General features: G+C 72.1%; 54 protein-coding genes and 3 pseudogenes. 28 read left to right on the plus strand and 29 right to left on the minus strand.

Annotated features, from left to right (window positions below; genetic code table 11):
* On the plus strand, window positions 1-114 hold a 114-nt coding region (locus AC07A6_RS30875), incomplete at its 5' end, for an adenosylhomocysteinase (protein ID WP_362467774.1).
* A gap of 11 nt (window positions 115-125) precedes the next feature.
* Window positions 126-806 (plus strand): maleylpyruvate isomerase family mycothiol-dependent enzyme, encoded by a 681-nt coding sequence (locus AC07A6_RS30880; RefSeq protein ID WP_478779362.1) that lies wholly within the window; start codon window positions 126-128, stop codon window positions 804-806.
* 78 nt (window positions 807-884) lie between these two features.
* Here the strand turns inward: AC07A6_RS30880 and AC07A6_RS30885 are convergent, their stop codons facing one another.
* The gene (locus tag AC07A6_RS30885; protein ID WP_362467693.1) at window positions 885-1,628 is read right to left on the minus strand and encodes a PIG-L deacetylase family protein; all 744 of its coding nucleotides are present in this window, start codon (window positions 1,626-1,628) and stop codon (window positions 885-887) included.
* 61 nt (window positions 1,629-1,689) lie between these two features.
* On the opposite strand from AC07A6_RS30885, the gene AC07A6_RS30890 reads away from it, so the two are divergent.
* The 4 genes from AC07A6_RS30890 (at window position 1,690) to AC07A6_RS30905 (ending at window position 7,304) form a co-directional block, all read left to right on the plus strand.
* Complete coding sequence (locus tag AC07A6_RS30890) at window positions 1,690-3,573, plus strand: asparagine synthetase B family protein (RefSeq protein ID WP_478779338.1); 1,884 nt, start codon at window positions 1,690-1,692, stop codon at window positions 3,571-3,573.
* Window positions 3,574-3,758: 185 nt separating this feature from the next.
* Window positions 3,759-5,333: a class I tRNA ligase family protein gene (locus tag AC07A6_RS30895; RefSeq protein WP_386271841.1), complete on the plus strand. Its 1,575-nt coding sequence runs from the start codon at window positions 3,759-3,761 to the stop codon at window positions 5,331-5,333.
* 358 nt (window positions 5,334-5,691) lie between these two features.
* Window positions 5,692-7,008, plus strand: a complete 1,317-nt coding sequence (mshA, locus tag AC07A6_RS30900) for a D-inositol-3-phosphate glycosyltransferase (protein ID WP_478779363.1) — start codon at window positions 5,692-5,694, stop codon at window positions 7,006-7,008.
* Window positions 7,009-7,178: 170 nt separating this feature from the next.
* Entirely contained in the window at window positions 7,179-7,304 is a 126-nt protein-coding gene (locus tag AC07A6_RS30905) for a hypothetical protein (RefSeq protein WP_478779339.1), read from the plus strand.
* Window positions 7,305-7,396: 92 nt separating this feature from the next.
* On the opposite strand, the gene AC07A6_RS30910 is transcribed toward AC07A6_RS30905, so the two are convergent.
* The 9 genes from AC07A6_RS30910 to AC07A6_RS30950 all read right to left on the minus strand — a co-directional run bounded on the left by AC07A6_RS30910 (window position 7,397) and on the right by AC07A6_RS30950 (window position 15,330).
* Window positions 7,397-8,449: a helix-turn-helix transcriptional regulator gene (locus tag AC07A6_RS30910; RefSeq protein ID WP_362467701.1), complete on the minus strand. Its 1,053-nt coding sequence runs from the start codon at window positions 8,447-8,449 to the stop codon at window positions 7,397-7,399.
* A gap of 224 nt (window positions 8,450-8,673) precedes the next feature.
* Window positions 8,674-9,114: a Fur family transcriptional regulator gene (locus tag AC07A6_RS30915; protein ID WP_386271840.1), complete on the minus strand. Its 441-nt coding sequence runs from the start codon at window positions 9,112-9,114 to the stop codon at window positions 8,674-8,676.
* An 88-nt stretch (window positions 9,115-9,202) separates the two neighbouring features.
* Entirely contained in the window at window positions 9,203-10,072 is an 870-nt protein-coding gene (locus AC07A6_RS30920; RefSeq protein WP_478779340.1) for an SAM-dependent methyltransferase, read from the minus strand.
* Between the two features lie 238 nt (window positions 10,073-10,310).
* A complete protein-coding gene (locus AC07A6_RS30925; protein ID WP_362467707.1) occupies window positions 10,311-10,790 on the minus strand; it encodes a GNAT family N-acetyltransferase in 480 nt (159 codons plus the stop codon).
* A 149-nt stretch (window positions 10,791-10,939) separates the two neighbouring features.
* Window positions 10,940-11,848, minus strand: coding sequence for a M56 family metallopeptidase (locus AC07A6_RS30930; RefSeq protein WP_362467709.1), 909 nt, complete (start codon window positions 11,846-11,848; stop codon window positions 10,940-10,942).
* Entirely contained in the window at window positions 11,845-12,234 is a 390-nt protein-coding gene (locus tag AC07A6_RS30935) for a BlaI/MecI/CopY family transcriptional regulator (protein WP_362467711.1), read from the minus strand. The genes AC07A6_RS30930 and AC07A6_RS30935 overlap by 4 nt, the downstream gene beginning before the upstream one ends.
* 160 nt (window positions 12,235-12,394) lie before the next feature.
* The gene (locus AC07A6_RS30940; protein ID WP_385767061.1) at window positions 12,395-12,676 is read right to left on the minus strand and encodes a metal-sensitive transcriptional regulator; all 282 of its coding nucleotides are present in this window, start codon (window positions 12,674-12,676) and stop codon (window positions 12,395-12,397) included.
* A gap of 9 nt (window positions 12,677-12,685) precedes the next feature.
* Window positions 12,686-14,944 (minus strand): heavy metal translocating P-type ATPase, encoded by a 2,259-nt coding sequence (locus AC07A6_RS30945; RefSeq protein ID WP_478779341.1) that lies wholly within the window; start codon window positions 14,942-14,944, stop codon window positions 12,686-12,688.
* A 95-nt stretch (window positions 14,945-15,039) separates the two neighbouring features.
* Window positions 15,040-15,330, minus strand: coding sequence for a cation transporter (locus AC07A6_RS30950; protein WP_362467717.1), 291 nt, complete (start codon window positions 15,328-15,330; stop codon window positions 15,040-15,042).
* 192 nt (window positions 15,331-15,522) lie between these two features.
* Here AC07A6_RS30950 and AC07A6_RS30955 point away from each other — a divergent pair, with 192 nt between their 5' ends.
* The 3 genes from AC07A6_RS30955 to AC07A6_RS30965 all read left to right on the plus strand — a co-directional run bounded on the left by AC07A6_RS30955 (window position 15,523) and on the right by AC07A6_RS30965 (window position 18,365).
* Complete coding sequence (locus AC07A6_RS30955) at window positions 15,523-16,497, plus strand: hypothetical protein (protein WP_478779342.1); 975 nt, start codon at window positions 15,523-15,525, stop codon at window positions 16,495-16,497.
* 112 nt (window positions 16,498-16,609) lie between these two features.
* A complete protein-coding gene (locus AC07A6_RS30960) occupies window positions 16,610-16,918 on the plus strand; it encodes a metal-sensitive transcriptional regulator (protein ID WP_478779343.1) in 309 nt (102 codons plus the stop codon).
* 136 nt (window positions 16,919-17,054) lie between these two features.
* Complete coding sequence (locus AC07A6_RS30965; protein ID WP_478779344.1) at window positions 17,055-18,365, plus strand: MFS transporter; 1,311 nt, start codon at window positions 17,055-17,057, stop codon at window positions 18,363-18,365.
* On the opposite strand, the gene AC07A6_RS30970 is transcribed toward AC07A6_RS30965, so the two are convergent.
* Window positions 18,362-19,372 (minus strand): alpha/beta hydrolase, encoded by a 1,011-nt coding sequence (locus AC07A6_RS30970; protein WP_478779364.1) that lies wholly within the window; start codon window positions 19,370-19,372, stop codon window positions 18,362-18,364. The genes AC07A6_RS30965 and AC07A6_RS30970 overlap by 4 nt on opposite strands.
* Window positions 19,373-19,599: 227 nt before the next feature.
* Here AC07A6_RS30970 and AC07A6_RS30975 point away from each other — a divergent pair, with 227 nt between their 5' ends.
* Entirely contained in the window at window positions 19,600-20,889 is a 1,290-nt protein-coding gene (locus AC07A6_RS30975; RefSeq protein WP_478779345.1) for an NAD(P)/FAD-dependent oxidoreductase, read from the plus strand.
* A gap of 41 nt (window positions 20,890-20,930) precedes the next feature.
* Here the strand turns inward: AC07A6_RS30975 and AC07A6_RS30980 are convergent, their stop codons facing one another.
* Together AC07A6_RS30980 and AC07A6_RS30985 are read right to left on the minus strand one after the other, a co-directional pair.
* Window positions 20,931-22,355 (minus strand): amino acid permease, encoded by a 1,425-nt coding sequence (locus AC07A6_RS30980; RefSeq protein WP_386271845.1) that lies wholly within the window; start codon window positions 22,353-22,355, stop codon window positions 20,931-20,933.
* A gap of 202 nt (window positions 22,356-22,557) precedes the next feature.
* Window positions 22,558-23,544: a hypothetical protein gene (locus AC07A6_RS30985; RefSeq protein WP_478779346.1), complete on the minus strand. Its 987-nt coding sequence runs from the start codon at window positions 23,542-23,544 to the stop codon at window positions 22,558-22,560.
* A 450-nt stretch (window positions 23,545-23,994) separates the two neighbouring features.
* Between AC07A6_RS30985 and AC07A6_RS30990 the strand changes: the two genes are divergently transcribed.
* From AC07A6_RS30990 to AC07A6_RS31005, 4 genes are read left to right on the plus strand one after another with little or no spacing between them, the layout of a single operon-like run.
* Window positions 23,995-25,431 (plus strand): FGGY family carbohydrate kinase, encoded by a 1,437-nt coding sequence (locus tag AC07A6_RS30990; RefSeq protein ID WP_478779347.1) that lies wholly within the window; start codon window positions 23,995-23,997, stop codon window positions 25,429-25,431.
* Window positions 25,428-26,831: an FAD-dependent oxidoreductase gene (locus AC07A6_RS30995; protein WP_478779348.1), complete on the plus strand. Its 1,404-nt coding sequence runs from the start codon at window positions 25,428-25,430 to the stop codon at window positions 26,829-26,831. Before AC07A6_RS30990 ends, AC07A6_RS30995 begins: the two co-directional genes overlap by 4 nt.
* On the plus strand, window positions 26,824-28,050 hold the full coding sequence (locus tag AC07A6_RS31000) for an NAD(P)/FAD-dependent oxidoreductase (RefSeq protein ID WP_478779349.1): 1,227 nt from the start codon (window positions 26,824-26,826) through the stop codon (window positions 28,048-28,050). Before AC07A6_RS30995 ends, AC07A6_RS31000 begins: the two co-directional genes overlap by 8 nt.
* A gap of 42 nt (window positions 28,051-28,092) precedes the next feature.
* On the plus strand, window positions 28,093-28,539 hold the full coding sequence (locus AC07A6_RS31005) for a hypothetical protein (RefSeq protein WP_478779350.1): 447 nt from the start codon (window positions 28,093-28,095) through the stop codon (window positions 28,537-28,539).
* On the opposite strand, the gene AC07A6_RS31010 is transcribed toward AC07A6_RS31005, so the two are convergent.
* The gene (locus AC07A6_RS31010; protein WP_478779365.1) at window positions 28,533-29,234 is read right to left on the minus strand and encodes a response regulator transcription factor; all 702 of its coding nucleotides are present in this window, start codon (window positions 29,232-29,234) and stop codon (window positions 28,533-28,535) included. The two genes, AC07A6_RS31005 and AC07A6_RS31010, sit on opposite strands and share 7 nt — an antisense overlap.
* Before the next feature lie 14 nt (window positions 29,235-29,248).
* Entirely contained in the window at window positions 29,249-30,535 is a 1,287-nt protein-coding gene (locus AC07A6_RS31015; RefSeq protein ID WP_478779351.1) for a sensor histidine kinase, read from the minus strand.
* 135 nt (window positions 30,536-30,670) lie between these two features.
* Between AC07A6_RS31015 and AC07A6_RS31020 the strand changes: the two genes are divergently transcribed.
* Window positions 30,671-31,039 (plus strand): DUF4190 domain-containing protein, encoded by a 369-nt coding sequence (locus AC07A6_RS31020; RefSeq protein WP_478779352.1) that lies wholly within the window; start codon window positions 30,671-30,673, stop codon window positions 31,037-31,039.
* A gap of 447 nt (window positions 31,040-31,486) precedes the next feature.
* Here the strand turns inward: AC07A6_RS31020 and AC07A6_RS31025 are convergent, their stop codons facing one another.
* Window positions 31,487-32,422, minus strand: coding sequence for a hypothetical protein (locus AC07A6_RS31025; RefSeq protein WP_478779353.1), 936 nt, complete (start codon window positions 32,420-32,422; stop codon window positions 31,487-31,489).
* 484 nt (window positions 32,423-32,906) lie between these two features.
* Here AC07A6_RS31025 and AC07A6_RS31030 point away from each other — a divergent pair.
* The 3 genes and pseudogenes from AC07A6_RS31030 to AC07A6_RS31040 all read left to right on the plus strand — a co-directional run.
* A pseudogene (locus AC07A6_RS31030) lies at window positions 32,907-33,264 on the plus strand (helix-turn-helix domain-containing protein); the annotation flags it as partial.
* Window positions 33,261-33,815: a flavoprotein gene (locus AC07A6_RS31035; protein WP_478779354.1), complete on the plus strand. Its 555-nt coding sequence runs from the start codon at window positions 33,261-33,263 to the stop codon at window positions 33,813-33,815. The pseudogene AC07A6_RS31030 and the gene AC07A6_RS31035, both read left to right, overlap by 4 nt.
* Before the next feature lie 54 nt (window positions 33,816-33,869).
* A pseudogene (locus AC07A6_RS31040) lies at window positions 33,870-34,016 on the plus strand (NUDIX hydrolase); the annotation flags it as partial.
* Between the two features lie 127 nt (window positions 34,017-34,143).
* On the opposite strand, the gene mobC reads toward AC07A6_RS31040, so the two are convergent.
* The 4 genes from mobC to AC07A6_RS31060 form a co-directional block, all read right to left on the minus strand.
* Window positions 34,144-34,323, minus strand: coding sequence for a plasmid mobilization relaxosome protein MobC (gene mobC, locus AC07A6_RS31045; RefSeq protein WP_362467745.1), 180 nt, complete (start codon window positions 34,321-34,323; stop codon window positions 34,144-34,146).
* 22 nt (window positions 34,324-34,345) lie between these two features.
* A complete protein-coding gene (locus AC07A6_RS31050) occupies window positions 34,346-34,930 on the minus strand; it encodes a hypothetical protein (RefSeq protein WP_362467747.1) in 585 nt (194 codons plus the stop codon).
* Window positions 34,931-35,098: 168 nt separating this feature from the next.
* Entirely contained in the window at window positions 35,099-35,581 is a 483-nt protein-coding gene (locus tag AC07A6_RS31055) for an SMI1/KNR4 family protein (RefSeq protein WP_478779366.1), read from the minus strand.
* A gap of 365 nt (window positions 35,582-35,946) precedes the next feature.
* Window positions 35,947-37,107: a magnesium and cobalt transport protein CorA gene (locus AC07A6_RS31060; RefSeq protein WP_362467751.1), complete on the minus strand. Its 1,161-nt coding sequence runs from the start codon at window positions 37,105-37,107 to the stop codon at window positions 35,947-35,949.
* Between the two features lie 68 nt (window positions 37,108-37,175).
* On the opposite strand from AC07A6_RS31060, the gene AC07A6_RS31065 reads away from it, so the two are divergent.
* Window positions 37,176-38,291 (plus strand): winged helix DNA-binding domain-containing protein, encoded by a 1,116-nt coding sequence (locus AC07A6_RS31065; protein WP_478779355.1) that lies wholly within the window; start codon window positions 37,176-37,178, stop codon window positions 38,289-38,291.
* A gap of 45 nt (window positions 38,292-38,336) precedes the next feature.
* A complete protein-coding gene (locus AC07A6_RS31070; RefSeq protein ID WP_478779356.1) occupies window positions 38,337-40,016 on the plus strand; it encodes an AMP-binding protein in 1,680 nt (559 codons plus the stop codon).
* Window positions 40,017-40,075: 59 nt separating this feature from the next.
* Here AC07A6_RS31070 and AC07A6_RS31075 read toward each other — a convergent pair whose 3' ends face one another.
* Both AC07A6_RS31075 and AC07A6_RS31080 read right to left on the minus strand, forming a co-directional pair.
* A complete protein-coding gene (locus tag AC07A6_RS31075) occupies window positions 40,076-40,564 on the minus strand; it encodes a glutathione peroxidase (RefSeq protein WP_362467757.1) in 489 nt (162 codons plus the stop codon).
* Between the two features lie 83 nt (window positions 40,565-40,647).
* Window positions 40,648-41,502 carry a hypothetical protein gene (locus tag AC07A6_RS31080; protein WP_478779357.1) on the minus strand — a complete coding sequence of 285 codons (855 nt, stop codon included), beginning with the start codon at window positions 41,500-41,502 and terminating at the stop codon, window positions 40,648-40,650.
* Window positions 41,503-41,770: 268 nt separating this feature from the next.
* Here AC07A6_RS31080 and gcl point away from each other — a divergent pair, with 268 nt between their 5' ends.
* Window positions 41,771-43,558: a glyoxylate carboligase gene (gcl, locus tag AC07A6_RS31085; RefSeq protein ID WP_362467761.1), complete on the plus strand. Its 1,788-nt coding sequence runs from the start codon at window positions 41,771-41,773 to the stop codon at window positions 43,556-43,558.
* A 783-nt stretch (window positions 43,559-44,341) separates the two neighbouring features.
* On the opposite strand, the gene AC07A6_RS31090 is transcribed toward gcl, so the two are convergent.
* From AC07A6_RS31090 to AC07A6_RS31105, 4 genes and pseudogenes are all read right to left on the minus strand, one after another.
* A complete protein-coding gene (locus AC07A6_RS31090) occupies window positions 44,342-44,908 on the minus strand; it encodes a GNAT family N-acetyltransferase (protein WP_478779358.1) in 567 nt (188 codons plus the stop codon).
* Between the two features lie 73 nt (window positions 44,909-44,981).
* A pseudogene (locus AC07A6_RS31095) lies at window positions 44,982-45,433 on the minus strand (NUDIX hydrolase).
* A 5-nt stretch (window positions 45,434-45,438) separates the two neighbouring features.
* Window positions 45,439-46,668, minus strand: a complete 1,230-nt coding sequence (locus tag AC07A6_RS31100) for a helix-turn-helix domain-containing protein (protein WP_478779359.1) — start codon at window positions 46,666-46,668, stop codon at window positions 45,439-45,441.
* The gene (locus AC07A6_RS31105; protein WP_478779360.1) at window positions 46,668-46,985 is read right to left on the minus strand and encodes a putative quinol monooxygenase; all 318 of its coding nucleotides are present in this window, start codon (window positions 46,983-46,985) and stop codon (window positions 46,668-46,670) included. Before AC07A6_RS31105 ends, AC07A6_RS31100 begins: the two co-directional genes overlap by 1 nt.
* 136 nt (window positions 46,986-47,121) lie before the next feature.
* On the opposite strand from AC07A6_RS31105, the gene AC07A6_RS31110 reads away from it, so the two are divergent.
* Window positions 47,122-47,268, plus strand: coding sequence for a hypothetical protein (locus AC07A6_RS31110; protein WP_362467770.1), 147 nt, complete (start codon window positions 47,122-47,124; stop codon window positions 47,266-47,268).
* Entirely contained in the window at window positions 47,261-47,515 is a 255-nt protein-coding gene (locus AC07A6_RS31115; protein WP_478779361.1) for a hypothetical protein, read from the plus strand. Before AC07A6_RS31110 ends, AC07A6_RS31115 begins: the two co-directional genes overlap by 8 nt.
* A gap of 972 nt (window positions 47,516-48,487) precedes the next feature.
* Here the strand turns inward: AC07A6_RS31115 and AC07A6_RS31120 are convergent.
* The 3 genes from AC07A6_RS31120 to AC07A6_RS31130 form a co-directional block, all read right to left on the minus strand.
* Entirely contained in the window at window positions 48,488-49,945 is a 1,458-nt protein-coding gene (locus AC07A6_RS31120; protein WP_469116720.1) for a catalase, read from the minus strand.
* A gap of 239 nt (window positions 49,946-50,184) precedes the next feature.
* Window positions 50,185-51,075: a 2-hydroxy-3-oxopropionate reductase gene (locus AC07A6_RS31125; RefSeq protein WP_007267382.1), complete on the minus strand. Its 891-nt coding sequence runs from the start codon at window positions 51,073-51,075 to the stop codon at window positions 50,185-50,187.
* A 75-nt stretch (window positions 51,076-51,150) separates the two neighbouring features.
* The gene (locus AC07A6_RS31130; RefSeq protein ID WP_125598712.1) at window positions 51,151-51,984 is read right to left on the minus strand and encodes a TIM barrel protein; all 834 of its coding nucleotides are present in this window, start codon (window positions 51,982-51,984) and stop codon (window positions 51,151-51,153) included.
* Between the two features lie 125 nt (window positions 51,985-52,109).
* Here AC07A6_RS31130 and AC07A6_RS31135 point away from each other — a divergent pair, with 125 nt between their 5' ends.
* The 5 genes from AC07A6_RS31135 to pucL all read left to right on the plus strand — a co-directional run bounded on the left by AC07A6_RS31135 (window position 52,110) and on the right by pucL (window position 54,742).
* Window positions 52,110-52,361, plus strand: a complete 252-nt coding sequence (locus AC07A6_RS31135) for a thiamine-binding protein (protein ID WP_385770584.1) — start codon at window positions 52,110-52,112, stop codon at window positions 52,359-52,361.
* Window positions 52,358-52,762, plus strand: a complete 405-nt coding sequence (locus AC07A6_RS31140; RefSeq protein WP_362474022.1) for a helix-turn-helix domain-containing protein — start codon at window positions 52,358-52,360, stop codon at window positions 52,760-52,762. Before AC07A6_RS31135 ends, AC07A6_RS31140 begins: the two co-directional genes overlap by 4 nt.
* A 147-nt stretch (window positions 52,763-52,909) precedes the next feature.
* Window positions 52,910-53,425, plus strand: a complete 516-nt coding sequence (gene uraD, locus AC07A6_RS31145) for a 2-oxo-4-hydroxy-4-carboxy-5-ureidoimidazoline decarboxylase (protein WP_362474019.1) — start codon at window positions 52,910-52,912, stop codon at window positions 53,423-53,425.
* Between the two features lie 2 nt (window positions 53,426-53,427).
* The gene (uraH, locus tag AC07A6_RS31150; protein WP_385533518.1) at window positions 53,428-53,817 is read left to right on the plus strand and encodes a hydroxyisourate hydrolase; all 390 of its coding nucleotides are present in this window, start codon (window positions 53,428-53,430) and stop codon (window positions 53,815-53,817) included.
* A 1-nt stretch (window position 53,818) separates the two neighbouring features.
* Complete coding sequence (gene pucL, locus AC07A6_RS31155; RefSeq protein ID WP_125598700.1) at window positions 53,819-54,742, plus strand: factor-independent urate hydroxylase; 924 nt, start codon at window positions 53,819-53,821, stop codon at window positions 54,740-54,742.
* Window positions 54,743-54,917 lie beyond the last annotated feature (175 nt).

A 54,917-nucleotide genomic window follows, 5' to 3' on the forward strand; every position in this document is an offset into this window, starting at 1 on the left:
CGCCTCCACCTCGACGCGCTGGGCGTCAAGCTCACCACCCTGCGCCCGGAGCAGGCCTCCTACATCGGCGTCAAGGTCGAGGGCCCGTACAAGCCCGACCACTACCGCTACTGATGGCCGTGGCCATGACGGAAGCGGCCGTGGAAGCCGACGCCGAGGTGCGCGACCCCTGGCTCCCGGACCGGCTGCTGCGCACCGAACGGGACGCGCTGCTCCCGCTGTTGCGGCGTACGCCGGAGGCGGCGTACGGGCTCCGCACCGCCTGCCCGGGGTGGACCGTGCGGGACGTGCTCGCGCACTGCGCGGCCGCCCTGGTCCGCATCGTGGAGGGCCGGCTGGAGGAAGGGGTGTTCCTGCCCGCCGCCAACGCGGCCGACGTGGCCGAGCGCGTGGACTGGCCCCTCGTGCGGATCGTGGACGAGCTGGAGCGCGGGCTCACCGAGGCCGGCCCCGTCATCGCCGCGGGCGACGGCACGCTCGACCCGGTGGCCCTGGGGGAGTGGATCCACGCGGGCGACGTCCGCGCGGCCCTCGGGGAGCCCGGGGAGTACGCCGGCGACAGCCTGCCGCTGGCGCTGCCGCTGCTGCGGATGGTCAGCCGCAGGCGGGAGACGCCCCGGCTGGTCGCGGACATCGGCGGCCCCGGGGGCCCGCTGGTCCTGGGCAACGAGGTGCCCGGCCGGCCCCCGGCCCGCTTCCGGGGGGACGCGGCGACGCTGATCCGCCTCTACTCCGGCCGCCCCCTGGTCGCGACCCGCTACGAACTGGCGGGCGCGGCCGAGGCGGAACTGCTCGTCTACCGGTGACCCCGGACAGCACGACGGCCGGGTCCCGTACGCCCCACGCGGCGCACGCGACCCGGCCCCGGCAGGACCCCCGGCCGGTCAGTCGATCCTGACCACCTGGAAGGCCTCCGCCATCCGGCCCGGGGGCAGCCCCGCATCACGGGCGTGCTCGCCCAGCCACTCCCGCAGCAGCCCCGCCAGGTCGTCGAAGTGCGCGGTCTGCGAGGTGTGGATGCGCAGGGCCTCGACCTTGAGGTCGAAGACGGGGGTGACGTCGATGTACTGGTTGGGCGTCGGCCCCGTCATCAGCCACAGCTCCGGCACGATCCACGGCTCCAGGCCCTCCTCCTTGAGGAGTTCGGGGTGCGCGAACGGGTTGCGGGCCTCCGGGTAGACGGCCCGCAGGGCGGCCTCGCCCACCGCCCGGTGGTCGGGGTGCAGGTCCGCGATCCGGCCCCAGTTGATCTCCGGGCTCGGGATGACGGCGCGCTGCGGACGGACCTCCCGGATCACCCGGCACAGGTCCCGGCGCAGCTCCACGCTCGCCTCGACGTAGCTGTCGGGGTAGCCGAGGAAGCGGACGTCGTCGACGCCGCTGCGCTTGGCCGAGTGGACCTGTTCGGCCCGGCGCAGGTCCCCCATGGCCTGGCGCGGGAGCTGCTCGTCGTAGCCGCCCGCACCGCCGTCGGTGACGATGCAGTACGTCACCCGGGTGGTGCCCTGCGCGATCCACCGCATGACCGTCCCGCTGACGCAGAACTCGATGTCGTCCGGGTGCGCGGCCACGACCAGCAGGGATTCGGGGGCGCTGCGGTCTATGCGATCGGTCGCGAAGTGTTCCATGTGATCAGCCTGTTGGGCGCGGACACCGGCCGCAAGGCGGCCCCTTTGGCGTACTCGCGACATGTCGCCTGTACGCCACTCGCAGGTCTCACTGCTCCACATCGTCGAGGGATCCACGCGCGCGTGGGAAGCGGAGGCGTCCGGCATGGGCAGGATTTTCGGCTCGCTCGCGGCCGGGGCGGCCGCACCCGACCCGGCCGAGCTGGCGGCCGTCTCGGCCCGGCAGCGGCACGGCGGCCCCGACGGGCACCAGGTGCTGCGCGGCCCGGGGTGGGCGCTGGGCTGCGACCGGCTCGCGGTGACCGACCCGCGCGGCGGGCGGCAGCCGTACCGGCTGGCCCACCTGCCGGGGGTGGTCGCCGTCCTGGGCGGGGAGATCTACAACCACGCCGAGCTGCGGCGCGAACTCGCCGCCCGCGGGCACCGTTTCCCCGACCTGTGCGACGGCACCCTGCTGCCCGCGCTGTACGCCGAGTACGGGACGGGGTTCGCGCGCCGGCTCGACGGGATGTTCGCCGTCGCCGTCCTCGACGTCCGCGCGGCCCCCCGGCTGGTCCTCGCCGTGGACCCCATGGGCGGCAGGCCCCTGCACTACCACCAGGGCGCGGACGGGGCGTTCCGGTTCGCCTCGGAGATCCCGGCGCTGCTGGCGTTCGACGGGGTGCGGGCGGCGCCGCGCGCGGACAGCCTCGACACCGTCCTCGCCCTGCGCAGCCCGATCTCCGCCCGGACCGCCCTGGAGGGCATCAGCGCCCTGCCGCCCGGCGCTACCGCCGTCGTGCACCCGGGCAGGCCCGCCGCGCTGAGGCGCCGGCCCCCGGCACCGGAAGCCCCCGAGCGGGCCCGCCGGTCCACCGCGGACGTGCTCCGCCGGGAGGTGCGCCGCCTCGCGCGGGCCGACGTACCGGTGTGCGTCCTCACCAGCGGCGGGCTCGCCTCGGGCCTGGTCACCGCGCTGGCGGCCGAGTACGCCCGGGAGGCGGGGGCGCCCGCCCCGCACGGGTTCCACCTCGGCTACCGGGGCCGGTGGCCCGACGGCGAGGCCGCGTACGCCCGCGCGGTCGCCCGGCACACCCGTACCGTCCACCACGAAGTCGCCCTGGACCCGGCCGAGCTGGGGTCGCTGCTGACCCTCACCACCCGGCACCTGGGGCAGCCCGACGCCGACCCGGCCGCGCTGAGCACGTACGCCCTCTTCCGGGCCGTGCGGCAGGCCGGGTACAGCGTGGCCCTGACCGGGGACGGCGCCGACGAACTGTTCGGCGCCGGCGCGCGGACCCGGCCGGCGGGCACGGGCCCGTTCACCGCCGACTGGGCCGCCGCCTACACCGACGGGCTGTCCGCCGCGCCGCGGCTGCTGCGCGAGTACCTGTACACCTCCGACTACCGGGCCTTCATCGAGGAGGAGGGCTCGGCCGCCGACCGCGTCGAGCGGGAGCTGCGCTCCGCGGGCGGTGACCGGCTGGCCGCGGTCGCCGCGTTCGAGGGCCGCTGGCGGCTGCCGGCCCGGCACCTGCGCCGGCTCGACCACCTGGGCATGGCCTCGGCCGTCGAGGCGCGGACACCGTTCTGCCGGCCGCCGGTGGCCGCGCATGCCCGGGCCCTGCCGCCGCGCCTGCTGCACGACCGGCGGGCGCTGGCCGACGCGGGCCGGGAGCTGCTGCCCAAGGCCGTGCGCAGGCGGCCCCGGCAGCCTTTCGCGCTGCCGGTCAGCGCGATGCTCGCCCCCGGCGGGCCGCTGCTGGAGCCCGTACGCGAACTGCTGTCGGCGGAGCGGCTGGCGCGGGCCGGGCAGGTCCGGCCGGACCGGGTGCGGACCCTGCTGGCGCGTCAGCTGGAGCGGCCGTCGGACCGCGACGCGCTCGCGCTGTGGGCGCTGGCCACGCACGAGCTGTGGACCGAGGTCGTGCGGGGGATGCGCGTGCCGGCTGACTGCGCCGCCTGACGGCCGCGCACCGGCCGCGCACCGGCCGCGGGGGCGGTCCGCTGGCGTGTCCACGCAACGGCGCGAACGCGCAAGCCAATACCAGACCGGGCGGTTCGTTTCTCTGTCAGTCTTGGCTGGGCACCCGCTGCCCTTCCGTTCCGAGCCTCGCTGCGTCCTTCGCACCACAGCGTCAAGGAGGTCCCATGAGCACCCCCGTCTGGATCACCGCGACCCCGCCGGCCACCCACGGCGAACTGCACGTCGGCCATCTCGCAGGACCGTACGTCGCCGCCGACGTACTCGCCCGGTTCCTGCGGGCCGAGGGCGAACCCGTCCGGTTCACCACCGGCACCGCCGACCACGCCAGCTCCGTCCACGTCCGCGCGCTCCGCGCCGGCCGCAAACCGGAGGAGGTCGCCGAGGGATACCGCGCCGCGATCACGTCGGACTGGCTGCGCTCGGGCGTCGAGTTCGACCACATCGTGCGACCCCGCCAGGACAAGGGCTACCGGGGCCGGCTGACCGAGCTCTTCCGGCAGTTGTACGCGGACGGGGTCATCGCCGCCCGGACCCGCCTGACCCCGTACTGCGAACCCTGCGGACGCTGGCTCCACGGAGCGCACGTCACCGGCACCTGCCCGCACTGCGCGGCGGCCTGCGAGGGCGGCATGTGCCACGAGTGCGCCCGCCCCAACGACGGGGGTGACCTGCTGGAGCCGCGCTGCGCCCTGTGCGACTCCCCGGCGCTGCCCCGGCGCTGCCGGCGGCTGTACGTCCCGCTGGAGCCGTACCGCGAGGCCCTCGCCGAGTACTGGGCCGGCACCGGTCTGCCGCCGAGGCTGGCCGCGCTGTGCGAGTCGCTCGTCGAGGACGGGCTGCCGGACATCGCGGTGTCCCACCCCGCAGAGTGGGGGCTGCCCGTCCCCGTCGACGGCTTCCCCGAGCACCGGATCGACGGCTGCTTCGAGGCGGCCGCCATGCACCTCTTCGGCCACGGCGACCGGCCGCTGCCCGAACGGGCCGTCCACTTCTGCGGGTTCGGCCACGCCTTCTGCCACGCCGTGCTGCTGCCGGTCCTGCTGTTCGCCCAGGGGCTCAAACTGCCGCAGCACTTCTGCGTCAACGAGGCGTACGTCATCGACGACGAGGCGCTCGTCTGGGGCTCCGGCCAGAAGGCCTGGGCGCTGGACCTGATCACCGAGTACGGCTCGGACACCCTGCGTCGGCACGTCCTGCAGGCCCGCCCGCTCGGCCGCCGCACGGCCTTCCACGCCGACCGGCTCGCCGCCGCCCGCCGCGAGCTGGACGAGAGCTGGAACAACTGGCTCGCCCGGCTCTTCGCCGCCGTCCGGGAGGAGTGCGCGGGCCGGGCCCCCGAGGCCCTGCCCGGGGGCTCCGGCTGGGAGGTGCTGGAGCGCCGGCTGCTGCGCGGGCTGGAGGACCTGCGCGAGGCCTACTCCCCGGACGCGTTCGACCCGCGCAGGGCGGTCGCCCTGCTCGACGAGATGGTGCGCTCCGCGGCCGACTTCGGGCACGTCAACGCGTACGAGGCGCACCGCCCCACGGCCGCCGGCCGCCACCTGCCCGTGCTGGCCGCGCAGTTGGCGGTGGCCCGGGCGCTGGGTGCGTGGGCGCGCCCGGTGATGCCGGAGGGCGCGGACCGGCTGGCCGCCGCCCTCAAGACGGAACCCGGCGGACCGGTCTCGGCCGCCGCCCTCGTCCCGCCCGCCCCGGGCACCCGCCTGGCCCCGCCGTCGGGACCGGTGTTCGGCTTCTAGCGACACCCCGGGCGCGCCGGTGCGGACGGCACCCCGGGTACGGCGCCGGTACCGACGGCACCTCGCGTATCCCGCGCACGGCGCCCGTACAGACGGCACCCCGCGTATCCCGTGTACGACCGCACCCCGCGTACACGGCAACCCGCGCACCCCGCACCCCGTACCCCGCGCACCCCGCACCCCGCACCACGCGCACCCGCGCACCCCGTACCCCGCGCACCCCGTACCACGCGCACCCGCGCACCCCGCACGACGACAGAAACCCTTCCTCGCCGCGTGACCGCGCGCCGGTCGCCCGGCGGCGCGGGGCGGGCGCGGCCCCTGCCCGTAGGAGCTCCACGTGTCCCTGCGCGTCGCCATGCTCAGCGTCCACACCTCGCCGCTGCACCAGCCCGGCACCGGGGACGCGGGCGGCATGAACGTCTACATGGTCCAGCTGTCCCGCGCGCTCGCCGAACACGGCGTCGAGGTGGACCTGTTCACCCGCTGCCGGGGCGAGGCCCGCCCCTCCCCGGACGCCCTCGGCCCCGGCGTCCGGGTGCGCCACCTGGAGGCCGGCCCGCGCGCCGCCCTGGCCAAGGAGGACATGCCCGCCCTGGTCGTCCCGTTCTCGCTGGCGCTGCTCAAGCAGGAGCGGCGCTACGACCTGGTCCACTCGCACTACTGGCTCTCCGGCCAGGCGGGCCGGATCGCCGCCGCCGGCTGGCGGATCCCGCTGGTGCACACCGCGCACACCCTGGCCCGGGTGAAGAACGGGGCCCTCGCCGACGGCGACACCCCCGAGCCGGAGCTGCGGATCCGCGGCGAGCACCAGGTCGTCGGCTCCGCGGACCGCCTCATCGCCAACACCGCTGACGAGGCCCGGGCGTTGCGCGAGCTGTACGCGGCCGAGGAACGGCGCACGGAGATCGTCCGGCCCGGGGTCGACCTGCGCACCTTCGGGCCCGGCCGGGGGCGGGCGGCGGCGCGGGCCCGGCTGGGACTGCCGGCCGACGCGTTCGTCCCCCTGTACGCGGGCCGCATCCAGCCCCTCAAGGGCCCGGACGTGATGGTCCGGGCGGTCGCCGAACTGCTGCGGCAGGACCCGCGGCTGCGCCGGCGCACCGTCGTCCCGGTGGTGGGCGGCGACTCGGGGGCCGGGCCGCGCGGCGAGGCCTGGGAACTGGCGCGCGAGCTCGGTGTGTCAGACGTGCTGCGGCACTTCCCGCCGGTGCCGCAGGCGGAACTCGCGCAGTGGTACCGGGCGGCGGACGTGCTGGTGGTGCCCTCGCGCAGCGAGTCCTTCGGCCTGGTCGCGCTGGAGGCGCAGGCCTGCGGGACCCCGGTGCTGGCGTCGGCGGTCGGGGGGCTGCCGACCGCCGTGCGCGACGGGGTGACGGGACTGCTCGTACGCGGCAACGACCCGGTCGAGTACGCCCGGCGGCTGCGCTGGTTCGCCGGGCGGCCGCAGGAGGCGGCGGAGATGGGGCGGGCGGCGGTGCGCCACGCACGGAACATGAGCTGGCACGCCGCGGCCGCGCGCACCCTGGACGTCTACCGGGACGTGCTGCGCGAGGAGCGGTGGGGGCCGGAGGTGAGTGAGGCAGGAGCGGCGGCACGCTCCTGCCTCGCCGACGCCTCTCCCCTGGAGGGCCGAGAAGGCCGGAAGACCACCCTAACAGCTCTTTTGAGCTGACCAAAGATGCGCAGGTGTAACGTCTGTATGAACTCCAGATCCGCCCTAAAGGCGCTACAGGAAAGTGGTCCGGGCGCGGAATCCATATGAGAATGGAGATGTCTTCGACGGAATACCGGCGGCACGGATCCGCGGAGACGGAATCGATATTCAGACTTCCTGGAGGAATCATGTCCGCCGTGCACACCACCGGAATCCGCGCGCACGCCCGTCACGCCGCCCCCGTCCGCCCGTCCTGTACCGGGGCCGCCGCCGTCGGCACGGTGTCCCGCGCGGACGGCAACGGCTGGGACTGAACGACCCGCCCCGCCTCGGGCGGGCCGAAACCCCCGTGACCGCCTCCCGCGGACACGGGGCTTTTCGTTTTCCCGATGAGTGGCCTGTGAAATCAGTCCAGCCAGCCGAGCCGCTGGGCTCGTACGCCGGCCTCGAAACGGCTCGACGCGCCCATTTCCTGCATCAGCTCGGACAGCATTCGGCTCACCGTCCGCAGGGACACCCCGAGATTCCGCGCGACCTTCTCGTCCTTCATTCCCGAGGCGAGCATTTTCAGGGCGGCCCGCTGCTGTTCCGACAGGCCGTCACCGCCGAGTTCCGGCGCGACGTCGTCGCCGTACGGGGTGGCCGCGTGCCAGCAGTGCTCGTACAGCGCGAGGTAGGAGCGGACCAGGGCGGGGCCGCGGGCGAGGATCGCGCCGGCCGCCCGGTCGTCGGGGTGCACGGGCAGCACGGCGAACTGCTGGTCCGCGATGATCATGTTCATCGGGACGGCGGGGGACAGGCGGATCTCCACCCCGGCCTCGACCCGGCGGCGGAGCATCTCCACCGCCTCCGGGGAGTTGGTGATGCGCTGGTGGTAGATGGCGCGGATGCGCACCCCGTTGTCGATCTGGCGGCGGTCGCGGCTGAGCACCCGGTCGGCGACCTCCCGGACCAGCGCCGTCACGTGCATGGACGTCAGGTCGTGGCGGATGACGTCGGTGATGTCCTCCAGCACCTGCTGGATCCGGCCGTAGTCGTCGAGGATCTCGACCTCGACGTCGGAGGCGTTCAGCGAACCGGGCCGCAGGAACCTTCCGACCAGGTTCTCCAGCGCGCTGTACGCCCGGTCGGACTCGTCCAGGTGCTCGCGCAGCCGCTCGCGTTCGCGCTGGAGCATCCGCAGCAGGGCGATCTCGGGGTCGATCACGGTGACCGCGTCCGGCCCCGGCTCCCAGGCGCCGGACTGGAGGTCGGCGCGGGTGGCGTGGGTGGTGCCGGTCGGTACGATCAGGCCGAGGGAGGTCAGCTCGGCGCGCCACTTCTCGTACTCCTCGGGCGCGATCCCGAGCTCCCGGAAGACCTCGTTCAGGTCGGACACCCCGCGCAGGCGCAGCTCCTGATAGAAGGCCAGCACCCTGTCGGCGGACTGGATGCCGTCCCTGCCGTCGCCCGTTGCCATCGCGAAGCGACCCCCTCATCTTACGAATCGACAGTCACACTTTGGCACATGCCTACGGGAGGGCTCCCGCCCCCTCGAACGGGATGTGACGGGCGTCACAGGGTGCCTCTGAGGTGCGCGACTGCGCTTCCGGCCGGCCCGGGCGGGGCTCCGGCGGGGGCGGTAGGGGATCTTCCGCGGGTCAACTCCCTTGCTGCCGAAGGGAGACGGGCGGGGCGGGGCCGTCAGTCGCGCGGCGCGGCCAGGCAGTCGGGGCACAGCCCCTTGAAGGTGATCTCGGCGCCTTCGCCCATCCGCCACGCGCGGATCGCGTCGCCGGCCGGCTCGGGCACCTCCGCCAGGACGTTCTCCACCCGGCCGCAGCGCACGCACAGCGCGTGCTGGTGCGGCGGGCCGGCGATCTCGAACACGGCCGGCAGGCCGGGGCGGTCGAACTTCGACGCCAGCCCGGTCTCCAGGAAGTGCCGCAGCATCTCGTAGACCGCCTGGCTGGTCAGGGTCCCGAGCCGCTCGCGGGCGGCGGCTGTGAGGGACTCGACGTCCATGTGGCCGCCCGCCGACAGCACTTGCAGCACTTCGAGACGCGGCCCGGTGACCCGCAGCCCGACGTCGCGGAGGCGCTGGATCACCGCCTCGCGGCCGGTCGACTCCTCCACGACAGCCATCTCCCCGCCACCATCCGCGATCTGGTCCACTCAAACCTTTGTGGGCATCGTACCTCTTGCCCGGCCTCGCGGAACGGCGGCTCCGGGGTCAGCCGGCGGCCCGGCAGACGAGCAGGACGCTCTCCGTCCGCTCGTCCACGCGGTGGCCGCGCCGGCGTTCCACGCGCAGGCCCGCCCCGTGCAGTTCGGCGGTGAGCCGCTCCGGGTCGACGATCCACTTCCGGGTGGCCGTGACCACCCGCTCGCTGCTCAGCTTCCCCGTGCGGACGGAGTGGTAGGTGATGTGCTCGCCCATGCCGTCCAGGTCGAACTCCTGGCGGGCCACCGTCCACTCCTCCACCCCGTCGAACCGCGGCACCTGGAACGCCCAGGTGCGCGAGGGGTCCTCCGCCAGCCCGCGCAGCCGGTGCGCCGTGAAGTCCAGGGCGAGCGCGCCGCCCGGCTCCAGGTGCGCGGCGATCTCGCGCAGCAGCCCGGGACGGGCGCGGGGCGGCACGGCGGAGATCATCGCCCCGGCCAGCAGGACCAGCCGGTACCCGCCCCGCAGCCGCAGCCCCGCCAGGTCGGCGCGGGTGGTGACCAGCCGCTCCGACACCTGCGGCCCGATCCGCCGGCCCCAGGCCCGCAGCCGCTCCAGGCTGTCGGCGTCCCGGTCCACGGCCTCGACCCGGAAGCCCTGGCGGGCGAACGGCACCGCGAGCCGCCCCGCGCCGCAGCCCAGGTCCAGGACCGGGCCGCCGCCGCAGTCCCGCGCGAGGCCCAGGTAGCGGACGATGTCCGCGCTGTGCGGGCCCAGCAGGGCGTCCTGGAGCCAGAGCGAGTCCTCGTCGGCGGGCGAGGCCGACTCCAGGCCGGGCAGGAAGCCGGCGGGCGACAGGACGGCGGGCGGCAGGACGGCGGGGGAGGGGACGGCGGCCGCGCGCGGGGCCGGCGCGAGGGGTGCGGACGGGGCGGGCACGACAGGAGGCAGGGGCGGGGAAAAAACGCCGCTCGGTGTGTGCATCGCTCCTCCAGGAGGTCGCTCGGTCCAGCCGTCCGGGGCGCAGCTCCCGTGCCGCCGGGACCGCGCCGCTGGTGGAATCCTGTCCTGTGCGGGAGGTCCGGGGCCAGAGCGGCGGGCTGCGTGAACACGCGATGGCGTGGATCTGCCACGCTCGGCGGAGGGCGGGCGGCCGCCAGAGGAGGGCGGGCGGCCGTCAGAGCGTGCGGCCGAGCCTGACCGGTGTGAGCGTGCCGAAGCCGTGGTGGGTGAAGAAGGGGAGCGCGGGGGCCTGTTCGACGGGCAGCGTGATCCGCTGGTACGCGGCCCCGTGCGCCCGCATCCGGCCGGTGGCCGCCTCAAGCAGCGCCGTGCCCACGCCCTCCCGCTGCCGGGCCGGGGTCACGCACAGGGCGTAGATCTCGCCCTCGGCGTCCACCGGCACACCGCCCGAGACGGCGCCCACCACGGTGCCGTCGGTGTCGGCCGCGACCAGCCAGCCGAGCCAGGCCGGAGCTCCGCCGGGAATTTCAATTTCCGCTCGAATGCGGGGCAGGGCGCAATGGTCCGACACCAGCCGGCCGACCCGGATTTCCCCGAGGGCCTCGCCGTAGCCGTCGCGAATCGCTTCGGCGAGGAGCCGGGAAATCGCCGTCGCGTCACCGGGCGCTGCCGTCCGCACGTCAGCCAGCAGCATTCTTTCCGCACCTCTCGCCGTACCGGTCCTGAGCCCGCACGCGCTCAGAATAGCGGGCAATTCGAGTGGCCGGGGGCAGCGGGAAATCTACGAATTGGCTTAGTAAATAACCGGGTTGGGGCCGGAGAGAGGAAGAGGGCAATCCGTTGTCAGGACGTCCAACAACACGCGACCACCAGCGGAACGACCGTCGACACCGCCGCGGCCACCGCCAGCACCCCGCGCAGCACCGGGCGTCCGGCCCGGCGCGGCCCCAGGATGCGCCGCATCCGCAGCGCCGCCGACGGACCGCCCGCCGCGAACGCCCTGCGCGGCGCCCGCCCCGATGCCAGCGCGTACAGCGCCGTGGCCAGCGCGTCGCTCGAACAGCGGCGCAGCGCCCGGTCGTCGGCGGCCATCTCCAGCAGCAGCGGCACCGTCCGCCCGCCGATCCGGGCCAGCGGCAGCCGGCGGAACACCGCCGAGTACGCGCCCGCCGCCGCGACCAGCAGGTGGTGGCGGCCGCCGATGTGGGCCCGCTCGTGGGCGAGCGCCGCGGCCAGCTCCCGTTCCGTCAGCACGTCCAGGGCCCCCGAGGACACCACGACCCGCCGCGAACGCCCCGGCAGGCAGTACACCGCCGGGCGCGCGTCCTCCAGTACGGTCGCCCCGAGCCGGGAGTCGTACCGGCCGACGAGCCGCAGCAGTTCGGCGTGCCGGGTGCGGGCCCGGCGCGCCCGCACGAGTTCGCGTACGAAACCGGTGGCCGGCACCGCCAGCACCGCCAGCGCCGACACCGCGGCGAGGGCCTCGCGCGCGGTGGCCGCGGCCAGCCGCCCGGGGGAGGGCGGGCTCAGGGTCAGGACCGCGTCGACGAGCCGGTGGCTGGTCTCGGCGGGGAGCAGCAGCTGCGCCGGCAGCATGGCCGTGGACAGCGCGAAGACGGCGCCGCAGGCGATCCAGGCGGCCAGCCCCAGCCGGGGCACCTGCTGGGCCCAGCGGGCGCGCACCAGCAGTAACGGCAGCACCAGACCGGTGATCAGGGCGAGTCCGAGCGGCGGCAGTACGTGGTGGTTCACCGGCCGCGCCCGTCGGCCGGACGGTCGGTGCGGGCGGCGCGCAGGGCCTCGTCCAGGGCCTCCACGTCCTCGTGGGACATCCGCTCCACGAACCGCAGCAGCGTCGCCCTGCGGTCCTGGCTGTCGCCGAGCGCGTCCTGCATCAGCGCCGCGGTGTACTCCTCGCGGCTGCGCACCGCCTCGTACATCCAGGCCCGGCCCGACTTCTCGCGGCTCAGCCAGCCCTTGCGGTACAGGATGTCCGCCACGGTCATCACGGTGGTGTAGGCGACCTTGCGGACCCGGTTTATGTCGTCCACGATCTCGCGGACCGAGGCGGGGCGTTCCCACTGCCACACCCGGTCCATGATCTCGGCCTCCAGCTCTCCCAGCCGGCGTACGCGCATCCCTCTCGGACCTCCCCCTCGCGAGCGGCTCATCGTACGGCCCGCCCCGGCGGCGGGGGCATACCCCGGACCGGTACACGGGCCGAAACGCCCGCCGCCCCTCCACCGGACGGGACCGGTGGAGGGGCGGCGGGCGCGGGGCCGGGGGCGGAGGGGCCCGTCAGGTGCGGATCAGGCGGGCGATGGCCCTGGTCGCCTCGCCGACCTTGGTCTGCGCCTCGTCCCCGCCCCTGGCGACGGCCTCGGTGACGCAGCAGGCGAGGTGTTCGTCGAGCAGGGTCACGGCGCAGGACCGGAGCGCGGCGTTGATCGCGGAGACCTGGGTGAGGACGTCGACGCAGTAGACGTCCTCGGCGACCATCCGCTGCACTCCGCGGACCTGGCCCTCGATCCGCCGCAGCCGTCTGATGACGTCGTCCTTGTGTTCTGTGTAACCGGCCACGAGGGCTCCTCAGTTGGCGGCGGCCCGGAAGCCGCGCAGACGCAGGCTGTTGCCGACGACGAAGACCGAGGAGAAGGCCATGGCCGCACCGGCGATCATCGGGTTGAGCAGTCCGGCCGCGGCGAGCGGCAGGGCGGCCACGTTGTAGGCGAAGGCCCAGAACAGGTTCGAGCGGATGGTGCCGAGGGTCTTGCGGGCGAGCCGGATGGCGTCCGCCGCGGCCCGCAGGTCCCCGCGTACGAGGGTCAGGTCGCCGGCCTCGATGGCCGCGTCGGTGCCGGTGCCCATCGCCAGGCCCAGGTCGGCCTGGGCGAGCGCGGCCGCGTCGTTGACGCCGTCGCCGACCATCGCGACGCTGCGGCCCTCGGCCTGGAGCCGCTTGACGACGTCGACCTTGTCCTGCGGCATGACCTCGGCGATGACCTCGTCGATGCCGACCTCGCGGGCCACCGTCTCGGCGACGGCCTTGTTGTCGCCGGTCAGCAGGATCGGGGTGAGGCCGAGGGCGCGCAGCCGGCGGATCGCCTCGGCGCTGGTGTCCTTGACCGCGTCCGCGACCTCCAGCACCGCGCGGGCCTCGCCGTCCCAGGCCACCGCGATCGCGGTGCGGCCGGCGGCCTCCGCCTCGGACTTGGCGCGCTCCAGGTGCACGGGCAGCTCCATCGCCCAGTCGGCGAGCAGCTTGCCGCGGCCGACGAGGACCGCGTGGCCCTCGACGATGCCCTGGACGCCGAGGCCGGGGATGTTCGCGAAGTCCTCCGGGGTGGGCAGGGCCCCGACCCGGGCGGCGGCGCCGGCGGCGACGGCCTGCGCGATGGGGTGTTCGGAGGAGTGCTCCAGCGCTCCGGCGAGGCGCAGCACCTCGGCCTCGCCGGTGCCCTCGGCGGTGTGCACGCGCAGCAGGGTCATCTGGCCGGTGGTGACGGTGCCGGTCTTGTCCAGGACGATGGTGTCGACCTTGCGGGTGCTCTCCAGGACCTCGGGGCCCTTGATCAGGATGCCGAGCTGGGCGCCGCGGCCGGTGCCGACCATGAGGGCGGTCGGGGTGGCCAGGCCCAGGGCGCAGGGGCAGGCGATGATCAGTACGGCGACGGCGGCGGTGAAGGCGGCCGCGAGGCCGGATCCGGTGCCGAGCCAGAACCCGAGGGTGGCCAGGGCCAGTCCGATGACGACGGGGACGAACACCGCGGAGATCTTGTCGGCGAGCCGCTGGGCGGCGGCCTTGCCGTTCTGGGCGTCCTCGACCAGCCGGGCCATCCGGGCGAGCTGGGTGTCGGACCCGACCCGGGTGGCCTCGACGACCAGGCGGCCGCCGGCGTTGAGCGTGGCGCCGGTGACGGAGTCGCCGACGGAGACCTCGACCGGGACCGACTCGCCGGTGAGCATGGAGGCGTCGACGGCGGAGGAGCCCTCGACGACGGTGCCGTCGGTGGCGATCTTCTCGCCGGGGCGGACCAGGAAGCGGTCGCCGACCTGGAGGTCGGCCGTCGGCACGGTCACCTCGCGGCCGCCGCGCAGTACGGTGACCTCCTTGGCGCCCAGCTCCAGCAGCGCCTTGAGGGCCGCTCCGGCCTTGCGCTTGGACTTGGCCTCGAAGTACCGGCCCGCCAGGATGAAGGCGACGACGCCGGCCGCGGCCTCCAGGTAGATGTTCCCCGCACCGTCGGTGCGGGCGATGCTGAACTCGAAGGCGTGGGTCATGCCGGGGGTGCCGGCGGTACCGAAGAACAGGGCCCACAGCGACCACAGGAACGCGGCGATCGTGCCCACCGAGATCAGGGTGTCCATGGTGGCCGCGCCGTGCCGGGCGTTGGTCCAGGCGGCGCGGTGGAAGGGCCAGGCCGCGTACGTGACGACGGGCGCGGTCAGGGTCAGCGAGAGCCACTGCCAGTAGTCGATCTGCAGGGCCGGGGCCATGGCCATCGCGATGACGGGCACCGCGAGGGAGACCGCGGTGACGAGCCGCTGGCGCAGCGGCGCGAGTTCGTCGTGCTCGGGCTGCTCCCCCTCGGGGCCGGCGGCGCCGCCGGTGTGCGGCGGCCTGGGCTCCTGCGCGGTGTAGCCGGTGGCCTCGACGGTGGCGATCAGGTCCGCGACGGAGATGTCGGCGTCGAAGGTGACCTTGGCCTTCTCCGTGGCGTAGTTGACGGTGGCCTCGACGCCGTCCATCCGGTTGAGCTTCTTCTCGATGCGTGCCGCGCACGAGGCGCAGGTCATGCCGCCGATGGCGAGCTCGACCTGGGCGGCGCCGGGAGTGATGGTGGTCATGAGTGCTGCTCCTCGTTCGAGCGCGGGGTGGGGGCCGGGGCCCGGTGGGACGGACGGGGCCCCGGCGGCCGGGTGGGTCGGGGACGGACCGGGTGTCAGGCCCGGCCGGTCAGCTCGTAGCCGGCGTCGTCGACCGCCGCGGTGATCGCGGCGTCGTCGGGCTCGCCGGCGGTGGTCACGGTGACCACGCCGCCGTCGACGTCCACGTCGACGGAGAGGACCCCGTCGAGCGCGCCGACCGAGGCGGTGATGGCGGTGCGGCAGTGCCCGCAGGACATGCCGGTCACGCGGTAGACGGTGGCGGTGGTGTCGACCACGGCCACGGTGGTGGTCGTCTCGCCGGCGTTCGTACCGCAGGTGCCTTCGGGGGTGCAGCAGGAAGACATGTGTTTCTCCTAGATCGGACCTCAGTCGTGCCGATACCTGCTGGGGGTATCCGGCCTGACTCCAGATATACCCCCCCGAGGTATGTACCGCAAGTGTTCCTCCAGCTTGACTTGATACCCCTGGGGGGTATGGTGAAGTGCATGGAACCGCTGGATGCGGCCGTGGTACGTACGTCGTAGGGGAGATCAGCCATGAACACCGGAGTGAAGATCACCGTTTTCGCCGCAGCACTGGCGGCGACCTTCGGCACCGCCTACGGGGTGGGCGTGGGCGTGGGCCCCGTGGGCGAACCCGCCAAGCCGGCCCACGGGGCCCACGCGGCGCAGGCCTCCGCCGGACCCGGGGCGCAGGCGGGTCACGGAGGTCATGACCAGGCGGCGGCCCAGGGGCCGGCGGCCGGCGGGCTCCAGGTCTCGGAGGGCGGCTACACGCTGAGCCTGGACACCCCGAGCATCGCGGCGGGCCAGGGTGAGCTGCGGTTCTCGGTCAAGGACGCGCAGGGCCGCAAGGTCACCGCGTACAAGACCGAGCACGGCAAGGAGCTGCACTTCATCGTGGCCTCGCGCGACCTCACCGTTTACCGCCACCTCCACCCGGTGCGGGCGCAGGACGGCACCTGGTCGGCGCCCGTGGACCTGCCCGCGGCCGGCGCCTACAAGGCGTTCGCCGACTTCGCCCCGGACGCGCCCGGCGCGAAGAACGTCACCCTCGGCGCGGACCTCTCGGTCCCCGGGGCGTACGCGCCTGCCCCGATGCCGCCGGCCGTCGACACGGCCGAGGTGGACGGCTACCGGGTGGCCCTGGGCGGGACCCTCGACCCCGGCAAGGCCGGCGAACTCAAGCTCACGGTCAGCAAGGACGGCAAGCCCGTGACCAACCTGGAGCCCTACCTGGGCGCTTACGGCCACCTCGTCGCCCTGCGCGACGGAGACCTCGCCTACCTCCACGTCCACCCCAACGAGGGCGGCCCCGGCCCGGACGTCTCCTTCACCGCCACCGCCCCGAGCGCGGGCACGTACCGGCTCTTCCTGGACTTCCAGCACGAGGGCAAGGTGCGCACGGCGGCCTTCACGGTCAACGCGGGCGGCGGCGCCAAGCCCGCGGTGGCGCCCGCGGCGCCTTCGGTGTCTTCGGCGCCGGAGGAGTCGGGCGACCACTCCCACTGAGCGCACGCACACCCGGCATACCCCCCGGGGGGTTGCGAGGGTTCCACGACGAGAGGGACGTCCGAGACGTACGAGACGTACGAGACGCAAGAACGGGAAGGGATCGACCGCCGTGTCCGCTTACACCGCACTCTCCGCACGCCCCGCCCACCGCACGGACAAGGACGACGTCCTCAAGCGGCTGCGCCGCATCGAGGGCCAGGTGCGCGGCCTCCAGCGCATGGTGGAGGAGGGGACGTACTGCATCGACGTGCTCACCCAGGTCAGCGCCGCCACCAAGGCCCTGCAGTCCTTCGCGCTGACCCTGCTGGAGGACCACCTGCACTCCTGCGTCGCCGACGCGGTCGCCGAAGGCGGCGACAAGGCGCGCGAGAAGGTCGAGGAGGCCTCCCGGGCCGTCGCCCGCATGGTCCGCTCCTGAGGCCGGGAGCGGGCTGGGCGGTCCGGCCCGGGCTCGGGCGGCCGGAAATATCTTGACGTCGAGATGAATGGGGGGCAGGCTGCCGTGAAGTATCTCGACATCGAGATACTTTTCACGGGGGAGACGGAGGCCCGCCATGCGGCGGCTCGGCACGGCACGGCGACGCGACACGGACCACCAGCAGGCCGGCGCCGCCGCCGGCCGCGGACTGTTCGCACAGCTCAGACGCCCGCCCGGCGGCCGCGACGCCCGCATCATGCTGCTCGCCCAGCTCGTCGACCGCACCGGCAGCGGCATCTGGGCCGCCTCCTCGGTGCTCTTCTTCACCTTCGTCGTCGGTCTCGACGCCGGCCGGCTCGGCCTGATGCTCGGCGCCGGCGCGGTGGCGGGCATCGCCGGCTCACCCCTCGCGGGCCACCTGGCCGACCGGCTCCCCGTACGCCCCCTCCTGATCGCCTGTCACCTGCTGCGCCTGGCGACCCTCGGCGCGATGCTCGCCGTCACCCGCTTCGAAGCGCTCCTGCTGATCGTCGCCCTCACCTGCCTCGGCGACCGCGCGGCCAAGACCCTCGAAATGCTCTTCGCGACCCGGGTGGCCGGCGAACGCCGCACCACCTACCAGGCCCTGTCGCGCAGCGCCGCCAACGCCGGGTGCGCCGTCGGCGCGGGCCTCGCCGCCATCGGCCTCGCCGTCGGCAGCCGGGGCGCGTACGAGGCCCTGATCCTCGGGAACGCGCTGTCCTTCCTCGCGGCGGCCGTCCTGGTGTGGCGTACGGGCGAACCACGCGGCCACGGCCGCCTCGTCGCCCCCGTACCCGGCGGCGGCCCGCCCGAGCCGAAGGCCCCGGCCGCCGGACCCTGGCGGGACCGCGGCTACCTCCGCTTCGTCCTCCTCGACACCGCGATGAACCTCGACGCCTCGCTCCTCGACGTCGGGCTCCCGCTGTGGCTGGTCCACCGCACCGACGCGCCGCACGCCGTCGTCCCCGCCTTCCTCGTGCTCAACACCGTGCTGGTCGTCGCCCTCCAGCTCCCCGTGTCGGCGAAGGTCCGCGCACCCCGGCAGGCGGCGACCGCCGTCGCCTGGTACGGGCTCTTCCTGCTCGGCGCCTGCGCCCTCCTCGCCCTCACCCCCGAGCACGGACCCTGGACCGCCTCCGCGACCCTGCTGGCCGCGGCCGCCCTGGTCACCGCGGCCGAGCTGGTCCGCTCGGTGTCCTCCTGGGAACTGGCCGTCTCCCTCGCCCCGCGACGGGCCCGCGCCTCCTACCTGGGCGTGGCCGGCATCTCCTCCTCCGCGCAGAAGGCCGTCGGCCCGCCGCTGCTCACCGGCGCCGTCATGGCGGCGGGCCCGCCCGGCTGGCTCGCCCTCGGCGCGGGCGTGGCGGCCCTCGCCCTCCTCCAGCGCCGCACCAGCCTGCGCCGCCTGGACGCGGTGGGCGGTTAGGGGGTGCCCGGCCGCGCGAGCAGGCGGCGCAGCCAGCGGGTGCGGGCCTCGCGGGCGTCGCGGGTGAGGGCGGCGTGCGGGGCCAGGCCGTCGAAGCCGTGGCAGGCGCCGGGCCACACGTGGAGCTCGGCCTGACCGCCGGCCCGCCAGATCGCGTTCGCGTAGGCCACGCCCTCGTCCCGGAAGATCTCGGCCGACCCCACCTCGACGTAGGCCGCCGGGAGCCCGGAGAGGTCGGTGGCGCGTGCGGGCGCCGCGTACGGCGGCAGGTCCGCGGCGCCCCGCCGCTCACCGAGCAGCGCCTGCCAGGCCGTCGCGTTGGAGACCGGGCCCCATGCGCCGGTGCCGCTCATCTGCCGGGTGGAGAAGGTGGCGCCGCGATCGTCGAGCATCGGGCTCAGCAGCAGCTGCCCCAGCGCCTGCGGGCCGCTCCGGTCCCGCACCAGCAGGGCGAGCGCAGCGGCGAGCCCGCCGCCCGCGCTCTTGCCCCCGATGACGAACCGGTCCGGATCGACGCCCAGTTCACCGGCGTGGGCGAGCGTCCAGAGCAGTCCGGCGTAGCAGTCCTCCAGCGGCTCCGGGTACCGCGCCCGGGGCGCCAGCCGGTACTCGGCCGAGACGACGGCCAGTCCCAGCGGGAGCGCCCACTCGCGCAGCACCCGGGGCAGCACGGACCAGGCGTTGCCCGCGACCATCCCACCGCCGTGCAGGTAGTACAGCAACGGCAGCGGCCCGTCGAGCCCGGCCGGCCGCGCGCTGACGAGCGTGACGTCCGGCCCGCCCGCGGGCCCCGGCACGGCCACCTCCGAGACCTCGAACGACCCGCCCGCCCGCAGGTCCCGCACCGTCGGCCGGGGCCGGCCCGCGGCATCCCGCGCCTGCCACTCGGCGAGCGTGTCGGGCGTGACGGGCTCTCGCGCCGCCGCGTCCAGCCTGCCGAGTGCGGCGGCCAGTTCGGGATCGAGCGGCGGCGCCGCGACCGGCGCGGGGGCCGGCGGGGGCGACAGGGGCGACGGGGGCGACGGGGGCGACGGGGCCGAAGGGGCGGGCGGCTGTCGGTCATCGGCTGGCGTCACGTGCCCAGGCTAACCAGGGGGACGGTCGGTACGTACCACACCGGACAACCGGACGATCATGCTCCAAAGGGCACATTGACAACCGGGCGGCTCCCGACTGCAGTTGATACGGCACCACTCCCACGACCGCACCACACCCCGAAGGGGGCGATCAGCGCATGACCGAGCCCGAGAGTGCCGGAGACGGCTACGACGTCGTCATCAGCGGAGCCAGCCTCGCCGGCAGTACCGCGGCGATCCTGCTCGCGCGGCGCGGAGTCCGCGTCGCACTGCTGGAACGACGCTCGGACCCCGAGGCGTACAAGGTGCTGTGCACCCACTCCATGACCGCCAACGCCGCCCCGGTACTGGACGAGCTCGGCCTCCTGCCCGCTCTGGAGAAGGCCGGAGCCGTCCGCAACGAGGCCCGCTGGTACACCCGTTGGGGATGGATCCACCCGAGGTCCGCCCCCGCCGGGCCCGCGCTGCAGTACGGCTACAACGTCCGGCGCAGCACCCTCGACCCGCTCATAAGGGCCCGTGCGGCGCAGACCCCAGGCGTCGACCTGCTCCTCGGCCACCAGGTGACCGGGCTGGTCACCGAAGCCGGGCGGACCGTGGGCGTGCGGGCGCGGACGCCCCAGGGCGAGCGGGAGATCCGGGCCCGGCTCGTGGTCGGCGCCGACGGCAAGGACTCGGCCGTGGCCAAGCTCGCCGAAGTGCCGACCCGGAGTTACGAGAACGCGCGGTTCGGGTACATCGCGTACTTCCGCAACCTGGAGCTGGACGAGGGACTCGGCAGGGCCTGGTTCCTGGAGCCCGACATGGCGTACGCGTTCCCCAACGACGACGGGGTGACGGTCGTCGCGGTGCTCCCGGACAAGAAGCGGCTGCCTGCCTTCCGCGAGGACCTGGAGGGCAGCTTCCGCTCCTTCGTGCGGGGCCTGCCCGAGGCGCCGGACCTCGACTCCGCCGAGCGGATCGGCAAGATCATCGGGACCGTCGACTACCCGCTCATCACCCGCGAGCCGACCGCGCCGGGCCTCGCGCTCATCGGCGACGCCGCCCTGACCGGCGACCCCCTGTGGGGCGTCGGGTGCGGCTGGGCCCTGGAGTCCGCGAGCTGGCTGGCCGGTGCGGTCGCCGCGGCCGCGGCGGGCCGCGGCGACCTCGACCGGTCGCTCGCGGCGTACGCCCGTACGCACCGGCGCAAGCTGCGCGGCCACCAGACGCTGGCCGTCGACTACGCCAAGGCCCGCCCGTTCAACCCCGTGGAGCGGCTGATGTTCGCGGCGGCGGCGCGCGACGAGGCCATGGCCCGCCACATGCACCGCTTCGGGTCCCGCCTGATGGGTCCGGCGCGCTTCATGAACCCCGCGGCGCTGGCCAGGGCCGCCGTCATCAACGCCCGGTACCGCGGGACGCCCGCACCGGCCGCGGCCGGCGCCGCCCCGGGCGGGCGCCGCTGAGGTACCCGTGGCGCCGCCCGCCGCTCTGAGGGACCCGATGGTCAGACGATGCCCTCCGCGATGTCCGCCTGCTCGCGCGCGTTGCCGTAGGCGGCCGGGGTCCCGTACGAGCGCCGGGCGGCGTACCACCACACGCTGGCGAGGACCAGGACGACCGCCAGGGCGATCACCGCGTAGTTCATCGAGTCGATCGTCACCGGGGACTTCTGCGGCAGGCAGAACAGGACGGTGACCACGGCCACCCAGCCGACGGCGACCCAGCCGACCGGCTTGCCCCAGCGGCCGAGGCTCCACGGCCCGGGCCGGAACCGGTCCCCGGCCCGCAGCCGCAGGTAGATCGGGATGGCGTAGGCCGGGGTGATGCCGATGACGTTGATGGCGGTCACGGCCCCGTAGGCGGTGGCGGACCAGAGCGAGGGCAGCGCGAGGACGCCGGCGGCCGCGACCGAGAGCCACACGGCCGGGACGGGGGTCTGGGTGCGGCCGCTCACCTTGCGCCACAGGGAGGAGCCGGGAAGGGCGTTGTCCCGGCTGAAGGCGAAGACCATCCGGCTCGCCGCGGCGACCTCGGCGTTGCCGCAGAAGATCTGCGCGACGATCACGACGAGCAGCAGGGCGGTGGCACCGCCGGAGCCGAGGGCGTCGAGGAAGATCTGGGCCGGCGGCACACCGGTGGCGCTGCCCTGGACGGCCGCGTAGTCCTGGATGGCGAAGGTGAGCCCGGCGAGCAGCGCGAACCCGGCGATCCAGGAGGCCCAGATGGCCCGGACGATCCCCTTGGCGGCGGAGACGGAGGCGTTGGAGGTCTCCTCCGAGAGGTGCGCGGAGGCGTCGTAGCCGGAGAAGGTGTACTGCGCGAGCAGCAGGCCGATCGCCGCCACGTAGAGCGGGTTGGCCCAGCCGGTGTCGTTGACGAACTCGGTGAAGACGAACGAGACCGACTGGTGGCGGTCGGGTACGAAGGCCAGGGCGCCGACGATCACGGCGACGCCGGCCAGGTGCCACCAGACGCTGATGGAGTTGAGCACGCTGACGAGCCGGACCCCGAACAGGTTGAGCACGGCGTGCAGCAGCAGGATGGCCAGGAAGATCAGGAACGTGGAGCCCGGGGTGGGCACGAAGCCGAACTGGAGGTTCAGGAAGGCGCCGGTGAACAGGGCGGCGCCGTAGTCGATGCCGGCGATGGCGCCGAGCAGGCCGAGCAGGTTGAGCCAGCCCGTGTACCAGCCCCAGCGGCGTCCGCCGAGCCGGTCGGCCATGTAGTAGAGCGCGCCGGAGGTGGGGTAGGCGCTGGTCACCTCGGCCAGGGCGAGCCCCACGCAGAGGACGAAGAGGCCGACGCCGGCCCAGCCCCACAGCATCACGGACGGGCCGCCGGTACCGAGGCCGAAGCCGTACAGGGTCATGCAGCCGGACAGCACGGATATGACCGAGAAGCTGATGGCGAAGTTGCCGAAGCCGCCCATCCGGCGGGCGAGTACGGGCTGGTAGCCCAGCTCTCTGAGCCGCTCCTCCTCGTCCTGGTGGGGCGGGGCCTTGTGGTCCGGGCGGGCTGCCGGCGTGGTGCGCGACACGGGGGTACCTCCGAGGGGGGTTGGAGCGGGGGACGGGGGAGACGGAGCGGAGTGGAGCGGGGGTGGGGGCGGGGGAGAGCGGCGGCGAGGGAGGTCAGTCCCGGCCGGCCAGGCTGCGGGACCTGGCGCGCAGGAACACCTCCTCGGCGAGCGCCGGATCGGCGGGGTCGCGGGTCCGCTGGGCCCAGGGCAGGGTGGTCCAGTACCCGCCCATCGCGTCGAAGACCCGCGCCGCCGCCTCGAACCGGTGCGCTCCCCACAGGGCGTGCGCGAGGTGGTTCAGGTCGAGCGGGGAGGCCTGCGCCGGGTCGGCGTACGGGAACCAGGCGTCCAGGGCGTGGACGGCGTCGCGGATGGCGTCCTCCGCGACCCAGTGCAGGTCGAGGGCGCGTTCCTGTCCGCCCTCGCGGCGGTAGCGCTCGACGTGGACGTAGAGCGGCAGGAGGTGCACCGCGGACCCGGGCGGGGCCCCGGCGACGGCCCAGCGGGCGAAGTTGACGGCCTCGGAGCGGGGACGCGGCCCGGGCGCGCCCGCGTGCACGAACTGGAGCATCCGGTGGTACGCCTCACGGTTGTGCGGGTCCCGCTCGTCGGCCTGCGCGAGGATGCCCCACGGCCCGGGGGGCAGCATCGGGCCGGGCGGCGGCATCCGGTGCTCGTCCATCCGGCGGTCCTCGTCGAGGAGGGCCAGGGCGAGCAGGCAGACCCAGGGCACGGGGTCGGAGGGGCTGAGCCCGGCGGTGGTCCGGCAGGACTGCCAGGCCTCCTGCCACAGTTCGTGCGTACGGGGATGCCCCGCGCGGTGGGCGCGGACGGCGCGTTCCACGGCGACCCGGGTGTGCATCACGGTCGCCGCCATGCTGGTGGGCTGCTCGCTCCGCCAGGCCTGGACCACGTCGGAGCCGGCCGCGACGGCGGCGAGCACCTGGGTGCGCTGGGTCCACAGCCCCCAGCCGTCCGTGCGCTCCAGCAGCCGCGCCATCGACAGCCAGCGGCCGGTGCGCAGGTCCTGTACGGCGGTGCGCAGGTCGTTGTCGAGGCCGGCGGGGTGGTAGACGGGCCGGAATTCGCTGCCGGCCATCACCCGTTCCCGGGCGACGTGCGGCCGGAACCGGCTCGTACTGCGGTCATCGTGGTCATCGGTCCTCGGATCGCATGGAGGGACGGGTCGGTCCGTCTGGCGTCCGATCACCGCACCGGCGGGGTCGGGCCAGCCCCAGGGATGCGTGAACCATGCGCGAACTGTTCGGCGGACCCCCGCAGTTGAGCCACGGGCGGCCCCGTTACCGCCCGTTGATCGGCGATCACTATAGAGCGGGTGAGGCGGATCTCACCCGGAAACTTTTTCGAACGCAAGTTTCAAGCCACTCAATGGATGTGATTATCCGTCAGTCGCAACGGGGGAGGCTCGGAAGGATCTTGACGGGCGTCCCGCACTGGTGGAGGCTTCCGACCGGCGCATCGGCGCATCGGCGCATCGGCGCATCGGCGCACCGACGAACCGCCGGCACGCGGACGGAACGGAGTGGTGATGACGGGCCCGGTGCTCGCAGTGGACCAAGGCACCTCGGGAACCAAGGCCCTCGTCCTGTGCCCCGACCGCGGGATCATCGGCTCGGCCTCCGCCCCCGTACGCCCCCGCCACCTCCCGGACGGCCGCGTGGAGGTGGACCCGGCCGAGCTGCTGGACTCCGTCGTCGACGCCGGGCGGGCCGCGCTGGCCGCGGCCGGCGAGCCGGTGGCGGCCGTGGGCCTGGCCAACCAGGGCGAGACCGTACTCGCCTGGGACCCGGCGAACGGCGAGCCGCTCACCGACGCGATCGTCTGGCAGGACCGGCGCGCCGCCGGCCTGTGCACCGAACTGGCCCCGCACGCCGAAATGCTGCGCGAGCGCACCGGCCTGCCGCTCGACCCCTACTTCGCCGCGCCCAAGATGGCCTGGATACGCCGCCACCTCACCCGGCGGGGCGTCGTCACGACCAGCGACGCCTGGCTGGTGCACCGCCTCACCGGCGCGTTCGCCACCGACGCCGCCACCGCCGGCCGCACCCAGCTGCTCGACCTCGACACCGTCGGCTGGTCCCAGGAGGCCCTCGCAGCCTTCGGCCTCGACGGGGAGCCGCTGCCGGAGGTCGTCGACGCGGACACCCGCGTCGGCACCACCACCGCCTTCGGCCCCGAACTGCCGCTGACCGGGCTGCTCGTCGACCAGCAGGCCGCCCTGCTCGCCCAGAGCGTCACCGCCCCCGGCACCGCCAAGTGCACCTACGGCACCGGCGCGTTCCTCCTCGCCCAGACCGGACCCCGCCCGCGCCGCAGCTCCACCGGACTCGTCGGCTGCGTGGCCTGGCGGATCGGCGGCCGGACCAGCTACTGCCTCGACGGCCAGGTGTACACGGCCGCCTCCGCCGTGCGCTGGCTCACCGATCTCGGCGTGATCTCCGGCGCCGAGGACCTCGACACCGTCGGCGCGGGCGTCCCCGACTCCGGCGGCGTCACCTTCGTCCCCGCCCTCGCCGGGCTCGCCGCCCCCTGGTGGCGGGGCGACCTGCGGGGCTCCGTCACCGGCCTCGGCCTCGGCACCACCGCCGGGCACCTGGTGCACGCCCTGTGCGACGGCATCGCCGCCCAGGTCGCCGAACTCGCCGACGCGGCCGCCGCCGACCTCGGCACCCCGCTCACCGCCCTCCGCGTCGACGGCGGCCTCACCCGCTCCGCCCTGCTCATGCAGGCCCAGGCCGACCTGCTCCGGATCCCCGTGGAGGTGTCGGCACTGCCCGACGCCACCGCCCTCGGCGTCGGCGCGGTCGCCCGCCTCGGCCTCGACACCTCCCTCACCGTCCGCGAGGCCGTCCCGGAGTGGAAGCCGTCCGCCGTCTACGAACCCAGGGCCGGCGCCGACGAAGCCGCCGAACGCCGCGCCCGGTTCCGCACCGCGGTCGCCGCCCTGCTCGACGGCCCCGCGTGAGCGTCACCACCCGCGGCGCCCTGCCCGGCGGCGCGTACGACGTCACCGTCATCGGCGCCGGCGTGGTCGGCTCGGCCATCGCCCGCGAACTGGCCCGGCTCCCGCTACGGATCGCCCTGCTCGACGCCTCCGACGACGTCGGCGACGGCACCTCCAAGGCCAACACCGCCATCCTGCACACCGGCTTCGACGCCGTCCCCGGCACCCTGGAGTCCCGGCTGGTCCGCGAGGGCAGCCGGCGGCTCGCCGCGTACGCCGCCGAGAACGGCATCCCCGTCGAGCCGCTCGGGGCGCTCCTCGTGGCCTGGGACGCGGAACAGCTCGCCGCCCTCCCCGCACTCGCCGCCAAGGCGGAGCGCAACGGCTACCGCGACGCCCGCGTCATCCCCGCCGAGGAGGTCCGGGCCCGCGAGCCGCACCTCGGCCCCGGGGTGCTCGGCGCCCTCGGCGTACCCGGCGAATCCGTCATCTGCCCCTGGACGACGACCCTCGCGTACGCCACGCAGGCCGTCCGCGCGGGAGTCGACCTGCACCTCAACTGCCCGGTCCAGCACATCACTTCCGGGGATCCACACGTGCTGACCACCGGGCGGGGGCCGCTGCGCACCCGGCACCTGGTCAACGCGGCCGGCCTGTACGCCGACGAGATCGACCGGCTGCTCGGCCACGCCGACTTCACCGTGACGCCCCGGCGCGGCCAGCTGATCGTCTTCGACGGGCTGGCACGGGACCTCGTACGCCACATCCTGCTGCCGGTGCCGGGCGCACTCGGAAAGGGGGTCCTGGTGACGCCGACCGTGCACGGCAAGGTCATGCTGGGCCCGACCGCCGAGGACCTCGACGACAAGACGGCCACCGGGTCGACCGCCGAAGGCCTCGCCCTGCTGCGGGACAAGGGCCGGCGGATCCTGCCCGCCCTCATCGACGAGGAGGTCACCGCCGTGTACGCGGGCCTGCGGGCCGCCACCGGATCCGAGGACTACGCGATCCGCGCCCACCCCGCCCAGCGGTACGTCACCGTCGGCGGCATCCGCTCCACCGGCCTGACGGCCTCCATGGCGATCGCCTCCCACGTCGTGGACCTCCTCGCGGACGGCGGCCTGCCCGTGACCGGCCCCCGGGACCTCGAACCGGTCCGGATGCCGAACCTGGGCGAGGCGTTCCCCCGCCCCTACCGCGACGCCGAGCTGATCGCGGCGGACCCCGAGTACGGCCGGATCGTCTGCCACTGCGAGCGCGTGACCCGCGGGGAGATCCGCGACGCCCTCGCCTCGACCGTCCCGCCCGGCTCGCTCGACGGCCTGCGCAGGCGCACCCGCGCCCGGGCCGGCCGCTGCCAGGGCTTCCACTGCGGGGCCGCGGTCCGCGCCCTGTTCGACCGGAAGGCCCCCCATGCCTGACCGCACGGACCGCACGGACCGCACGGACCGTACGGTCGACGTACTGGTCGTCGGGGCGGGCCCCGCCGGACTCGCCCTCGCCGCCCGCGCCGCCCGCGCGGGCGCCGGCCGGGTCGAGGTCCTGGAACGCGATGAGGAGCCCGGCGGCGTACCCCGCCACTGCCACCACGGCGGCTTCGGCAACCCCCCGCTGCCCTGGCTGCAGGGCCCCCGCTACGCGCGCCGCGCGGTCGCCGCGGCCCTGGACGCCGGAGCGGCCCTCCGCACCGGCGTCACCGCCACCGGCTGGGCGGGACCACTGACCCTGGAGACCACGAGCCCCGCCGGGCTGGAACGGATCACCGCCCGGGCCGTCGTCCTCGCCACCGGCGCCCGGGAACGCCCCCGCAGCGCCCGCCTGGTCCCGGGAACCCGCCCCGCGGGCGTCCTCACCACCGGCGAGCTCCAGCAGTCGCTCCACCCGTACGCCCACCCCCTCGGCCACCGCGCGGTACTGGTCGGCGCCGAACCGGTGGCCCGCCACGCGGCCCGCGCCCTCCACCGCGCGGGCACGCGGGTCGCGGCGATGCTCACGGAACACCCGCGCGGCGCCGCCCTCCCGGGAGTCCCCCTCCTCACCCGCACCACGGTGACCGCCCTCCACGGCCGGGGCCGCCTCACGGGCGTCGCCGTACGCCACCAGGACGGCCGGTCGGGAGTCATCGCCTGCGACACGATAATCTTCACCGGCGACTGGATCCCCGACCACGAACTGGCCCGCCGCGGCGGCATCACCCTGGACCCGGGCACCCGGGGCCCCTCCGTGGACCCCTCCTTCCGCACCACCACCCCGGGGGTCTTCGCCGTCGGCAACGCCCTCCACGGCATCGAACCCGCCGCCACGGCCGCAGCCGAGGGCGCCGCCGCGGCACCCGCCGTCCTGGCCCACCTCACCGGCACCCCCTGGCCCACCCCCGGCCCCCGCCTCCTGCCCCACCCACCCCTCGCCCGCCTCACCCCGAACCACCTCACGGGCCCCACCACCCGCCCCCTGCTCCTCCGCTCCACCACCCCCCTCACGACCCCCCTGATCCACGCCCACCAGGACGGCCACCCCCTCTGGCACCACCGCTTCCCCACCCGCCTGTCCCCCCACCGCTCCCTCCACCTCCCGCCGGGCTGGACGACGCGGGTCGACATGGAGGGCGGGCCGGTGATCCTCTCCGTCAACGCACCATGACCACCTGCGATCATGACCAGACATCAGGGGGGGAGCAGAACAATGAGGTCATCACGCATCGCCGCCACAGCGGTGCTCGGTCTGGTATCGATGCTGGCCGGGTGCGGAACCAGCGCAGAGGCCGAGAAGTCCATCGCCGACGTCCGGAAGTCGGTGGACCGCATCCAGGGCGAGATGAAACTGGAGACCAAGGCGGTCGCCGCCCGGGACGCGAGGACCGAGGTCGAGAGCGTCCGACTCGTGGCGCAGCTCGAAGCGGAGAACCTCAAGAAGTACGCCTCCCGCGCCCCGTCCGAAACCCAGGAGTTCGCGGACGCCGCGCAGTCCTGGGCCGAGGCGGTGGCGACGTCACGCGCGGCGATCATCAACCGCGTTCCGGAGGCCACCTCCGCCGCGGCGATGCTGACCGTCCGCCTCAACACGAAGCGGATGGACGAGGAGGCCGAGGAACTCGGCATCGATCCCTGGCTGAAACTGGGCGACTACTGACCGGCGAACCCAGGAGCCACCAGTCCGGACTCGTACGCGATCACCACCGCGTGGGTCCGGTTCTGGGCCCCGAGCTTGGTCAGCACGTTCCCGACGTGCGTCTTCACCGTCTCCAGGCTCACCGTGAGGGACCCGGCGATCTCCGGGTTGGACAGGCCGGTGGCCATCAGCCGCAGCACCTCCTCCTCGCGCCCCGTCAGCGCCGCGTTCGGCAGCGCCTCGGCGGAGCCCAGCGGGCGGGCGGCGACCATCCGGCGCAGAGCCGCCGGGAAGAGGATCGCCTCCCCGGCCGCCACCACCCGCACCGCCTCCGCGATCTGCCGGACCGGAAGCCGCTTGAGCACGAACCCGCTGGCCCCCGCGCTGAGCGCGGCGGTGACGTAGTCGTCGTTCTCGAAGGTGGTGATCACCACGACCTTCGGCGGTGCGGCCGAGTCGGCCAGCAGCTGCCGGGTGGCCTCGATCCCGTTGCGGCGCGGCATCCGCACGTCCATGAGGACCACGTCCGGCCGCAGCAGCCGTGCCTGCTCGACCGCCTCGACGCCGTCGGCCGCCTCGCCGACCACCGCGATCCCCGGCTGTGCCGCGAGCAGCATGCGCAGACCGCTGCGGGTCACCTCGTCGTCGTCCGCGATCAGGAGGGTGACGGGGGTGGCGGAGGGCCCGCCGGCCGCGCCCGCCTCAGAGCCGTTCATGCCTATCACGCCGATCACGCCGACAACCGTACCGGCAGCCGGACCGCCAGCCGCCAGTGCTGCGGCCCGTCCGGGCCCGCCTCGATCTCACCGTGCAGCAACCGCACCCGCTCGGCCAGCCCGCGCAGGCCGTGGCCGGACGTCGGGAAGGCACCCGTACCGGCACCCGTACCCGTACCCGTACCCGTCCCGGTCCGGTTGACCACACCGAGCTCCAGTCCGTCCGGCGTCGCCGCCACCCGGACCCTGATCGGACCGCCGGCCCCGTGCCGCAGCGCGTTCGTCAGCCCCTCCTGCAGGATCCGGTACGCCGCCCGGGACAGCGTCCCCTGCACCTGCGCAGGCTCGCCCGAAACCTCCGGCTCCACCACCGCCCCCGCGTGCCGCACCCTGTCCAGCAGCTCGGGCAGGTCGGCCAGGGTCCGGGTCGGCGCCGTCCCCGCCTTCTCCTCGCGCAGCACGCCCAGCACGTAGTCCAGGTCCTCCAGTGCGGCCCGGGCCGACTCCTCGATGCTGCGCAGGGCGGCCCGCGCCGCCACCGGGTCGGCGGAGAGCAGCTCGCCCGCCACCGCTGCCTGGATCGTGGCCGCCGTCAGCGTGTGCCCGATCGAGTCGTGCAACTCGTGGGCCAGCCGGTTCCGTTCGGCCAGTACCTGCTCCCGCTCGGCCGCCAGCGCGAGCCGCTCGGCCGACGACGGCCCCAACAGCCGCGGCGCCAGCGACCGCAGGACGTTCGTCACCACCACGCACACCACCGCCGCCAGCAGCACGCATCCGAGGGCGAGCACCCAGCTGGACCAGCCGCCGTTCACCCGCACCATCCGGCCGGGCAGATCCAGCCCCGCCCAGACACCGGTCCAACCCCCGGGCAGGGCCAGGCCCGCGAACAGCAGCGCGCCGCTGACCAGACCACCCGCCCACCCCAGCGCCACGTGCAGGAGCAGCCAGACCGGAGTCCGCCAGCGGTCGGAGCCGGACGGCACGACGAAGACCGGCACCGAAGACGTCCGACCCGCTGACCGGGCAGCCGCCGCGGGATCCGGCAACCTCACCCCCAGCAGCCGCCGGGCGGACACGATCAGCGCCCGCCGCGTGCCGCGGGCCAGCCCCGCCGCACCGACCAGCGCCGCCCAGACCAGGAGGGCCAGAGCGACCCGCGCTCCCTGCGGGGCGGGGTGCCACGCCAGCGCCGGCAGCAGGGCGAAAGGCAGCAGCGGAAGGCTCGCCAGCGCGCCGCCATAGGCGAACAGCATGCCCGAATACGTGGAGCCGCGCAGAAACGGCCGGATTGCCCTGATCACGACGGCAAGTATGACCGGGTGACCCACCGCCGGCCTCCCCCGATCGAGGGAGCACGTTCTCCCCCCTTTCCGCGATGCGCACCCAGGCCCCCGAACCCATGCTCGTGTCCTGCCCCGTTGACGAGAGGACCACTGATGAGCACGCAGGAAATCGACACCCGGCCGCACCACCCGACCTCGCCCCGTTCCGACAGGAACGGCCTGGCCGTGGCCGCCATGGTGCTCGGCGTCATCGGCTGGCTCACCTCGATCGTCTTCATCGGCGGCCTGCTCGGTGTCATCGGCCTGATCCTGGGCGCCGCCGCCCTGCCGAAGGCCAAGCGGACCGGCACGGGCCGGGGCATGGCCCTCACCGGCTTGGTGACGTCGTTCCTCGCGATCGTGGTGTCGATCCTGGTCGCCGTCTTCATGACTTGGTACGCCAACAAAACGCAGCAGTGCTACGACCCCGGCAGCTTTCGGGAATACCGGCAGTGCGTCCACCAGCAGCTCACTGGGCACTGACCGGCGGCCGGTAGCGCAGCCGACCATGCCCGCGGCTTCGGTGCACCGTCCGTGCGGCCGACCCCCGCCAGTGCTTGGCCTGTGCCATGGGTGTCCACGGAAGGCAACGGGTCGCCTCCCGCCGGGGAAACAGCTTCGTGTCAGCCACCCTTTCGGCGATGCCCAGAACCCGCTTTTGGCCGGGACGGGCATTTGAGTTTGAGTGGAGATGGCCGATCTTAGAGACGGATTCGCCGATTAGAGATGACGCACAAACTTGCGCAAACCTCCCCAATCAAGTCGATTGCGAAGGGGGGATCCGATGCTCCAACTCTATCTAGGGGGTGGCTTCGAAGTTCATGCCGTAGATCGTGTCGGGTGAGGGCATGGCCTCCCACGAGGAACGCGGCCGGGCACCCTGCACCTCTGCTGGGGCAGACACTACGACGGTGCTGCGAGGCCTGAGGTTCAGGTGACCCGCACGTAGCTTGCCTCGCGCATGCTTGCGCGCGGGTCGTCAAGCTTCGGCTTGTAGATCCTCTGGTAATTGGAGTTGTCTGCAAGGGGCGCCGTCACTTCGAAGCTGCCGAGGCGGCCAGTGCGCCAGTTCGGGTGCTGAACAAGCAGGTCTCGCAGGGATCCCCCGCTATCGATGTACTGCACCTCGAGAGAGTAGGTGCAGTAATACTTCTGTGTTTTGACCTGGATGAAGATGTCGAAGGCATCTGCTGGCGGGATCGGGACGGAGTGTCCAGCGAAGTATTCGGCCTTGCCTACCGCCAGATGAGGCTGACGATCATCGAGGTCCAAGTCGGCGACCAGGCCTTCCTCGCCGCCCGCACCCCCCACGGGGTAGTACAGGACCTCGTTGATCGGCCCCTCGCGATGGAGGGAAACTGGTTTGATGTCGACAACCCGGATGGGTGCCTTCCCGGTGTTTACGACTGACAGCTTGTACGAGTCGGCGCCCACGTGGACGAGGTGTTGCCTCTCTGTGAAGGATGAGTACCCAGCCTTCTCGGCGCCCTCCCCGATCTTGCTGAAGTAGTCTCGCTCCTCGTCGTCGGTAGGGAGATACTTCGAGGCGTCGAGCCCTCCCTCCTGAGGCACACTCAAGACTGCATTGACCCCATCCGCTCTGCCGGCGACCTGGCCGTCGCCGGGGTACCGGCTCAAGTCTGTCCGAGGCGGATCCGGGATTTTCACCTCGGTGATAGCCAGGACCGCCGCGAGCGCAATCGACATGGACACCGCAACGATTCCGATGGCAGCCTTGCCTGAGAGGCCGTTGATCTGGGTTCCCTGCCCCAGTTGGTTGACCTCACCGCCTTGGCTGGCCCGGCCATCCTGGTACAGGTTGTCGGCATGCGACGAACGGTCTTGCCGACCAGGTTCCAGCCCCACCGATCTCACCTCCGCCGCGCCATACCAGTCAGCGATTGATTTGGTCCCAGCTGACCTGGTACACGCATGCGTTCCTCCTGCTAGCGCTGGCTGTCTGTCGGATGCTCACATGCGCGATCCTGTCCTTGGGCCTCCGGGTCTCGTTCAAGAGTGCTCGCAGATCCTCTGGCCGGAGCCGCTACCATGGGGAGATCGCTCCGGATGAGCACGGTTCCAGGAATCCGTGAGCATCCGCATTACGACCACACTGCGCACAGAAGCAGCCAGATTGGCCAATTCGGTGCTCACGCTTCCTCCTCCTGTGACGGGTATTCTGACTCGATCCTAGCCAGTGTCAGGTCGCCCGTTGGGAATAACTAGCTCTGTCATTAAGCCTGTTCCGGACTGCGCTGGCGATCTCCGGCATGCAATGGCCTGCCTGGACGTCGGGACAGTGAGCAGCCTGCTCCTGGACATGGACGGCGTCCTCATATCGCTCTCGTCCCGGCCGGACGCCTGGGCCAACTTCAGCCCGACGAACGTCACCCCCTCACCGCATCAGTGCGGCGGCCTCCTTCGGCGACGCGGGCATCGCCCTCGACGCGGCCCGCCCGCTCATGCACCGCCACATCCCGGTCCCCGAGCGCCGTGCCGCACTCTGGATCGAGGCCGCCCGCGCCTACGCCCAGCAGGGTCGCCTGGCAGACGGCTACCAGGCGTTGCGGATCGCCGAGACCTGCGCCGCGCAGGACGTACGGCGTCCCGCCGTCCGCGAGCTGGTCGCCGACATGGCCGCGCGGGACCGCCGACGTACGCTGCCGGAGCTGCACCACTTCAGCCGCCGACTGGGAGTCCCCGCGTGACCGAGCCGCAGTCCAAGCCCTTCCTGTACGTCGTCGTGTGCGCCGCCGGGATCGCCGGCGACGTCGGCAGACTCATCACCACAGCGCAGGAACGGGGCTGGGAGGTTGGCGTCATCGCCACACCACAAGGTCTCGAGTTCCTCGACACCCGGGCGATCGAGGAGCAGACCGGGTACCCGGTCAGGTCCGCCTGGCGTTCGCCCGGCGAGGCGCGGACCTACCCGCGGGCCGATGCCATCGCGGTCGCGCCGGCCACGTTCAACACGGTCAACAAGTGGGCCGCGGGCTTCGCCGACAACCTGGCGCTCGGCATCCTCTGCGAAGCCCCCGGCATGGGCATTCCCACGGTCCTACTGCCCTACGTGAACACCGCGCTTGCCGCCCACCGGGCCTACCGGCGCAGCATCGACGAGCTCCGGGAGATGGGCGTGCTGATCGGCAGCTACGAGCCCCACCGTCCGAAGTCCGGCGGCGGCGCCGACCGCTTCCCCTGGGAGGAGGCGGTCGATCTACTCACCCCGCTCCTCCGGACCGGGGCCGAGCCGCAGTGAACGTGCCGGTATCGCCCCTCGGGGCAGCCGGCCCGCCCGATCGGGAGGGGCCACGTGGAGCGGGAGAATGCTGAAGGCCGACCGGCCATCGCAGCGGCCGTCGTGGTGCACGAAGGCCGCGTGCTTATGGTGCGGCGTCGGGTCAGCGAGGGGCGGCTCTCCTGGCAGTTCCCGGCCGGTGAGGTCGAGCCGGTGCAAGAACACCTCGACGTCGCCCTGGAACATTGACGCGGACTGGCCGCACGCACGGGGACAACACTCGGGGACGGTAGATCTCGGGGACCTCGGTGGGGCAGGCACTAGTGACCTGAATCTCCGACTCAGGTCACTAGCCGTCTTCGAGCAGTTGGTCGGTGGCGTTCTTGACGTGCGCGGAGGCCCGGCGGGCCGAGTCGAGTACGGCGTCGAGTTGGATGTCGGTCGGTCGACCAACGGAGTTGACGGCGCGGGTCAGCTGGTTCAGGTTGTTGCCGACCTGACCGAGGTTCCTGCGGGCGGGCCGGAGCACGTGCCTGAAGGCCTGTCCGGTCTCACCGCGGTATCTGAGAGCCCGCGCGGAGGGCGGCCGCCTGCGCGCGGCACCTTTCCAGTCCCACGGTCACCGCGTCCTGGTCCGGGCCGTCCTCGCCCGCCAGTAGTTCCCCTGCTGTGACCATGGCTGCCCAGAAGTCGGTGGGCGAGCCCCGCCTGCCCCGGAACTCCGTCTTCGCGAAGAACAGGAAGAGCTTCGTCAGCTCCCCGCCACGAAACCAGGCGAGCAGGCTGCCGGGATAGCCCCAACGGGCGCCAGCCGCGACCCACAACAGGTCGCGGATCCGCTCACCGCGATCGTCCAGCACCCGGTCGACAACGAATACCTGACTGCAGACGAGGAGCGAGGCGGCGAAGTCTTCTTCTCCCGCCGTGAACTCCTCGAGTAGGGGGTGTACCTCACGGATTCGGGCTTCGGCATCCGTCTGGGGTACGCCCAGGGCCAGACACACGGCCAACGCACACGCCCCCCAATCGCCGGTGCGCACGGCCAGTTCGGTGAAGACCTCCTCTGCGTCCCGTCCGGCACCAAGTATCGTGCGGGCGTCCAGAAGCAGCGTGTTCTCGCCTTCCCCATGCTTCATGGCCAGAGGCTACAGCGGAGCTTGGCCGTGGCGGGTCGGCGCGTTCGTTCGAATGAGCGCCCGCATTTCCGTAGACACCAAGGCCGCGCAGAGCCTGCGAGTCGGTGGCGAAGCTCTCGTCCAAGCGTCGTCTCGTTGGGCGGCCCCAGTATGCGTGTGGCGCTGGGGTCAGCGGCAGAGATCCATGATGGTGTCGTCGAAGTCGGGGAACTCCTGGGCGGCCAGTTCGATCACGGCAGTCGCCGACCGGCGCTGGTGCGGTGCGAATTCTTCTGCGATGGCTGTCAGTTCCCGATGAGGACGCGGGGTCCAGTCGGGCTCGTACGAGGTGGCAGCTTCCCAGGGGCCGAAGCCGCCCGCCAGTAGCCACAGGAAGTCGCCCAAGTTGCGGGCGACGACACCGGTCTCTCCCTCGGACCCGAGGAAGACTATGGGCTGCTCGGCCAGGGGCTGGCTCGGGCGGATCAGCCAGAACGCCGCGTACCCGCCCGAGCCGTCCTGCCCGAACACGCGGAGGTCGTCGCCGTCCAGTTCGCTGTTGCCGGTCCATGCCTGGAACCAGTCGGTGGTGTCGGCAGCGGAGAGGAAGGCCGAGAAGGGCTCGAAGTCGACCCCGGTCTTCCCGTCGGCGTAGTCGAATGGAACGGCCATCGCAGTGGCGAGCGCGGCGGGGAACTGGCGGTCATCGGTGGTATTCACGGGGACAGGCTAGACAGGGGGTCGGACATCGACGCCCCACAGGCAAGGTGGTCGGACGACTGCCGGTTTGTAGTCGTCGGGGGAGACAGGACAGGCCTGGTCGCGACAACGGGTGGCACAGCATCTGCGGTGCCACCCGTTGTCGTTGCCCTCCGCAACCGCCTGCCGTCGCAGGTGGTCGGCGGTGCGGGAGGGTCGGCCCCAAGGTGCGGGGGAGCGCTCGGCGTGGTCGGACCGCGGATTCTCCCCAGGGGGTCCCGAGAGACATTTTCTTGCGTTCGCAAGAGCTAAATTGATCAATGGTGCTGCTGCGCGGGCTACAACCAGTCGCGCTTCTTGAAGATGACGTACAGGCTGATGCAAACCACCGCCATCAGCAGGATTGCGAAGGGGTACCCCGCCGCCCACTTCAGCTCCGGCATGGTCTCGAAGTTCATGCCGTAGATCGTTCCCACGAGTGTGGGCGCGAACAGGATGGCGGCCCAGGAGGAGATCTTCTTGATCTCCTCGTTCTGTTCGAAGCCGGCCTCCGCCAAGGCGCGCATCTCCGCGTTCTGTTGTTGGGAGACCAGGGTGGCGTTCACCGTGAGGATTTCCGTGAGGGCCTGGCGGAAGCCGTCGACGCGTTCGCTCGTGTGCGTCACGTGGTCGGCCACGTCGCGGAGGTAGCGCTGGAGTTCCTCGTCCGTGCCGTACTTGGCGAAGCCCGCCATCAGGCCGTGGAGCATGCCGACCAGGGGGCGGGTGGCGCGCTGGAACTCGACCATTTCGCGGGAGAGTTCGTAGATGCGGCGGGAGACCTCCGGGTCGCCGCGGAAGACCTCCGTCTCGATCTCGTCCATGTCCGTCTGGACGCCCGCCACGACCGGGGCGTAGCCGTCCACCACCGCGTCGAGGATCGCGTACAGGACCGCCTCCGGGCCCAGGGAGAGGAGGTCCGGGGTCTCCTCCATGCGGCGGCGGACGGTGGTGAGGTCCGGGGCGGCTCCGTGGCGGACCGTGATCAGGAAGTCAGGGCCGACGAAGATGTGGAGCTCGCCGAAGTCGACCTCCTCCAGGGCGTCCAGGTAGCGGGCCGCGCGCAGGACCACGAAGAGGGTGTCGCCGTAGCGCTCCAGCTTGGGGCGCTGGTGGGCCTCCAGGGCGTCTTCGATCGAGAGCGGGTGCAGGTCGAACTCGGCGGCCAGGGAGTGTAGTTGGGACTCCGTGGGGCGGTGGAGGCCGATCCAGGCCATGCCGTCCGGTTGCTCGCGCAGCAGCCGGAAGGTGTCCGCGAGGGTGGTGGGGGAGGCGACCCGGCGGCCGTCGCGGTAGACGGCGGAGTCGATCACGCTCTCGCGGTCCGGGGGTGCCGGGCTGGGGGCCGTCGCCGGGGGAGTGGCGGCGGGGCCGGGAGGGCGGAGCCAGCCCGAGCGCCTCGAAGGGGAGGGGGAAGGGGAGGAGGGGGTGGAGGGGCGGCGGTTCGGTCGTTCCGACATCGCTGGTCAGCCTCCGGGCGGGGTGGTTGCGGACAGAGGGTGTCCGCGATCGGGGATAGGTTGCCGGTATGGCTTCCAGGACGAACCCCGTGCTCGACACCCGCGCTCTGAACCGTGCCACGCTCGCCCGCCAGCTGCTGCTGAGCCGCGCCGAGATGTCCCCTGAGGACGCCGTCGCGCACCTGCTCGGACTCCAGGCGCAGAACGTGAAACCCCCGTACTTCCAGCTGCACGCCCGGCTCGCCGGGTTCCGCCCCGAGCAGCTGGCCCGGCTGATGGAGGAGCGGAAGATCGTCCGGATGGTGACCATGCGGTCCACCATCCACACCCACACCGTCCGGGACGCCCTGAGGCTGAGGCCGCTCGTTCAGGGCGCCCGCGACCGGGAGGTGAACTACTTCCGGAAGGGGCTGGCCGGCGTGGACCTGGAGCGGCTCGCCCGGCGCGCCCGGGACTTCGTCGAGGCCGAGCCGCGCACGATGGGGGAGATCCGCGAGGAGCTGCTGAGGGAGTGGCCCTCCGCCGACCCGCAGTCGCTGGCCGTCGCCGCCCGCTGCCTGCTCCCGCTCGTACAGGTCACCCCGCGCGGAGTGTGGGGCCGCAGCGGGCAGGTGCGGTTGACGAGCCTGGAGTCCTGGGTGGGCGGTGAGGCCGCCGGGGGAGAGGCGGGGGACGGCATCGACGACGTCGTGCTGCGCTATCTGGGTGCCTTCGGGCCCGCCTCCGTCAAGGACATGCAGACCTGGGCCGGGCTCACCCGGCTGCGCGAGGCCTTCGAGCGGCTGCGCCCGCGGCTGGTCGCCTTCCGCGACGAGAACGGCGTCGAGCTCTTCGACCTCCCCGACGCGCCCCGCCCCGACGCCGATGTGCCGGCGCCGCCCCGCTTCCTTCCCGAGTTCGACAACCTGCTGCTCTCGCACGCCGACCGCTCCCGCGTGATCCCACCGGAGGCCAAGGGCCGCAGCTGGACCGGGAACCAGGCCCACTGCACCCTCCTCGTCGACGGGTTCCTGGCCGGGCTCTGGCGGATCGACGACACGACCGACCGGACCCGGCTGACCGTCGAGCTCTTCGGTACGCAGACACCGGCGCGGAAGGACGAGATCGCCGCCGAGGGCGAAGCGCTCCTCACCGGGATGGGGGGCACGCCCGGAGACGTGCGCTTCGGGTCAATCCACGGCTGACGCCGCCCTGGTGGAGGCCCCGCCCGGCGCGGCACGATGCCTCTCATGACGGAGAACAGCGCCACCGAAAGCTTCCAGGCCGCGCGGGACTTCCTGCTCGAACACCGCGGGAAGTACGACGCCGCCCACGCCGGCTTCACCTGGCCCCGCCCCGAGCGCTTCAACTGGGCCCTCGACTGGTTCGACCACATCGCGACGGGCAACGGCGCCGACGCCCTGCGCATCGTCGAGGAGGACGGCACCAGCCGCTCCGTCTCCTTCGGCGAGATGAGCGTGCGCTCCGACTCCGCCGCGAACTGGCTCCGCGCCCAGGGAGTCGCCGCCGGAGACCGGATCCTCGTCATGCTCGGCAACCAGAGAGAACTGTGGGAGGTGATGCTCGGCGCGATGAAGCTGCGCGCCGTCGTCATCCCCGCCACCCCGCTGCTCGGCCCCGCCGACCTGCGTGACCGGGTCGACCGCGGCCACGTACGCCACGTCATCGCCCGCGCCGAGGACACCCACAAGTTCGACGAGGTCCCCGGCACCTACACCCGCATCGCCGCCGGGACGGAGGTCCCCACCGGGTGGCGGCGGCTGGAGGACATGTACGCCACCGACTGCAACTTCACCCCGGACGGCATCACCCTCGCCACCGACCCCCTGATGCTCTACTTCACCTCGGGCACCACAGCCAGCCCCAAGCTGGTCGAGCACACGCACGCCTCGTACCCGATCGGGCACCTGTCCACCATGTACTGGCTCGGGCTGCGCCCCGGCGACGTCCACCTCAACATCGCCTCACCCGGCTGGGCCAAGCACGCCTGGTCCAACATCTTCGCCCCCTGGAACGCGGGCGCGACCGTCTTCGTCCACAACTACACCCGCTTCGACGCCGAGCGCCTCATGGCCGAGATGGACCGCGGCGGCGTCACCACCTTCTGCGCCCCGCCCACCGTCTGGCGGATGCTGATCCAGTCCGACCTCACCAAGCTGCGCAGGCCCCCGCGCGAGGCCGTCGCCGCCGGCGAGCCGCTCAACCCCGAGGTGATCGAACGGGTCCGGGACGCCTGGGGCATCACCATCCGCGACGGCTTCGGCCAGACCGAGACCACCCTCCAGGTCGGGAACTTCCCCGGGGCCGAGGTCAAGCCCGGGTCCATGGGCCGGCCGGCGCCCGGGTACGAGATCGTCCTGCTGGACGCCGTCACGGGCAAGGAGTCCCCCGTCGAGGGGGAGCTGTGCGTGGACCTGCGCAGCGCCCCCGCCGGGGTGATGACCGGCTACCGCGACGACCCCGAGCGCACCGCCGAGGCCATGGCCGACGGGCTCTACCGCACCGGCGACATCGCCTCCCGCGACCCCGACGGCTACCTCACCTACGTGGGCCGGGCCGACGACGTCTTCAAGGCCTCCGACTACAAGATCAGCCCCTTCGAGCTGGAGAGCGCACTCCTGGAGCACGAGGCCGTGGCCGAGGCGGCCGTCGTCCCCGCCCCCGACGAGCTGCGCCTGGCGGTGCCGAAGGCGTACGTCACCCTCGCCGCCGGGTGGGAGCCCGGCGAGGAGACCGCCCGGGCGCTCTTCGAGCACTCCCGGGCGGTCCTCTCCCCGTACAAGCGGATCCGGCGCATCGAGTTCGCCGAGCTCCCCAAGACCGTCTCCGGCAAGATCCGCCGGGTCGAGCTGAGGGAGCTCACCGCGGCCGGCTCGGCGCGCGAGTACGACGAGGCCGACCTGGGCTGAGCCGGCCTGCGCCTAGCGCCGGCCTGGGCTGAGCCGGCCCGGGCCTGGCGGGGCCGGCCTCAGCCCGGCAGCTGCGCCTCGATCGCGGCGATGACCTCGGGGGCCTCGGGCTCGGTGCGCGGGCGGAAGCGCGCGACGACCTCGCCGGCGGGGGAGATCAGGAACTTCTCGAAGTTCCACTGGATGTCCCCCGCCTCACCCTCGGCGTCCGCGGTCTTCACCAGCTCCTGGTACAGCGGGTGCCGGTTCTCGCCGTTCACCTCGGACTTCTCCAGCATCGGGAAGGTCACGCCGAAGCCGGCCGCGCAGAAGGTCTGGATGTCCTCCGCGGTACCCGGCTCCTGCCCGCCGAACTGGTTGCAGGGCACACCTATGACGGTGAAGCCCTTCGCCTCGTACTTGAACTGCAGCCGGGCCAGTCCCGAGTACTGGGGGGTGAGCCCGCACTGGGAGGCCGTGTTCACCAGCAGGATGGCCTTGCCCCGGTGGGCCGCCAGGCTGGTGGGCTCGTCGTCCAGGGTCGTCAGCGGGATGTCGTACAGGCTCATCGGGCTCTCCTCGGCAGGAAGGGGCGTCAGGACGATGTTCGGGATGTCCAAGAAGTTGATACGTATATCAACAGCCCCAGAGCCTAGGCCCCCATTCCCACCAGCCGGTCCGCCGGGTCGTTGACCGGCTGCGGCATGCCCGTCAGGTCCATCACGAACAGCGGTATCCCCAGGTCGTCCGCCCGTCCCCGGGCCTCCTCGGTGTACCCGGCCAGGGAGAAGTAGACGCTGGGCGCCGAGGCCGTCAGGCCGTTCAACCACACGCACTCCACCGCCCGCAGCCCGGCCGGCGCGGTGGTCGGGTCCACCTGCGCCACCACCCCGGGCGCCCGCAGGTCCACCACCGCGGAGGGGATCGGCACCTGGTCGGGCTGGCGCACGTCCTGGAAGCCGAGCCAGCGCAGGTACAGGGCGGCCGTGACCACCGCGTCCCGGGCGGTACGGATGGTCACGGGCCGGAACGCCGGCCGCGACACCGCGGGCCGCCCGGCGGCCGGGCCCGTACGCGACCCCTGACCGTCCGGGCCGTCCGGACCCTCCGCACCCTCCGGGCCGTCCGCACCCCCGCCGGGTTCCGCCCGGGCCGCTTCCCGCCGTACGCCGTCCCGCGCGCCCCCGGCTGCGCCCCCGCCCGCGCCCGCGCCCCGGCCCGCCGCGTCCCCGGCCGGCTGCTCCACCGGGTGCACGGGTACCCGTACGACCATCCCGCAGGAGCCGCAGCCGACCTCCGGGTGCGGCCACTCGCTCTCCCGGCCGCAGGCCCCGCAGCGCACGGTCACCCAGGCCTCCGACCAGTTGCGGTGCGTGAGGGGGACGGGCGGGGCCGCCAGGTCCAGGGGCGGCGCGACCGGGCTCCCGCAGGCGCAGGGGTAGACCGGGACGCTGTATCCGTTCTCGCGCCGGCACGAAGGACAGCGCACCGGTACCGCTTCCGCCATGAGACCTGGACCCCCTCCGTCGCTGTGCGTGGGTCCATGCTCCACCACCGGCGACGGCGGGGCGACGAGGACCGGCTGATTCACGCCGATCCGTTGCCGGGCCCTGGTCATTTGTACAACTCACCGAACGCAATGCGGCTTTTGGTGGGTTCCGGGGTGCCGTACCGCCTTGACGTGCGCGAAGTCGCGCTTTAGCTTGTTCCGTATAGCAGAACAAAAATTCCGGATGACGGAAAAAGTCTGACCGCCAGACCCGCAGGAGAACCTGATGCCTCGTATGACAGCCGCCGCTGCCGCAGTTGAGATCCTCAAGCTCGAGGGTGTCGAACAAGCGTTCGGCGTGCCCGGTGCTGCGATCAACCCGTTCTACCGCGAGCTCAAGAACGTGGGCGGCATCGCGCACACGCTGGCCCGCCACGTCGAGGGCGCCTCGCACATGGCCGAGGGCTACACCCGTGCCAAGGCGGGCAACATCGGCGTCTGCATCGGTACCTCGGGCCCGGCCGGCACCGACATGATCACCGGCCTGTACTCCGCCATCGCGGACTCGATCCCGATCCTCTGCATCACCGGTCAGGCTCCGGTCTCGAAGCTCCACAAGGAGGACTTCCAGGCCGTCGACATCGCCACGATCGCCAAGCCGGTCACCAAGGCCGCGACCACCGTCCTGGAGGCCGCGCAGGTCCCCGGCGTGTTCCAGCAGGCCTTCCACCTGATGCGCTCCGGCCGTCCGGGCCCGGTCCTGATCGACCTGCCGATCGACGTCCAGCTGACCGAGATCGAGTTCGACCCCGAGACCTACACCCCGCTGCCGGTCTACAAGCCGCAGGCCAGCCGCGCCCAGGCCGAGAAGGCCCTCGGCTTCCTGCTGGAGGCCGAGCGCCCGCTGATCGTCGCCGGTGGCGGCATCATCAACGCCGACGCCTCCGACCTGCTGGTCGAGTTCGCCGAGCTGACGGGCATCCCGGTCATCTCCACCCTCATGGGCTGGGGCACCATCCCGGACGACCACGAGCTGGCCGCCGGCATGGTCGGCGTCCAGACCGCGCACCGCTACGGCAACGCGACGTTCCTGGAGTCGGACACGGTCATCGGCATCGGCAACCGCTGGGCCAACCGTCACACCGGCTACAACCTGGACGCCTACACCAAGGGCCGCAAGTTCGTCCACGTCGACATCGAGCCCACCCAGCTGGGCAAGATCTTCGCCCCGGACTTCGGCATCGCCTCCGACGCCAAGGTCGCCCTGGAGCTCTTCATCGAGGTCGCCAAGGAGTGGAAGGCCGAGGGCAAGCTCCCCGACTTCTCCGCCTGGGCCGCCTCCGCGCAGGAGCGCAAGGCCACCCTGCAGCGCCGCACGCACTTCGAGAACATCCCCATGAAGCCGCAGCGCGTCTACGAGGAGATGAACAAGGCGTTCGGCCCGGAGACCCGCTACGTCACCACCATCGGCCTCTCCCAGATCGCGGCCGCGCAGTTCCTGCACGTCTACAAGCCGCGCCACTGGGTCAACTGCGGCCAGGCCGGCCCGCTCGGCTGGACCATCCCGGCCGCCATCGGCGCCGCCACCGCGCAGCCCGACGTCCCGGTCGTCGCCCTCTCCGGCGACTACGACTTCCAGTTCATGATCGAGGAGCTGGCGGTCGCCGCCCAGCACAAGGTCCCCTACGTCCACGTCCTCGTGAACAACGCCTACCTGGGTCTGATCCGCCAGGCGCAGGGCGGCCTCGGCATCAACTTCGAGGTCAACCTCGAGTTCGAGAACATCAACACCCCGGAGATCGGCGTCTACGGCGTCGACCACGTCAAGGTCGCCGAGGGCCTGGGCGTCAAGGCCATCCGCGTCACCGACCCGGACAAGCTGGGCGAGGCCTTCGAGGAGGCCAAGAAGCTGGCGCAGGAGTTCCAGGTCCCGGTCGTCGTCGAGGCCATCCTGGAGCGCATCACCAACATCGCGATGAGCAAGACGGTCGACATGAGCGACGTCACCGAGTTCGAAGAGCTCGCGACCGAGCCGGGCCACGCCCCGACCGCGATCAAGGCCCTCCAGGTCTGATCGACCCCGTACACGGCTTGCGGCCCCCGTTCCTCCTCAGGGAGGGCGGGGGCCGTTGGGCTTTTCGTACGCGGCCCCGTGAGGCGGGGTCGACACCCTCGGGCGGGTGGGTCCGGGGCGGTGTTGGGCGCCCGCGGAGCGGGGCACGGGGCTCGGGCGGGCCCGAGGCGGGGGCGTGCCCTCTGCCTTCGAGCGCGGCGGGGCTCCGGTTGCGGGGCGGGGTTGGGGGTGGGGGAGCGGTGTCCCCACGGACCGGATCAGAGCTGGTTGGGGGCTTCCCGTCAGTCCCATCGTCCTTCCGGTTCGTGCCGGCCTGTCAAGGGCGCTCCTTCGTCGCGTCGCTTCGCGATGTCGCTTCGCTCCACCCTTGACAGACCGACCCGCCCCGGAAAGACGAAAGACTGCCGGGAAACCCCCAAAGAAACGGCACGGTCCATCATTGGAGGAGCGGCCGTGTCAGCGATCAGGCGAGGGGTCAGGGGCCGGCCTGCCGGGCATCCGGCCCCCACATCCATGATTCCGGGCCAGGGGCGCGACTACCCGCACGAGAGGTCGGTCAGAGCCCCCGCCAGGCCACCCAAGCGCGACAGATCGCTACGCGCTCCTCACGTCTCGGCGTCCGACGACCGCCTGTGGCTGATACCCGCACGAGAAGACGAACAGGGCAGCCGAGGAGGCGTCCAGGCGCGGTAGATCGCTACGCGCTCCTCTGGTCTCGGCGGCCAGCGGCCGTCCTGGGCCGATACCCGCACCAGAGGACGAACAGAGCAGCGCGGGAAGCGGTCAGGCACCCCGCGGTGTGTTGGCGAGCAGCATCATGTAGTGCAACGGTGCTCCAGGCCACGGGCGGGCGTCGCCCACTTTGCGGTAGCCCCAGGCCCGGTAGGCGGCCACCGAGGCTTCGCTGTCCGGGCGGACGTTGAGCAGCACGCGTTCGGCGTCGGTCGTGGAGACGAGGGTGTCGTGCAGGCGACGGGCGACCCCCTGCCTGCGCCAGGGGGCGCGCACGGCGAGCTCCATCAGGCCGAAGGTTCTGCGGCCGTCCTCGCGGCGCATGTCATCCGGCACGGGCTCGGTCAGCTCATCCCACCAGACCGTCTGCGGGCCGAGGGGGAAGCCGTAGGCCATGCCTACCGGTTCGCCGTCATCGGTCGTGGCCAGTGCTCCGGCGAAGGTGCCCTTGCGGGTCTGGGACCGGAAGCGCCGAAAGGCGGCGGACACGTCTGCTTCGGTCTCGCCGTAGGGAGGTTCGGCGAAGGCCTCGGCGTAGACCAGCCGGAAGGCGTCCTCGGCCTTGGCCGCTGCCGGCCCGTCGAGCCGCTCGATGCTGAACTGTGCTGACTGGCTCATCCCAGGTCCTCTCAGACGGTCGCGCGGATCCGCACGGGCGGTCCGGCTTTCGATCGCGGTCGGTGGCGCCTGTCTAGGGCTGCTCTGTGAGGAGTTGGCGTCCGTCGTGGCTTCGGACATGGGGGCCGTGGCCGTCGAGGGCGTCCAGGAGTCGGATGGCGTAGACCTCGGACATGCGCTCGGCCACCTCGTCCGCTGTCAGCCACTGGACTGCCGTGCTCTCGCCTGAGACGCGCTCTGTGCCGCCGGAGGGCTTGCAGCGGAAGACCAGTGCCACCACTCCGGCCGTGACGTTCTTGTACACGCCGGTGAGCTGATCCACCTCGACACTAATGCCGGTCTCCTCCAACACCTCCCGCCGCACGCCCTCTTCGGGGGTTTCCGCCAGCTCCAGCACTCCCCCGGGAGCTCCCACGTCCCGTTGTCGGCGCGGCGGATGGCCAGCATTCGGCCGTCATCACGCACCACCACCCCGGCAACCGACACGGAATGGCGTGGCGTTGAGACCTTCGGTGGGGTGTTCATTGGTCTCAGCCGAGACTGTCCGTGCGTTCGGCCAGGGCTCGCAGTTCGTCGGAGGCGGTGCGGCCGGCGCTGAGCACGAGGTCCCTGATGGCCGTCCGGGCCGCGAGGTGGGTGCGGACCATTTCAGGTGCCAGTTTCTCGGCGCGCAGTAGGCAGTCCAGTGAGTCTGCGTGCTGGCGGCGTTGTGCGTGGGCTCTGCCCATGTCCATCAACAAGCGGGCCTGGCGCTCGGCGGACAAGCCGTCCGCGTTGATCCCCTTGGAGAGGTCAAGGGCCTCGCCTGCATCGCCGAGTTCGACTGCGGTCGAGACGGCTTGGATCTCCACGTTCGTGGGGCCGAACTCGAGATGGAAGTCGTTGCGGTCCTCGCCCAGCCGTCGGGCGACGCTTCGGGCGGCCTCGATCTGCTGCCGCGCGGCGGATCTGTCGCCCGCGCGGGCCTGTACGAGTGCCAGCACCAGGTGCAGCGATCCCAGGACGGACAGGCGCTGGGGCTCGCCGGCCCTGCTGTTCTCAAGGGCGCTGATGGCCGTGACCGCAGCACGCTCCGCCTGGTCGAGGTGGTTCAGGCGTACGAAGGCGTGGCACAGACGGTAGATCCCGGCGAACACGCTCAGCGGGTTGCCTGAGAGCTCCGCCGCGCGGATCGCCCGGTCCGCTGCGACCCATGCCGCATCTGCCTCGTGCTGGCGCACGAAGGCCGCAGCCAGGGCTTGGTAGGTCCTGGCCAGCAGATCGTGCAGTTCGGGTACGTGCTCAGCCGACGCCGTACGGCAGGCCCACTCCAGCCTCGGGACCAACGCGCTTATTTCCACACTCAGCTCCGCGAACCGAGCGCTGTGGGTGAGGGTCCAGATCACGTCCACCGACGAACGGAGGGCGAGGAGGTCGTCCGGCTGGAAGTCCTGGCGTGGATTGAGGAGGACATCGAGCGCTGGATGCCCGGACAGCACCAGCCGGGCCTGATCGAGGTCGTTCGTCTCCGACACGGGTGACGGGGTCGCCTCGACCGGGGGCGGCGCGTCGGGTTGAAGAACCTGGAGCGGCACGCCGAGGCCGTCAGCCAGAAGGCGCAGCACGTCCAGGCGGTTGACCGGCTGGATACCCCGCTCGACCTGTGACAGCCAGCTCGCCGTGCGGCCGATGGCCGCAGCGAGTTCTCCCTGCGTCACGCCCTTCTGCTTGCGCAGACCTGCCACGCGCGCCCCAAAGACGCGCCGCTCCTCGGAACTCACTACGCTGCCGCCACCTTCCCCGCGATCGCATCGAGGAACGTGACCTCGACACCGGCAAGGTACTGCTCCCGCTGAGCGAGGAAGTGCTTGGTGTGCGGCTGCGCCTCGTGAGCGTCGAAAGCCTGACGGTCCGCGTACAGCTCGTAGAACACGCGCACCAGGGGCTCGCCCTCCGGCACGTGCACCACGTAGGTCAGCGTCCCGGGCTCCGCTCCCTTGATGCCCTCCAGGGTGATCGCGCACAGCTCGTCGAACGCCTTCGCGGCTTCCTGATCGCGCAGTGAGAAGCGCACGACCAGGCCGAATCCCTCGCTCATACGTGCTCCTTTCGAGTCGCAGACAGTCTCGCAGGCGCACAGACATCCTGCGAGTAACAATTTCTCTTGATTCGCAGAAACGCTGCGAGTAGTGTCGTAGTTGCTCTGCTACTGAATGTGAGCGAGGAGGGTGTGCATGCCTCAAGTCCCCGTGGACAGCAGCGACGACAGCCAGCCGAAGGCTGTGGCTGCGGTCATCGCGCCGAGTGCGGTTCTACTCGATAGGGCTGTGGCCGGCTGGGAGCGCTTCCTCGGCACCTTCGAGGTGGCATCCGATGAGTGAGTGCTACGAGTACGTCCCCCACCGACTGCTCTACCGACGCGTCCGCGACATCGCCTCTGGCGTTGAGGGCGTGCTGATGGCAGTGATCAACGAGAACGTCTCGGACACCGGTATCGAGCGGTGGATGGAGCTCGCCTATATCCGAGGTGCCTCCGGCCGTGAATTCACCACCGCCGCCACCAACGTCGAACCCGCCCTAGACCAGCCCCAGACGGCCGTCGGCCGCCGAGATGAGAGAAGCGCGTAGCGATCTGACGCGCCCGACCGCTCCCTGGACTGCTCTGTTCGCCCTCTGGTGCGGGTACCAGCCACGGACGGGAGTCGGACGCCAAGCGGGGAGGGGCGCGTAGCGATCTGCTGCGCCTGGAGGCTCCGCAGGTCGCCCAGACCAACCTCTCGTGCGGGTAACCGCGCCCGCGACCCGGAAACAGGGCATCTGAGGGCCCGGATGCCCGGCGGGCCGGCGCCCGGCCCCTCGCCTTATCCCTGAGACGGCCGCTCCTCCAACGATGGACCGTGCCGTTTCTTTGGGGGTTTCCCGGCAGTCTTTCGGCTTTCCGGGGCGGGTCGGTCTGTCAAGGGTCGCCGAAGGCGATCGCGTAGCGACGCGACGAAGGAGCGCCCTTGACAGGCCGGCACGACACGGAAGGGCGATGGGACTGACGGGAAGCCCCCAACCCGCTCTGATCCGGTCCAAGGGGACACCGCTCCCCACCCACCGGCCCGCACCCTGGGAGGCGGGTGGGCAAATACCGACCCGCCCCACCCCCTCGAGGGGGAGATAGCGGGCCCGCGCCGCAAGCCCCGTACCCCGCGTCCCGCACCCCACCCCCCCCCAACAACAAAGAGCCGAGTCACGGGACCGTCCGTGACTCGGCTCTCTGGTTGTTACCGCCCGACGGAGCGAGGCTGGCGCGACAGGACGTTCGCACCGCCGGGCGGAGTTGGAAGGTTCTCCTCTATATAGAGGGGGCCCTGTGCGTGGCCCCTCTATATAGAGGAGTGGCTGGGACCGTGGCGGTCGGGCGACGAGAACTCCGGCGTCGTCTCCCTCAGGTCAAGAGACGGGCCTCGGAACCCATTACCACCGCACTGGCTCGCTCGCCCGCCACGGTCCTCGTCCTGCCCCCACCGCGTACCACCCCTCATCCGGGTCCGCGGTGCGGGCTCGGCACCCGGGGCCTGACCTCCCGTCAGGCCCCCGGTGCAGCTTTTCGGCTCAGGCGTCGCGCAGGGCGCGGACGGCCTCCTCGACGCGCTTGCCGTAGTCGGCGTCGGCGGCGTGGAAGTGAGCCAGGTTCTTCTCGATGACGTCCTCGAGGGTGACCTGAGACAGGCCGCCGGCGATGTTCGCCACCAGACGCTGCTTCTCGGCCTCCGACATCAGGCGGTAGAGCTCACCGGCCTGGAAGAAGTCGTCGTCCTTGGTGTGGGCCGGGGCCTCGTGGGTGCCCGTGTAGCCGGAGACGGCCTTGGGGGCACCGAGGGCTATGCCGGTCTCGGCGGGGCCCTGGTACGAGTTGGGCTCGTAGTTCTTGTCGGCGCGCGAACCGTTGCGCAGCGCCATGACGCCGTCGCGGCCGTAGTTGTCGGCCTTCGTCGCCTTGGGGGCGTTGACCGGCAGCTGGGTGTGGTTCACACCGAGGCGGTAGCGCTGGGCGTCGGCGTACGCGAACAGGCGGCCCTGGAGCATCTTGTCCGGCGAGGCGGTGATGCCCGGGACGAAGTTGTTCGGGGAGAACGCGGACTGCTCGACCTCGGCGAAGACGTTGTCGGGGTTCCGGTCCAGGACCAGGCGGCCGACGCGCTGCAGCGGGTAGTCCGAGTGCGGCCACACCTTGGTGAGGTCGAACGGGTTGAAGCGGTAGTCCGCGGCCTCGGCGGCGGGCATGATCTGGACGTAGAGGGTCCAGCTCGGGTTCACGCCGCGCTCGATGGCCTGGAGCAGGTCGGTCTGGTGCGAGTTGGCGTCCTGGCCGACGAGCTCGGCGGCCTGCTCGCCCGAGAGGCAGCGGATGCCCTGGTTCGTCTTGAAGTGGTACTTGACGAAGAAGGCCTCGCCCTGGGCGTTGGTCCACTGGTAGGTGTGGGAGCCGTAGCCGTTCATGTGGCGGTAGGACGCCGGGATGCCGCGGTCACCCATCAGCCAGGTGATCTGGTGCGTGGCCTCGGGGGCGTGCGCCCAGAAGTCCCAGACGTTGTCCGGCTCCTGCTTGCCCGTGAAGGGGTCGCGCTTCTGGGAGTGGATGAAGTCGGGGAACTTGATCGGGTCCTTGATGAAGAACACCGGGGTGTTGTTGCCGACGAGGTCGTAGTTGCCCTCTTCGGTGTAGAACTTGAGCGCGAAGCCGCGCGGGTCGCGGACGGCGTCCGCGCCACCGAGGGAGTCGGCGACGGTGGAGAAGCGCAGGAAGGTCTCGGTCTTCTTGCCGACCGTGTTCAGGAACGCCGCGCTCGTGTACGCGGTGACGTCGTCGGTCACCTCGAAGTAGCCGTACGCGGCAGAGCCGCGGGCGTGCACGACGCGCTCCGGGATGCGCTCGCGGTTGAAGCGGGCGAGCTTCTCCAGGAGCTGCTGGTCCTGGATCAGGAGCGGGCCACCGACGCCGGCGGTGGCGGAGTTCTGGTTGTCGGCGACCGGGGCGCCGGACTCGGTCGTCAGCGTGCGCTTCGACATGGTGACCTTCCGTACGGGTAACTGCTGACGGAAAGCGTCTTCCGTCATGCGGAACAGCCTAATTTCGGCGTGAACGCGACGTCAACAGTTTGTTTAAAAGAAAGAGTGAGGAGAGGTGATCCGGACGGTGCCGGCACTTGGGCGCGACAGGACAGGTGTCAGCACCGGCACCATCCGGAAACTCAGGCCCCCGTCAGGGCGGGGGGAGGGCGGCCCGGGGGAGCGGGCCGCCGTGGTGATCAGACCTGGGCGCCGGAGAGGCGCTCGACCGCGCGCAGCAGCGCGGAGTGGTCCAGGCCGCCGTCACCCTGGGCGCGCAGCGAGGCGACCAGCTGGGCGACGACCGCGCCGACCGGCAGGGCCGCACCGACGTTGCGGGCGGCGTCGGTGACGATGCCCATGTCCTTGTGGTGCAGGTCGATCCGGAAGCCGGGCTTGAAGTCGCGGTTCAGGAAGTTGTCCTTCTTGCGGGTCAGGACCGTGGAGCCGGCCAGACCGCCGTTGAGGACGTCGAGGGCGGCCTCGAGGTTCACGCCGGACTTCTCGAGGAAGACGACGGCCTCGGCGCACGCCTGGATGTTCACCGCGACGATGAGCTGGTTGGCGGCCTTCACCGTCTGGCCGGAGCCGTGCGGACCGCACAGGACGATGACCTTGCCGAGGGTCTCGAGGATCGGGAGCGCGGCGTCGAAGTCGGCCTGCTCGCCACCCACCATGATCGACAGTACGGCCTCGATGGCGCCGGCCTCGCCGCCGGACACCGGGGCGTCGATGACGCGGATGCCCTTCTCGGCGGCGTTCTTCGCCAGGTCGACGGAGGTCTGCGGGGTGATCGACGACATGTCGATGATCAGCGCGCCGGACTTGGCGTTCTCGAGGATGCCGTTCGGGCCGTAGTTGATGGCCTCGACCTGCGGGGAGGCGGGCACCATCGTGATGATGACGTCGGCGTCGGCGACGGCCTCGGCGATCGAGCCGGCCGCGGAGCCGCCGGCGGCGGCCAGGCGGTCCAGCTTGTCCTGCTCCAGGGTGAAGCCGGTGACCGAGTAGCCGGCCTTCAGGAGGTTCTCGGACATGGGGGAGCCCATGATGCCGAGACCGATCCACGCGATCTTGGGGAGGTTGCTCATGATGAGGGTCCTTCTCTTAATGCTTCGTACGAAAAGTGCGTGAGGTGCCTGGCCGATCGCCCGGACTTTGTCCTCTTACTTGGCGGCGCGGGCCTCGGCCGGGAGCCAGTCGAAGGACGCGGCGGCGTCGGCGGCCTTGTACTCCAGGCCGACGAAGCCCTGGTAGCCGGCCTTCTTCAGCTGGTCGAGGAGGTCCTCGAGGGGCAGCTCGCCGGTGCCGGGGGCACCGCGTCCCGGCTTGTCCGCGATCTGGACGTGCCCGGTCTTGGCGGCGTACTTTTCGATGACCTCGGAGAGGTCCTCATCGTTCATCGCCAGGTGGTACAGGTCGAGGAGGAACTTGGCGTTCCCGAGGCCGGTGGCCTCGTTCACCTTGTCCACCACCTCGATGCCGGCCGGGGCGCTCACCAGGGGGTAGAGCGGCGACTCGGGCTTGTTGAGGGTCTCGATCAGGAGGATCGCACCCACGCGGTCCGCGGCCTGGGCCGCGACGACCAGGTTCTTCAGGGCCAGCTCGTCCTGGACCGCCGGGTCCACGCCCTCGACGCGGTTGCCGTACAGGGCGTTGAGCGCCTTGCAGCCGACCGAGGCGGCGAAGTCGGCCGCCACGTTGATGTTGGCGTTGAAGCGGTCCGACTCCTCGCCGGGGACCGATACCGCACCGCGGTCCGGGCCCGGCAGCTGGCCGGCGTAGAAGTTCAGGCCCACCAGCTGGGTGCCGGCGTCCTCAAGAGCCTTCTTGAGGGCGTCCAGCTCCTCCTGAGCGGGGGTGGGGGTCTCGATCCAGGGCCACCACAGCTCGACCGCGGTGAAGCCCGCCGCGGCGGCGGCCGCGGGGCGCTCCAGGAGCGGGAGTTCCGTGAAGAGGATCGACAGGTTCACATCGAAGCGCTGGTCCGTGTATCCCATGAGGGGTGTGCGCTCCTTCCGTATTGCGGAAGTTATTTTCTGCTTGATGGAAGACTGCAAGCCGACCGTCGCACTTGTCAAGTGCGGACTCCCGGAATCTCAGGACTGCCCGGTAGCTTGACGACGTGCGATTGAGAGTTGAGTTCACGACCGAGCCCTTCGACCTCGAAGAGGCTCCCGCCCACGCCGTGGCCGCCCGCGAGGTCATCCAGAAGGCCGAGCTGGACGCGGTCGACGTCGGCCCGTTCGGAAACACCGCGGAGGGCGACTCCGACCGGGTGCTGACCGCCGTCGCCGCGCTGCTGCGCGACGCCCTGGACGCCGGCGCCACGCGCGTCTCGCTCCAGGTCAATGTGATCGGGGAGGACGGCGCATGACCGAGCCCCGCGACCACCCGTTCGTCGCCGCGGTCAAGCCGCTGGTGGACGCGATGGGCGGCGAGATGATGGACCCCGCCCTGGCGGAGCCCGACGACGTCGTGCTCGCGTGGGAGGGCCAGGAGCTGCTGGCCGTGCGCCTGCCCCAGCTCTCCGACTCGCTGGACCGCATCCTTGCCGTGCTGGAGCGCCGGCACGGCGTACCGTTGTCACAGCTGGACCGCAAGGCCAAGCAGGACGTGGTGCGCATACTGGAGGCGCGGGGCGCCTTCTCGGTGCGGCACGGTGTGGAAACGGTCGCGAGCGCCCTGGGCGTAAGCCGCTTCACGGTCTACAACTACTTGAACCGGGATGCCGCCGCTCAAACGAAGCCCGAAAAGACAGCCAAGAGTGAGGGCTGAATAACCCGTGGTGACGAGCCGCCGCCCAATTCACCCGGGCGGCGGCTTTTGTGTACGGGAAGTTTCAACAAAGTGTTGACGCCGTGTTGCCGAGGGCGTTAGCTATGCGCAGCCCGTCAAAGCAACAACAGGCCACGGAGGCCTACCGTGACTTCGAGTCCGACCCCGGGTCTCACCCGGTTCAACGCCTTGGACGACAGTGCGGCCACGGCCGAGCTGCACGAGGTGTGCGCCAGTTCGGCGTGGGGGAGCAAGCTGCTCGCCCAGCGCCCCTTCGCCACCGTCGACGCCCTGTTCGCCGCCAACGAGTCCGCCATGGCGGAGCTCACCGCGGAGGACCTCGGCGAGGCGATGGGAGGCCACGCGCCGATCGGCCGGCCGAAGCCGGGAGACCCGACCTCCGCCCGCGAGCAGCGTGGCATGGCCGGTGCCTCGGAGGAGCTCAAGAACGAGCTCCTGGAGCTGAACCTGGCGTACCAGGAGAAGTTCGGCCACGTCTTCCTCATCTGCGCCACCGGTGCGACCGGTGAGTTCATGCGGGACGCGGTCAAGGTCCGGATCGACAACAGCGCCGAGCAGGAGCGAGAGATCGCCCGCGGCGAGCTGGTGAAGATCAACCGGATCCGCCTGACCCGCCTCGCCGAACTCGCAGAAGGAGAGTGACCATGAGCACCGAGACCACCGCGTCGGTGTCCACCCACATCCTGGACACCAGCATCGGCCGTCCCGCCGAGGGCGTCGCCATCTCCCTGTCGGCCCGCGCGGGCCTCGACGGCGAGTGGGCGGCCCTGGGCGGCAGCGCCACCGACGCCGACGGGCGCTGCAAGGACCTGCCGGCCCTGCCGGAGGGCACCACACACGTGCGTCTCGACTTCGAGACCGAGACGTACTTCGCAAAGAAGCAAGCCGAGGCGCAGCAGGACGCCCCCCGCGTAAGGGACAGCGGTGCGTTCTTCCCCGAGGTAACCATCACCTTCGCGGTGAACCCGGGCGAGCACTACCACGTACCGCTGCTGCTCAACCCGTTCGGCTACTCCGTTTACCGAGGGAGCTAGCATGGCCACGATTCTGGGCCAGAACCAGTACGGCAAGGCAGAGAACCGCGTCGTCAAGATCACGCGGGACGGCGACACCCACCACATCAAGGACCTGAACGTCTCGGTCGCCCTCTCCGGCGACATGGACGACGTCCACTACTCCGGCTCGAACGCCAACGTCCTCCCGACGGACACCACCAAGAACACGGTGTACGCGTTCGCCAAGGAGTACGGCATCGAGTCCGCCGAGCAGTTCGGCATCCACCTGGCCCGTTGGTTCGTCAACAGCCAGGAGCCGATCCAGCGCGCGCGCATCCGGATCGAAGAGTACGCCTGGGACCGCATCGCGACCTCGGACGCCAACTCCAAGTTCATCGGCGCCGACGAGGTCAACCACTCCTTCGTCCGCAAGGGCATGGAGACCCGCGTCACCCAGATCACGTACGACGGCCAGAACTGGGAGGTCATCTCCGGCCTCAAGGACCTGATCGTCATGAACTCCACGAACTCCGAGTTCTGGGGTTACGTGAAGGACAAGTACACGACCCTGCAGGAGGCGTACGACCGCATCCTGGCCACCCAGGTGTCGGGCCGCTGGCGGTTCAACTGGACCGACGACGAGCAGCGGATGCCCAACTGGGAGAAGTCCTACGCCGAGACCCGGAAGCACATGCTCCAGGCCTTCGCGGAGACCTACTCCCTGTCGCTGCAGCAGACCCTGTACCAGATGGGTTCGCGCATCATCAACCACCGTTCGGAGATCGACGAGGTCCGCTTCTCGCTCCCGAACAAGCACCACTTCCTCGTCGACCTGGAGCCCTTCGGCCTCAAGAACGACAACGAGGTCTACTTCGCCGCGGACCGCCCGTACGGTCTGATCGAGGCGACGGTCCTCCGCGACGGCGCTGACGCCCGTATCCCCGTGGACATGACCAACCTCTGAGCAGTGCACGCTCGCGTCCCGGGGCTCCGCAGTGGCCCCGGGGCGCGACACCCCCACAACTTCCTGAATCGGCACCCGGACCAGCACACGGGGCGGCAGTACTGTCAGCTGTCAGGCCCCCGGATCCGGCACTCAAATCCCCTGGGTTTTGCCGTGCCCGCACCGCCACTGAAAG

Source organism: Streptomyces sp. NPDC044002 (genome assembly GCF_056434525.1).

What these genes read in the sequence shown, in the direction of transcription:
- AC07A6_RS30880 (WP_478779362.1), top strand. Translation starts at nt 126, where the DNA reads ATGACGGAAGCGGCCGTGGAAGCCGACGCCGAGGTGCGCGACCCCTGG.
- AC07A6_RS30885 (WP_362467693.1), bottom strand. Translation starts at nt 1,628, where the DNA reads ATGGAACACTTCGCGACCGATCGCATAGACCGCAGCGCCCCCGAATCC.
- AC07A6_RS30890 (WP_478779338.1), top strand. Translation starts at nt 1,690, where the DNA reads ATGTCGCCTGTACGCCACTCGCAGGTCTCACTGCTCCACATCGTCGAG.
- AC07A6_RS30895 (WP_386271841.1), top strand. Translation starts at nt 3,759, where the DNA reads ATGAGCACCCCCGTCTGGATCACCGCGACCCCGCCGGCCACCCACGGC.
- mshA (WP_478779363.1), top strand. Translation starts at nt 5,692, where the DNA reads ATGCTCAGCGTCCACACCTCGCCGCTGCACCAGCCCGGCACCGGGGAC.
- AC07A6_RS30905 (WP_478779339.1), top strand. Translation starts at nt 7,179, where the DNA reads ATGTCCGCCGTGCACACCACCGGAATCCGCGCGCACGCCCGTCACGCC.
- AC07A6_RS30910 (WP_362467701.1), bottom strand. Translation starts at nt 8,449, where the DNA reads ATGGCAACGGGCGACGGCAGGGACGGCATCCAGTCCGCCGACAGGGTG.
- AC07A6_RS30915 (WP_386271840.1), bottom strand. Translation starts at nt 9,114, where the DNA reads ATGGCTGTCGTGGAGGAGTCGACCGGCCGCGAGGCGGTGATCCAGCGC.
- AC07A6_RS30925 (WP_362467707.1), bottom strand. Translation starts at nt 10,790, where the DNA reads ATGCTGCTGGCTGACGTGCGGACGGCAGCGCCCGGTGACGCGACGGCG.
- AC07A6_RS30935 (WP_362467711.1), bottom strand. Translation starts at nt 12,234, where the DNA reads ATGCGCGTACGCCGGCTGGGAGAGCTGGAGGCCGAGATCATGGACCGG.
- AC07A6_RS30945 (WP_478779341.1), bottom strand. Translation starts at nt 14,944, where the DNA reads ATGACCACCATCACTCCCGGCGCCGCCCAGGTCGAGCTCGCCATCGGC.
- AC07A6_RS30950 (WP_362467717.1), bottom strand. Translation starts at nt 15,330, where the DNA reads ATGTCTTCCTGCTGCACCCCCGAAGGCACCTGCGGTACGAACGCCGGC.
- AC07A6_RS30955 (WP_478779342.1), top strand. Translation starts at nt 15,523, where the DNA reads ATGAACACCGGAGTGAAGATCACCGTTTTCGCCGCAGCACTGGCGGCG.
- AC07A6_RS30965 (WP_478779344.1), top strand. Translation starts at nt 17,055, where the DNA reads ATGCGGCGGCTCGGCACGGCACGGCGACGCGACACGGACCACCAGCAG.
- AC07A6_RS30975 (WP_478779345.1), top strand. Translation starts at nt 19,600, where the DNA reads ATGACCGAGCCCGAGAGTGCCGGAGACGGCTACGACGTCGTCATCAGC.
- AC07A6_RS30980 (WP_386271845.1), bottom strand. Translation starts at nt 22,355, where the DNA reads ATGGGCGGCTTCGGCAACTTCGCCATCAGCTTCTCGGTCATATCCGTG.
- AC07A6_RS30985 (WP_478779346.1), bottom strand. Translation starts at nt 23,544, where the DNA reads ATGGCCGGCAGCGAATTCCGGCCCGTCTACCACCCCGCCGGCCTCGAC.
- AC07A6_RS30990 (WP_478779347.1), top strand. Translation starts at nt 23,995, where the DNA reads ATGACGGGCCCGGTGCTCGCAGTGGACCAAGGCACCTCGGGAACCAAG.
- AC07A6_RS31000 (WP_478779349.1), top strand. Translation starts at nt 26,824, where the DNA reads ATGCCTGACCGCACGGACCGCACGGACCGCACGGACCGTACGGTCGAC.
- AC07A6_RS31005 (WP_478779350.1), top strand. Translation starts at nt 28,093, where the DNA reads ATGAGGTCATCACGCATCGCCGCCACAGCGGTGCTCGGTCTGGTATCG.
- AC07A6_RS31010 (WP_478779365.1), bottom strand. Translation starts at nt 29,234, where the DNA reads ATGAACGGCTCTGAGGCGGGCGCGGCCGGCGGGCCCTCCGCCACCCCC.
- AC07A6_RS31020 (WP_478779352.1), top strand. Translation starts at nt 30,671, where the DNA reads ATGAGCACGCAGGAAATCGACACCCGGCCGCACCACCCGACCTCGCCC.
- AC07A6_RS31050 (WP_362467747.1), bottom strand. Translation starts at nt 34,930, where the DNA reads ATGAAGCATGGGGAAGGCGAGAACACGCTGCTTCTGGACGCCCGCACG.
- AC07A6_RS31055 (WP_478779366.1), bottom strand. Translation starts at nt 35,581, where the DNA reads ATGGCCGTTCCATTCGACTACGCCGACGGGAAGACCGGGGTCGACTTC.
- AC07A6_RS31060 (WP_362467751.1), bottom strand. Translation starts at nt 37,107, where the DNA reads ATGTCGGAACGACCGAACCGCCGCCCCTCCACCCCCTCCTCCCCTTCC.
- AC07A6_RS31065 (WP_478779355.1), top strand. Translation starts at nt 37,176, where the DNA reads ATGGCTTCCAGGACGAACCCCGTGCTCGACACCCGCGCTCTGAACCGT.
- AC07A6_RS31070 (WP_478779356.1), top strand. Translation starts at nt 38,337, where the DNA reads ATGACGGAGAACAGCGCCACCGAAAGCTTCCAGGCCGCGCGGGACTTC.
- AC07A6_RS31075 (WP_362467757.1), bottom strand. Translation starts at nt 40,564, where the DNA reads ATGAGCCTGTACGACATCCCGCTGACGACCCTGGACGACGAGCCCACC.
- AC07A6_RS31080 (WP_478779357.1), bottom strand. Translation starts at nt 41,502, where the DNA reads ATGGCGGAAGCGGTACCGGTGCGCTGTCCTTCGTGCCGGCGCGAGAAC.
- gcl (WP_362467761.1), top strand. Translation starts at nt 41,771, where the DNA reads ATGCCTCGTATGACAGCCGCCGCTGCCGCAGTTGAGATCCTCAAGCTC.
- AC07A6_RS31090 (WP_478779358.1), bottom strand. Translation starts at nt 44,908, where the DNA reads ATGAGCCAGTCAGCACAGTTCAGCATCGAGCGGCTCGACGGGCCGGCA.
- AC07A6_RS31105 (WP_478779360.1), bottom strand. Translation starts at nt 46,985, where the DNA reads ATGAGCGAGGGATTCGGCCTGGTCGTGCGCTTCTCACTGCGCGATCAG.
- AC07A6_RS31110 (WP_362467770.1), top strand. Translation starts at nt 47,122, where the DNA reads ATGCCTCAAGTCCCCGTGGACAGCAGCGACGACAGCCAGCCGAAGGCT.
- AC07A6_RS31115 (WP_478779361.1), top strand. Translation starts at nt 47,261, where the DNA reads ATGAGTGAGTGCTACGAGTACGTCCCCCACCGACTGCTCTACCGACGC.
- AC07A6_RS31120 (WP_469116720.1), bottom strand. Translation starts at nt 49,945, where the DNA reads ATGTCGAAGCGCACGCTGACGACCGAGTCCGGCGCCCCGGTCGCCGAC.
- AC07A6_RS31125 (WP_007267382.1), bottom strand. Translation starts at nt 51,075, where the DNA reads ATGAGCAACCTCCCCAAGATCGCGTGGATCGGTCTCGGCATCATGGGC.
- AC07A6_RS31130 (WP_125598712.1), bottom strand. Translation starts at nt 51,984, where the DNA reads ATGGGATACACGGACCAGCGCTTCGATGTGAACCTGTCGATCCTCTTC.
- AC07A6_RS31140 (WP_362474022.1), top strand. Translation starts at nt 52,358, where the DNA reads ATGACCGAGCCCCGCGACCACCCGTTCGTCGCCGCGGTCAAGCCGCTG.
- uraH (WP_385533518.1), top strand. Translation starts at nt 53,428, where the DNA reads ATGAGCACCGAGACCACCGCGTCGGTGTCCACCCACATCCTGGACACC.
- pucL (WP_125598700.1), top strand. Translation starts at nt 53,819, where the DNA reads ATGGCCACGATTCTGGGCCAGAACCAGTACGGCAAGGCAGAGAACCGC.